Source organism: Flavobacterium sp. KACC 22763, assembly GCF_028736155.1.
Taxonomy (GTDB): domain Bacteria; phylum Bacteroidota; class Bacteroidia; order Flavobacteriales; family Flavobacteriaceae; genus Flavobacterium.
Genome location: NZ_CP117879.1, coordinates 4,671,392 through 4,729,062, shown reverse-complemented (window position 1 = coordinate 4,729,062; position 57,671 = coordinate 4,671,392). Strand labels below are relative to the sequence as shown.

Here is a 57,671-nt window from a genome sequence, read left to right as displayed (position 1 = left end):
AAGAAACAACAATTTTGTTACCATTTTTAACATTTGATAGCTGGTAATTTCCATCAAATCCAGTTGATGCGCCATTTGGAGCACCTTGTACATTTACATTTACCCCTGGTATTGGCTGACCTGTCGTTTTATCAACAACAGTCCCTTTTAAAGTGTTCTGAGCCAACACTGTAAAAGGCAACAATAGGAATAAAAATAACAACTTTTTGTAAATTGTTTTCATACTTTTTGTTTAAATTAGTTTTGAGTTTTTGAATGTTAGTTAAGTTTTTAATTTTACTTCGAATTTCAAAATTATGAATTTATTAACATGCTCGACAGCAGGCACTTTTTATTGCTTTACGAAAACGTGGTAGTGTTGAAAACTTTCTATTTTTTGTAATCTTTCAGTGTTAAAATTGCAAATACCAAAAATATTATACACCTTTATTATTAATTAGATTTTTTTCGATTAACTCCATGAAACGTAAAATAACCCTCAAACAGATTGCAAAGGAACTTGATGTATCCATTTCAACTGTCTCAAAATCACTCAGAAACAGTCTTGAAATTGGAGAAGAAACACGCCTAAAAGTTCAGGCTTTTGCAAAGTTTTATAACTATAAACCAAACAATATTGCCCTTAGTTTAAAAAACCGAAAAACGAAGAGTATCGGCATCATTATTCCCGAAATTGTACACTACTTTTTCTCTACTGTAATCAACGGAATTGAACAGGTTGCGAACGAATATGGCTATAGTGTTGTCATCTGTGTATCTGATGATTCTTTTGATAAAGAAGTGCTAAATATGGAGATGCTGGCCAACGGAAGCATCGACGGCTTTATCATGTCTCTTTCTAAAGAAACACAGTATAAAGGCGACTTCCATCACATTACAGAAGTTATCAATCAAGGAATGCCCGTAGTCATGTTTGACCGCGTTACCAACGACATTTTATGCGATAAAGTAATTATTGATGATAAATCTGCAGCGTATGAAGCGGTTCAGAGTTTAATTGACAGCGGACGTAAAAAAATTGCTTTAGTTACAACTGTAGATTATGTAAGCGTTGGAAAACTGCGAACTGACGGTTACGAAAAAGCGTTACTAGATAATGGACTACCCTTTAATGAAGATCTAATCATAAAGATTGAAGATGTAGATACTTGCGAAATAACTATTTCTGAGCTTCTGCACGCCAGAGCTTTCGATGCTGTTTTTGCTGTAAATGAGCTTTTTGCAGTAACAATTATCAAAACCGCAAATAAAATGGGATTAAAAGTTCCTGAAGATTTAGCAGTAATTGCTTTTACCGATGGAATTATTTCAAAATACTCAACTCCAAGTATTACAACTGTAAGCCAAAGTGGCGAAAAAATGGGAAATAAAGCTGCTAAAATGCTTATAGAAAGGATAGAAGCCGAAGAAGATGACGATGAAGAACACAATGAAAATTACATCACCGAAGTTATAGAAACTCATCTTATAAAAAGAGAATCTACTGACTAAAATACTTAAAATCAATATTTTCTAGAGCCATAAAAAATATTTATGGCTTTTTTATTAGCATATATAAAAAAATAATTTATAATTTTACGCCCGTCAAGGCTTTTAGTTTTACTTCGAAAGGAACAAAGTTTTGATAAGCAAAGCGCTTATCGTATAATTTTCACAAATTACGATAATGGAAAAGCGTAAATTAAGTTTCTGGGAAATCTGGAACATGAGTTTCGGATTCTTAGGAATCCAAATGGGGTTTGCACTTCAGAATGCAAATGCCAGCAGAATTCTTCAAATTTTTGGTGCTGATGTACATGAACTTTCGTGGTTCTGGATTATTGCTCCTCTAATGGGATTAATAGTTCAGCCTATCATTGGTCATTATAGCGACAAAACCTGGGGAAGATTCGGCAGACGAAAACCTTTCTTTTTAGTGGGAGCCGTTTTAGCTTCGGTAGGATTAATTCTAATGCCGCAGGCTAATATTTTCATTTCTGTTTTACCTGCCTTATGGGTTGGAGCTGGAATGTTAATGATTATGGACGCTTCTTTCAACATTGCAATGGAACCTTTCAGAGCACTTGTTGGAGACAATTTAAGAACAGACCAGCGTACTGCAGGATTTAGTATTCAGACTTCATTAATTGGTTTTGGAGCCGTAATTGGTTCTGCATTGCCATACATTCTTACGAAATATTTTGGCGTGCCAAACAGCACAGTTCCTGGAAGCGTTCCGTTAAATCTAACGTTGTCTTTTATTATCGGAGCGGCGGTTTTAATTGGCTCAATCTTAGTTACGTTATTCACAACAAAAGAATATTCGCCAGAAGAATTAGCAAAATTTGAAGATCCACAAAATGATGCAATTTCTGATTCCGAAGAAAAATCAAAAATCACAGACATCTTTACCGATTTTGCAAAAATGCCTGTTACAATGCGTCAGTTAAGCTGGGTGCAGTTTTTCTCTTGGTTCGGATTATTCGGAATGTGGGTTTTTACCACTCCGGCAATCGCACACCACATTTACGGTTTACCATTAGAAGATACGTCAAGCCAACAATATCAAGACGCTGGTGACTGGGTCGGAATACTGTTTGGTGTTTACAACTTAGTTTCGGCTATCGTTGCTTTGTTTTTCTTACCCTATATCGCTAAAAAAATTGGGCGAAAAGCAACACACTCACTTTCATTAGTCATTGGAGGAATTGGATTAATCTCCATTTATTTCATGCCAAATGAAGACTGGGTTGTACTTCCAATGATCTTAATCGGAGTTGCTTGGGCGAGTATCCTAGCAATGCCATACGCTATTCTTGCGGGTTCTATTACACCTAAAAAAATGGGAGTTTACATGGGAATCTTCAACTTTTTTGTTGTTATTCCTCAAATTGTAAATGCTCTAATTGGTGGTCCAATTGTAAAATACATTTACAACGGAGACGCAATTTATGCCTTAGTTACAAGCGGGGTTAGTTTTTTAATTGCTGCTGCTTTAGTTTCTAAAGTAAAAGACGTAGACGACTTTACTCAAAAATCATAACAAAGAATTTTCCATACAATGAGCAAAAAAGCATTCATATTCGATCTTGACGGAGTGATCGTTGATACCGCTAAATACCACTTTTTGGCTTGGCAGAAAATTGCCAAATCGTTAAATATCAATTTTACCCATGAAGATAACGAACTTCTAAAAGGTGTTAGCCGCGTTCGTTCGCTAGACATTATTCTTGGGTTAGGAAATGTTCAGGCTACTCAAGAACAAAAAGATCAATGGTTAATTCAAAAAAATGAAGATTACCTATCTTATTTAGTTGACATGGATGAAAGTGAGGTTCTTCCAGGGGTTTTAAAAATTCTAAAACTATTAAAAGATAAAAATCAAGGAATTGCACTAGGTTCTGCCAGTAAAAATGCAAGACCAATTTTAGAAAAAACAGGCGTTCTGTCTTACTTCGATGTTATTGTTGACGGAAATGATGTCAGCAATGCAAAACCAGACCCTGAAGTATTCTTAAAAGCGGCTCAATTATTAAACATTGATCCAAAAAATTCAATTGTATTTGAAGACTCTGTTGCCGGAATTCAGGCAGCAAACATCGCAGAAATGGTAAGTGTGGGAATTGGTGAGGAAACAATTTTACATGAAGCTGATCACATTTTTAAAGATTTTACCCAAATCGAAACAAGCTTTATTGATGAGTTAATTGGATAATTAGAAAATGTGTCCATGAGATAATGTTGCTCATCGACAAATATTCTAATCAACAATTTCTCAAATGAATGTAAAAAGTTAATAAGAAACCAAGGCAATTATCTAATTACCAAATTGCCGAATTATCTAATTTAAAAGATGAACCAAGATTATATAAAACCAGACAATTGGTCTATTATTGAAGAAGGATTTGATGCAGAGAGAGTAAAATCTTCTGAAAGTCTTTTTAGTATCGGGAACGGCGCTATGGGACAGCGTGCAAATTTTGAAGAATCTTACTCTGCAGAAACTTTCCAGGGAAGTTACATCGCAGGAATTTACTATCCAGACAAAACAAAAGTGGGCTGGTGGAAAAACGGTTATCCAAAATATTTTGCCAAAGTACTTAACGCTCCAAACTGGATAGGAATTGATATCGAAATCAACGAGGAAAATCTTGATTTAAATACTTGCACCGAAGTTAGAAACTTCCGCAGAGAATTGAATATGAAAGAAGGATGGTACAACCGTTCTTTTGAAGCTGTTCTTAAAAACGGAACTGAAATCGCCGTAAATGTTCGTCGTTTTCTTTCTTTAGATTTAGACGAAGCCGGAATCATTAAATACGATATTACGCCTTTAAACAAAGATGCAAAAATCGTTTACAAACCTTATGTTGACGCTGGCGTAACAAATGAAGATGCGAACTGGGAAGAAAAATTCTGGGAACCGCTTGAAGTTAAAAAAGGCACAAATGAAGCTTTTGTAACGGCTCAAACGTTCAAAACACATTTTAAAGTTACCACTTTCATGCACAATACGATTTTGGCAAACGGAGAAAATATCAACGTTTCACCATCAACAATCGATTCAACTGTAGATAAAGTTCAATATACTTATGGAACTATAATTGCAAAAGGACAAACCTCAACAATTCAAAAAATTGGAGGTTACACGGTTTCTTTAAACCACGAAAATACTTTGGCTGGAGCCGAAAAAGTAATCAAATCTGCTGTTGCTTTAGGTTATGATGCTTTGCTTCAAAACCAAATTGATGCTTGGGCAAAAATCTGGGAAATGTCAGATATTACAATTGAAGGTGATGTTAAGGCACAACAAGGAATTCGCTTCAATATCTTCCAATTAAACCAAACCTATTCAGGAAAAGATTCTCGTTTGAATATTGGTCCAAAAGGTTTCACTGGAGAAAAATACGGCGGATCAACTTATTGGGACACTGAAGCTTATTGTATTCCGTTTTATATGGCGACAAAAGATCAGCAAGTGGCAAGAAATTTATTGACGTATCGTTACAACCAATTAGACAAAGCGATTGAAAACGCCAAAGATAATTTAGGTTTCAAAAACGGTGCGGCTTTATACCCGATGGTGACCATGAATGGTGAAGAATGCCACAACGAATGGGAAATCACACACGAAGAAATTCACAGAAATGGAGCAATTGCTTTTGCGATTTACAATTACAACCGTTACACGGGGGATTACTCTTATATTCCTGAAAAAGGTTTAGAAGTTTTAATTGGAATTGCGCGTTTTTGGCACCAGAGAGCTTCTTTCTCAAAAGATAAAAATCAGTATGTAATCCTTGGAGTTACAGGACCAAACGAATACGAAAATAACATCAACAATAATTTCTATACCAATTATATTGCAAAATGGTGTATTGATTTTGCTGCTGAACAAATCGAAAAAGTAGCTTCAGAATATCCTGCAGATCACAAACGCATTTTAGAAAAAGTGAGCCTTTCGGCGAATGAAATTCAGGAATGGAAAAAAGTGGCAGACGACATGTACTTCCCTATTTCTGAAGAACTTGGAATCTATTTACAGCAAGACGGTTTCTTAGACAAAGATTTAGTTCCTGTAAAAGATTTAGATAAATCACAGCGCCCGATTAACCAAAAATGGTCTTGGGATCGCGTTTTACGTTCGCCATACATTAAACAAGCTGACGTTTTACAAGGTTTTTATTTCTTTGAAGATCATTTTTCGAAAGAAGAACTAAAACGAAATTTCGAATTTTATGAATCATTTACGGTTCACGAAAGTTCGCTTTCGCCTTGCGTACACTCGATTCAAGCAGCAGCTTTAGATAAAATGGACATGGCATATACATTTTATTTAAGAACTTCTCGTTTGGATTTGGACGATTATAATAAAGAAGTGGAAGAAGGTTGCCATATCACGTCAATGGCTGGTACATGGATGAGTATCGTAGAAGGCTTTGGAGGAATGCGTGTTAAAAATGACCAGCTTCATTTCTCTCCAAAAATTCCGAAAGAATGGAATGGTTACTCTTTTAAAATTAATTTCAGAAACCAAATTTTAAAAGTAGCTGTAAATCACAACGAAACAACTTTTACTGTAGACGGCGATCAAGATTTAACAATTATCGTAAATGGAAATCCTGTAATTGCAAGTAAATTTGTACAAATAAATTAAATACAATACTCTAAAAATCAAAAAACATGAAAAACTTATTTTTCGCAAGTTTAATTTTGTTTGCGTTTAGCTCCGTTGCAAAAGCGCAACAATTAAAATCACCCGAAGGCAAGTTCGTAATGGAATTTTCTCTTCAAAACGACGGAACTCCAACGTACAATTTAAAATACAAAAACAAAGAAGTTGTAAAAACCAGCAAACTAGGTCTTGAGCTTAAAGATGATAAAAAATCTTTATTGAACGACTTTACAATTATTGATACGAAAACTTCAACTTTTGATGAAACTTGGAAACCAGTTTGGGGAGAAGTTGATCACATCAGAAATCATTATAATGAATTGGCTGTTACTTTAAATCAAAAAGGAACAGACAGACAAATCGTAATCCGTTTCCGTTTATTTGATGACGGTTTAGGATTCAGATATGAGTTTCCAGCACAAAAGAATCTTACTTATTTCGTAATCAAAGAAGAAAGATCTCAATTTGCCATGACTGGAGATCATACTGCTTTCTGGATTCCAGGAGATTATGACACTCAGGAATACGATTATACAAAATCAAAATTATCTGAAATTAGAGGTTTATCTCAAAAAGCATATACGGCAAACGTTTCTCAAAGATCTTTTTCTCCAACAGGAGTTCAAACTTCTTTGATGTTAAAAACGGCTGACGGAATCTACATCAACTTACACGAAGCAGCTTTAATTGACTATTCTTGTATGCACTTGAATTTAGACGATAAAAACTTAGTTTTCGAATCTTGGCTAACTCCAGATGCAAAAGGAGACAAAGGTCACATGCAAGCGCCAAATCACTCTCCTTGGAGAACGATTATCGTGAGCGATGATGCTAGAGAAATCTTAGCTTCAAAAATGACTTACAACTTAAATGATCCATCAAAAATCGAGAATACTTCTTGGATTAAACCAGTAAAATATGTTGGTGTTTGGTGGGAAATGATCACGGGAAAAAGTTCTTGGTCTTACACTAACGATTTCCCTACAGTTCAATTAGGCGTTACTGATTTTGCGAAAGCAAAACCAAACGGAACTCACGGTGCAAACAATGCTAACGTAAAAAAATACATTGACTTTGCTGCAGCAAATGGTTTCGATGCCGTTTTAGTTGAAGGATGGAATGAAGGCTGGGAAGACTGGTTCGGTCACTCAAAAGATTATGTTTTTGACTTCTTGACTCCTTACCCGGATTTTGATGTAAAAGGTTTACACGAATATGCAAAATCTAAAGGTGTAAAAATCATCATGCACCACGAAACTTCTGGATCTGTTCGTAACTACGAGCGTCACATGGATGCTGCTTACAAATTCATGAACGATAACGGATACGATGCTGTAAAAAGCGGTTATGTAGGTGATATTTTGCCAAGAGGCGAAAACCACTACAGCCAATGGATTGTAAACCACTATCAATACGCTATCGAAAAAGCTGCTGATTATAAAATTATGGTAAACGCTCACGAAGCAGTTCGTCCAACAGGAATTGCAAGAACGTATCCTAACTTAATTGGAAACGAAGCAGCAAGAGGAACAGAATACCAAGCTTTTGGAGGTTCTAAACCAAATCACGTAACTGTTTTACCATTTACACGTTTAATTGGAGGCCCAATGGATTATACTCCTGGAATCTTCGAAATGGATATCAGTAAAATGAATCCTGACAACAAATCGCATGTAAACAGTACAATTGCAAACCAATTGGCATTATATGTTACTATGTACAGCCCATTACAAATGGCTGCTGATACTCCAGAAAACTACAACCGTTTCCCAGATGCATTCCAGTTCATCAAAGATGTGGCTGTAGATTGGTCAGAAAGTAAATATATCGAGGCTGAGCCTGGAGATTTTATCACTGTTGCTCGTAAAGCAAAAGGAACAAACAACTGGTTCGTTGGAAACGTAAATGGAGAAACTCCTCGTACATCTAACATCGATTTCAGCTTCCTTGAAAAAGGTAAAAAGTATACAGCAACAATTTATGCTGATGCAAAAGATGCGCATTACAAAACTAATCCGCAAGCTTATACCATCAAGAAAATTGCTGTAACAAACAAATCAAAATTATCTCAGTTTTCTGCTCCAGGAGGAGGATATGCAATAAGCATTATCGAAAACAAATAATTTAAATTAACCATATAAGAAATGTAAGTCCATTTAAATAGAAATCTCCCCAGTTTTTGTTTTAAATGTTCTTACATTTCTTACATAGTTTAAATTCTTTTTTAAGAACTTCGACATGAAAAAACAAGAAAAAACCTACTTATTTATTTTTTAGTTAAATTTGCCAAAATTTCGAAAACCGAAATTCTACTATTAAAAATAAATTAATATAAAAATGAAAAAAATTATAGTTTTCCTTTTAGCATTTTCACTGATTTCATGTCATCAAAAAAATGAAAAAGTTGAGAATAAAAAATTAGATTCTTTAACAAAAATTGATACAAATAAAATTGACGAAGATAGCATTACTATAGACAAAACACTTTATTCTGTTTATGATTTATCAAAAACGACAACGGCAATTGTGGTGAATCTGAATGAGGATGAAACTCGTAACGGAACTGAATTTGATAAAATTTTCAATCAGGTGAATGCAAAAGATTCTTTATATAACGTCTTAGATCAAGACGCTACTAAAGTCCAAAACTTTGAATATTACGATACGTTAGGAAGTTTTAAACTTATCAAAAGTAAAACATTAGAACGTGAGATTAAAAAGATTGTCGATGAGAGTTATTACGTTTATGGTACAAAGGGATTTTCGAAAGTAACGATAAACAACGTAGTTTGCGGACTTGATGAATGCCGAACCAATATTATTGCTTTTCCAATTGAAAATTTTGACACCGCTAAAAACGGTAAACCTCTTTTTTGCTCAAAACAATTATTAAAAATAAACTATCAGAACAACTATTCTGATATTGAGAAAAAAGTAAGGGCATTTGAAGAAAAGAAAAGCATTAATTATGATTATAAAGACGATATCAAGACGAAAATATTTGCCAATGTTGGAGATGCTTATTTTGCGTATAACGATGATTTTATTTGGGGAAAATATCCTGATAAAAGCAAATGTAAATTTCCCGGAAGAACAATCTATATCGTAAAAAAAGATCAACCCTTAAAGAAATTCTGGGTGAATGGTTTAGATCTATTTGGAATTCCCTGTGACTAAAACAGTCTTAACAGTTTTTTCGAGGTTAATCTCAAAAAAATTAAAGAACACTATAAATATTAGCGAAATTAACCTTTCAAATATTTATAATAAACCTTAAAAGCTATTATGAACAACCTAAAAATAAACCACTATATTTATAAATTAATTTTATTGGTTTTGTTGTTTTCCGCTTCCGCGAAAGCGCAAATCCAAAAAGTAGAACCACCATTTTGGTACGCAGGAATGAAAAATTCAAAACTGCAGATTATGTTCTACGGAAAAAATATTGCACAATATGAAACTTCGGTTTCTAATAATGTTGCGATCAAAAATGTAGAAAAAACAGAAAATCCAAACTATCTTTTCGTAACCATCGATACGAAAGACGTAAAAGCTTCTGAATTGGTTTTCTCTTTCAAAAACAAAAATAAAGTCGCTTTTACTCAAAAATATGCTCTTAAAGAAAGAAGATCCAATTCTGCAGAAAGAAAGAGCTACGATGCCTCTGACCTGATTTATCTAATCATGCCGGATCGTTTTGCTAACGGAAATCCGAAAAACGACAGCGACGCTTCTTTAACTGAAAAAGGAAACCGTCAAGATCCAAGCGGACGTCACGGCGGAGATATCGAAGGAATTATCAAAAACCTAGATTATATTTCATCTCTTGGCGCAACTACAATCTGGAGCACTCCTTTGTGCGAAGACAACGACAAACAACACTCATATCATACGTACGGACAATCTGATGTTTACAAAATTGATCCTCGTTACGGAACAAACGACGATTATGCTCGTTTATCGGCAGAAATGCACAAAAAGAACATGAAATTGGTTATGGATTATGTGACCAATCACTGGGGAATTACACACTGGATGGTTAAAGATTTACCAACAAAATCATGGCTTAATCAATTTGAAAACTACACTCAAACACATCACAGACGTGAAGTAATTACAGACATTCACGCTTCAAAAATCGATCAGGAAGTTTGCGTTGACGGTTGGTTTGTACCTTCAATGCCAGATTTAAATTTAAGAAATCCATTAGTTGCAAAATATCTAACTCAAAATGCTATTTGGTGGATTGAATTTGCTAACCTTGACGGATTTAGAGTAGATACTTATAATTACTCTGATAAAACTGCGATGGCAAATTGGGCAAAATCTATTACAGACGAATATCCTAATTTTAATATTGTAGGTGAAATCTGGATGCACAATCAGGCGAATTTAGCTTTTTGGCAAAAAGACAGTAAAATTGGTGCAATTGAAAACTACAATTCAAATCTTCCATCTGTAATGGATTTTACCCTTCAAAGTCAGATTACTTCTGCTTTCAATGAAAATGAACCAAACTGGGATAACGGATTGATTAAATTCTACAACAATTTTGCAATGGATTTTTTATATCCAAATACCAATAATATCTTAGTTTTTGCAGAAAATCACGATACAGATCGTATGAACGAAAAGTTCAAATATGATTTGCCAAAATACAAACTGGCGATGACTTTGTTAGCAACAGTTCGCGGAATTCCGCAAATCTATTACGGTTCAGAAATCGGAATGGGCGGTGATAAAGGCAAAGGCGGAGATGCCGATATTCGTCAGGATTTTCCAGGCGGATGGGCTGGCGACAAAAACAATGCTTTCACCAAAGAAGGAAGAACTCCAGAACAGGCAGCTTATTTTGATTTCTCTTCAAAATTATTCAACTGGAGAAAATCAAACGAAGCAGTTCATTTTGGAAAAATGAAGCATTACATTCCAGAAAATAACACGTATGTATATTTCAGATATACTGATGCTAAAACCGTAATGGTAGTTTTCAATAACAATGCAAAAGAACAGGTTGTTAAAACAGCTCGTTTTAAAGAAAGCATCAAAAACTACAAATCTGGTAAAGATGTTATAACAGGAAAAACATTCGATTTAGCTTCTGAAATTACTTTAGAACCAAAATCGGCTTTGGTTTTAGAATTGGAATAAAGCTTAACCGCGAAGTTCGCAAAGAGAAACGCAAAGTTCACAGTATTTTTTTTGCCACAGATTATAAAGATTAGCACAGATTTGTTTGCCACGAATTTCACTAATTTTCACAAATTTAAATATGATAAATTAATTCGTGAAGATTCGTGTAATTCGTGGCAAAAGAAAAAAATCATTTTAATCTGTGTAATCTGTGGCTATTTTTTTCAACACAATCTATGTCTAAAAAATTCCTAAATAATGAAAAAATACACTTTCCTTTTTTTATCTTTAGTATTCATAATTACGGGTTGTTCTGGCTCAAAATCAGTTACAATGAATAATACTTCGAAAACACCTTTCGTCTGGGAAGGAGCAAATGTTTATTTTTTACTTACAGATCGTTTTTACAACGGAGATACTTCCAACGACATCAATTTTAACCGAACTAAAACTCCCGGAAAACTTCGCGGATTTGAAGGCGGAGACATCATCGGAATTACAAAAAAAATCGAATTAGGTTATTTTGAAAAATTAGGAATAAATGCCATTTGGCTTACGCCGATTGTCGAGCAAATTCATGATGGTGTTGACGAAGGAACTGGGTTGAGTTATGGTTTTCACGGCTACTGGGCAAAAGACTGGACGGCTTTAGATCCAAACTTCGGAACCAAAGAAGATTTAGCCAATTTGGTAAAAAAAGCACATGAAAAAGGCATCAGAATCATTCTTGATGGTGTAATTAATCATACAGGGCCAGTAACTCCAGAAGATCCTGTCTGGCCATCTGATTGGGTTAGAACTGGCGTTGTCTGCGATTACAAATCGTTCGAAAATACAACCATGTGTACTTTGGTTGACAATCTTCCAGATGTTAGAACAGAAAGTACTCAGGAAGTAGCGCTCCCTCCTTTTTTAATTGAAAAATGGAAAAAAGAAGGTCGTTACGAAAAAGAAATCGCTTCATTAGACGAATTCTTCAAAAGAACAAATTATCCAAGAACACCAAAATATTACATTATCAAATGGCTTACAGATTATATTTTAGAATTCGGAATTGATGGTTACAGAGGAGATACTGTAAAACATACTGATGAAAATGTTTGGGCCGATTTTAAAAAGGAATGTGAATACGCTTTTGAGACTTGGAAAAAACATCATCCGATGCAAGTTCTAGATCAGAATCCGTTTTACACCATTGCCGAAGTTTACGGTTACGGAATCAGCGGTGGGCAGGATTATGATTTTGGAGATCGAAAAGTCAATTATTTCCAAAATGGTTTCGACAGCATGATCAATTTTGAATTTAAATGGAATGCTGCCCAAAACGATTACGAAGGTTTATTTTCTAAATATTCGAATGCACTTAACAATGACTTAAAAGGATATTCTGTTCTTAATTATATGTCTTCACACGACGACGGCCAACCTTTCGATGCTAACCGAACAAAAAGCATCGAAACCGCCAATAAATTATTACTTTCTCCAGGAATGTCTCAGGTTTATTACGGCGACGAATCAGCCAGATCTTTGGTTGTTGAAGGCACTCAAGGCGATGCCACTTTACGTTCAAATATGAATTGGGAGGATATCCAGAACAATCCTGAAACACAAAAAACACTTTTGCACTGGCAGAAATTAGGTCAGTTTAGACGAAATCATCCTGCAGTTGGTGCTGGCGTTCACAAACTGATTAATCCATATCCTTATACTTTTTCCAGAACGTTTACTAAAGGTTCCTTTACAGATAAAGTTGTTATGGGAGTAGATTTACCAAAAGGCAGAAAAGAACTTCCAATCGGTGACATCTTTCCAAACGGAACAAAACTAAAAGATGCTTATTCAAATCAAGAAGTTGAAGTTATTGATGGTAAAGTCATTATCGACAATGATTTTGATATTGTTTTACTGGAGATAATTTAACCGCAAAGCACGCTAAGTTTTGTTAGCCACGAATTCACGAATTATTTTTTCACAATCTTTAAGAATAAATAATTCGTGAATTCGTGGCTATTTAATTTTCACAAATCATTGTGTGCTTTGCGTAAAACTTTGCGACCTTTGCGGTTAAGAAAAAAACTGTAGAATGCTAAAAATAGCTCACAGAGGCGCCAAAGCCTACGAACCTGAAAATACTTTACAAGCTTTTCAAAAAGCCCTAGACTTAAATTCAGACGGAATTGAACTTGACGTTCACTTAAGCTCTGACGAACATATTATAGTAATTCATGACGAAACCATCGACAGAACAACAAACGGAAAAGGTCTTGTAAATGATTTTACTTTAGCAGAATTAAAATCATTTTTGATTGATGGGAAATATCAAATTCCAACTTTAAACGAGGTTTTCAATTTGGTTGATAAAAAATGCCTGATCAATATCGAATTAAAAGGTTTAGGAACTCCAAACAAAGTTGTCTCTTTAATTGAACAATATATCTCGGAGAAAAATTGGAATTACAATCATTTCATTGTTTCAAGTTTCGATTGGAATATGTTAGAGGAAACATCAAATCTAAATCCAAATATTCCGATTGGTGTTTTAACAGAAGAAGATATAAATATAGCTTTGGCTTTCGCCGAAAAAATAAAAGCAAAAGCCATAAATCCTGATTTTAATTTATTGAATAAAGAAAATGTGCATAAAATGCAGGAAAAAGGATTTCTAGTTTTGCCTTGGACAGTAAACACAGAAGAAGACATTCAAAAAGTAAAAAGTTATCAAGTAAACGGAATTATCTCTGATAATCCAGACAAAATATAAATAGCCACAGATTACACAGATTAACACAGATTTGTTTGCCACGAATTTCACGAATTGACACAAATTTATCATCCAAAAATAATTCGTGGAAATTAGTGAAATTCGTGGCGAAAGAAAAAATCCTTTTAATCTTTATAATCTGTGACAGAAAAAAATTAGTGCCAATTCGTGTAATTAGTGGCAACCAAAAAAAAATGATCAAAAATTTCGACATAATCATCGTTGGGGGGGGCGCAGCTGGTTTTTTTACCGCAATTAATATTGCAGAGAAAAATCCGAAACTTAAAATCGCCATTTTAGAAAGAGGCAAAGAAGTTCTTTCTAAAGTTCGCGTTTCTGGAGGCGGACGATGCAACGTTACACATGCTTGTTTTGAACCCAACGAATTAGTAAAGTTTTATCCTCGTGGCGAAAAAGAACTTCGCGGGCCATTTCACCAATTTTGTTCGGGCGATACAATTGAATGGTTCGAGAAACATGGCGTAGAACTAAAAATTGAAGAGGACGGAAGAATGTTTCCAGTTTCAAACTCTTCACAAACTATTATCGATTGCTTCTTAAAAGCAACTGAGAAACTAGGCATAAAAGTATTGACAGGTCAAAGTGTACAATCGATTTTCAAAAAAGAAAATCACTGGAAAATTGATACACAAAGTGACAATTATGCTGCCGAAAAATTAGTTATGGCAACAGGAAGCAATCCCAAAATCTGGGAAATGCTTCAGGAATACGGTCACGCTGTTGTAAGCCCCGTTCCTTCCCTATTTACTTTTAATATTAAAGATTCTCGAATTAAGGAGTTGCCAGGCGTTGCAGCTCAAGTAACCGTAAATGTAAAAGACACAAAACTTGAATCAACAGGACCTTTGTTAATTACGCATTGGGGAATGAGCGGACCAGCAATTCTAAAACTTTCGGCTTGGGGCGCAAGAATTCTGCACGATAAAAATTATCAGTTTACCATTTTTGTGAATTGGTTAAATGATGTTGATTTTGAAGATGCCGAAAAAATCCTAAAAGATTTAAAACAAGAACACGCTAAAAAAGCCGTTTCTAAAAAATCTCCTTTCGACTTCCCAAACCGTTTATGGGAAAGCTTGGTTTTAGCTTCGGGAATTGATACAGAAACCAAGTGGGCAGATTTATCTAAAATTCAATTGCAGAATCTAACTTCACAATTAACAAAAGCCGAATTTAAAGTCAACGGAAAAAGTACTTTCAAGGAAGAATTTGTAACGGCTGGTGGAATCGATTTAAAAGAGATCAACTTTAAAACCATGGAAAGTAAAATTCACGAAAACCTTTATTTTGCTGGTGAAATTGTAAACATCGACGCTATTACCGGCGGATTTAATTTTCAGAATGCCTGGACGAGCGGGTTTATTCTGGCTCAAAATATTTAACACAAAATGAAATTTAAAGGAATTATTTTTGATTTAGACGGAACGCTAGTAGATTCATTACATGACATTTCAGATGCGATGAACAAAGTACTTACCGCTCTAAGTTACCCAACACATGATTACGATACTTACCAATATTTTATCGGAAGTGGTTTACGAAATTTGGTAAGCAAAGCATTGCCAGCCACAAACAATTCTGATGATGAAATCGAAAGTTGTTTTGAATGTATGGTCGATGAATATACTAAAATCTGTACGCTGAAAACAAAACCTTATGATGGAATTGTTGAACTATTAGAAAACCTTACTTCACAAAACATCAAAATGGCGGTTTTCTCTAACAAAGCCGACGAATTAACGAAGAAAATAGCATCAGAAATATTTCCAAATCACTTTGACACAGCTATTGGTTTAAGCACAGAAGAACTTAAAAAACCAAATCCGTTTGAAGCGATTGAAATCAGTAAAAAATGGAATTTAAAACCAGAAGAAATCCTTTTCGTAGGCGATTCTGATATTGATATGAAAACGGCAGTAAACGCTAATATGTTTCCTGTTGGCGTTACTTGGGGCTACAGAACCGAAGATGAATTGAAAAACAGTGGCGCAAAAGCGGTTATTAATAATGCCTCTGAATTAATTGCAATTCTATAGTTATTTACAAAAGACTTGTATATATTTGCCTCCAAAAACAGGGCAAAACTTACAAAAAAAATGCAAAAAATATTATTAGCAGCTATACTTTTGTTTACAATTTATAGTTGTGAAAACGACAACGATTCTCCAAAAAATAAAGAAGAAAAAATAATATTAAAAACGAATGTTATAGATGCTGAATATTCCAAAAAGACAGATCAATTAGTCTTTATCTCATCAAATCCTTCTCAAGTAAACATTTTTAACTCCAACACCGAAACATTTCAAAAAATTTCATTGGCTTATGCCCCAACATGTATTTCTATTTCGCAAGATGGCAATACAGCTGTTGTAGGTCATGATGGCCACATCACACATGTTAATTTAAAAAATCCATCCATAATCCAAACCTACAACATTTCTTGCTCTGCACTTGATATTGTTCTTGGAAAAAATAGATGGGCGTATGTTTTTCCAGAAAAAGATCAATGGACATACATAAAAAGTGTTAACATGAATTTGGAATATAATTATGAAATGCCCATAAGTATATACAATCAATTACACGCTGGAGCTAAAGGAAGGTTACATCCTTCAGGTAATTATATTTACATGCAAAGTCCACTATCAAGAGGGCAAGTTCAACGTCTAACAATTAAAAATGGAGATATCGATGATAGATACGAATCTAACTTTGAAGAAGAAAACTACACTATTCCAAGCATATGGTTTTCAGAAAACGGCGATAGACTTTTTACTAGAGAAAGAAGTGTTTTAAAAACCTCTGAACTTAATAGTTTAGATGGGGTATATAATGGCAGAATTCCTTCAGAAAATAATTATAAGATTGATTGGCTTGATCATTCTTCTTTAAAAGGAAAATTATATGTAATCTTTTCAAGTGGCGATCAATGGAATTTAATTAAATCGAATAGCATTTATGTTTTTAACGATGCAGATCTTAGTTATGTAAATAAACTTGAATTGGAAAAATATTTCAATCAAACGGGAAGAAACAATGTAGAAACTTTTGATGCTATGCCTTATTTTGCTTTTAGCAACTCAACTGGAAAAAATCTATTTGTAATAACAAAGGCACTTGATTCTGATTTGGTTAATGAATGGGCAATTCAAAAAATCAATATTAACTAATCACTATTTCTTTTAATTAAAACCTCTTAATTATTTCCATTATACTATAGTTCTAAAACACTATTAAAAATTATGAAAAAAATTATTTTATCATTAATAATATTGTCAACCATTGTTGGATGTTCTAATAATGATTCAAACGAAAAAAACAAAGAAGCAAATTATTCAGTACCAGACACATTAAATTTTACTATTTTCAATAACAAACTTGTCCTTAATATTGAAAATCAAGGAGAAACAGCTTTAAATTATACCATAACAAGTTCAAAAAACTATGTTGCGCTTTCTAAAAAAGAAGGAGCTGTAACTTCACTAAATCATGATGAAATTACGGTTACTGTTGATAAACAAAACTTACCAAATGGCAAATCATATTCAAAATTATATCTAAATATCAATAATAAAAAAGATTCTATAGTTGTAAGTGTAACCAATTTTGTAGAGCAGAAAGTAACTTTAAATTCTGATGTTGTTGATGCAGAATTTTCTAAAGTTACCAATCAGCTTGTATATGTCTCCGCAAGTCCTTCTGCTGTAAATATTTTATCAGCAAATACAGGTTCAATTGAAAGTATAACTTTACCATATGCCCCAACATGTGTCTCAATATCTCCTGATGGAAAAACCGCAGTAACCGGACATGATCGATATATTTCTTATATCAATCTAATCAACAAAACTATTATAAAAACATCTCCAGTATCTTGTTACGCAAATGATATTGTACTTGGAAACAATAAATGGGCATATGTTTTCCCTGCCAAAGGTCAATCGACCTTTATAAGATCCATAAATTTAAGTTTGACAAACGATAATGAATACGAACACATTGGTGAAAGAATTTACGAAGGAAATAAAGCGCGATTACACCCTTCAGGTAAATATATTTATGGAGCAGAAAATAACTTATCACCAATGGATATAGAGAAATATGACATTCAAAATGGAAATGCAGAATACAGCTACGATTCTCCCTATCATGGAGATTATATTATGAACGGAAACCTATGGTTTTCTGAAGATGGAAATAGAATATTTACGAGAGGAAAAACCGTTTTTAAAACTTCTGAACTTAGAAGTCAGGATATGTTATACAACGGCACAATCACTACTGAAACGAACCCATACACACCTATTCAATGGTTAGATCATTCATCAGTAAAAAACAATCTCTATCTATTACTTGTAGCTGATGATAATTGGAATCAAAAGAAACTTCCTAATATTTATGTTTATAATGACTCCAATCTTAGCTTTAAAAGCAAGATTCCGCTAGAGCAGTTTCTTGTATCAAAAAGTGAATCGAATAAAGTATTTTACGATGCAGAACCCTATTTTGTATTTAGTAATTCTGCTGGAAATAATTTATTTGTAATTGTAAAAGCAACCGGGGCAGGTTTAGCCAAAGAATGGGCAATTGAAAAAATAAATATAGAATAATAATCAATTACGTTTAAGCGTAAATGAAATCAACATATTCTTTATTACAAAAACAAATCTTAGCAATTGCCTCTTTTTCTGAAAATGAAATAGAGGCAATTACTTCTTGTTTTAAATATGAAAAGTTCAATGCCAAAGAATCCCTTTCGTCAATGGGAAAAATCAGCAATAAGATTTTCTTTATTGTTGAAGGTTTAGCAAGAGTTTATTATCTCAAAGACGGAAAAGAAATTACCACTTATTTAAGCTGTGATGAAGGTTTTATTGCTTCGTATTCCAGTTTTATAAATCAATCTGTTTCTTTTGAAAATATTCAATGCATTGAAGATTGCGAAGTCCTTTCGATTACTTTCGAAAAAATGCAGTTTTTGTATAACGAAATCCCAAATTGGGAACGTGTCGGAAGAATTTTAGCAGAACAGAATTACCTCTGCATGGCAGACAGAGTTTTAAAATTACAAATGATTCCAGCCAAAGAAAAATATCAAACTTTTTTAGCATCGGCTCCAGCCAAAATAATTCAGCGAACACCTTTAATTTATATCGCTTCTTTTCTCGGCATTACGCCCGAATCATTGAGCAGAATCCGTCAAGATATTTCTTAACATTTATCAAGTGAGTTGAAAAACGGAATTCGAATCTTTGTCAAAATAAAATTTGAAAAGATGAAGAATATTGCCAAAGACGTTTACCAGATTCCTTTGTTTCCAAGAAATGCCATTAATTGTTATGTAATTGAAAATGTTTTGGTTGATGCTGGAATTCGTAGTTCTGCAAATACAATTTTAAAAGCCTTAAAAGACAAATCAATAATAAAACATGCGCTAACTCACGCACATGCCGATCATCAAGGAAGCAGCAAAACAATCTGCGAAACTTTGAACATTCCACTTTTATGCAGTGAACCTGAAAAAGAATTTGCTGAAAACGGAAATGTAATCACAGAATACCCAAACCCAAATCATATAATTTCGAAATTTCAGAAAAATTTTTGGGCAGGAAAAGGACATCCCGTCTCTCAAACCTTAAAAGAAGGAGATCAAATTGGCGGATTTACGGTTATTGAAACCTCAGGGCATTCACGAGGTCATATCTCATTTTTTAGAGAAAAAGATGGCGTTTTAATTGTGGGGGATGTTCTGACCAATATGAATTTATTAACAACAAAAGTTGGGTTGCATGAACCTCCACATTTATTTACCACTGATAAAGAAACCAATAGAAAATCCATTCTAAAATTAGCTTCTTTAAAACCAAAGATTTTGTGTTTTGGTCATGGACCTATTTTGTACAATAATGATGAATTAGAAAAATTTGTTCAAAAAATTGATTTGTTTTATTAACAAGAATTTACATATTCCGTAAGTTTTCGTTAAGACTATTCTAATAATTTTACTCTCAACTAATTAATCCAATATGAGAGTAAAATTACTTACCACAATTTCTATTTTCACTTATCAGATCAGCGTTTCTCAAACGGAAAAAGTATTGAACGGAAAAGTGCTTTCGCAAAACATTCCGCTTAATAAGGTTGAAGTAATTAATAAAACTGCCAAGACCAGCACGAGAACAAACGAACTTGGCGAATTTTCGATTCTGGTGCGACCGCAAGATAGTGTGTTGTTTTTCTCTAAAGATTACTTTTTTAAAAGACTAAAAATTTCTCAGGAAAATATAGATCAGAACAATATTATTGTAAATATGATTCTAAAACCTGAAGAATTGGATGAAGTTCTAATTACAACTATAAAGTTTCCCCATGTAGGGCCTACTGCAGAAGTTTCAGATTCGATTGCACTACAGAGAGCTTCCCGCGATTTACGGAAATACACTGGAGTTTATGACGGCACCATTTCAAATGGAATGAATTTTGGCGCTATGGGAGCAGGTCTTTTAGGTTTGTTTAAAAAGGAAGAAAACAGCAATAAAAAGCCTAAAAAGAAAACTCCTGAATTGGATTTCAAAACATTTGCGGAAGCAACCTGCCCTCTGGATTTCTTTACAAAAGACTTAAAATTAAATCCTGATGAAAAAACCCTTTTTCTAGAATTCTGTACAGCCGATCCGCAATCGGAAATTATTCTAAAAAAGAAAAATTTACTGTATACAATGGATTTTTTGTTTGCCAAAAATGAAGAATTTAAGAAACTGAAAACGGAGATTAAAAATTAAAAAACTATTTATTCAACCACCAAATACTAGCATTCAAAACAGTCGCAAATCCAACCCAAGCTAAATATGGAATCAGTAAGTAACCTGCAGTTTTATTGATTTTGATGAATTTTAAATACGTTTCATAAATCATCAGCCATAAAAGCACAATTTCGATTAAAGCTAACATCGGATTTTTTAATCCGAAGAATAAATACGACCAAATTGAATTTAAAATCAATTGAATAATGAAGAACAGCAATGCTTTTTTAACTTCTTCTGTATTTTCTTTTATTCTGTCCCAAACTAATGCAGCCGCAATTGCCATTAGAATATAAATTACAGTCCAAACTGGCATAAAAACCCAATTTGGCGGATTAAAAGCTGGCTTTTCTAGCATTACATACCAAGTTTCAATACTTGGTTTTGTTACTACTCCGGCAGAATATCCTACTGTTAAACAAATTACTAAAGCTATAGCGATTTTTACGAACTTATTCATGTCATCAAATTTTGGATTCAAAAATAATCAAAAGAAAAGTTTAAACCATATAAGTTATATAAGTTCATTTTAGCAAATACTCTTATAATTTCTTATATAACTTACATGGTGAAAAAATGAAAAAGTTATCTTTGCCAAAATTTTATAATTCATGTTAACAGCAGCCGATTTTATACCAAATCCATATACTTCAACAATCGAAAACGGAAACTTTGAATGGAGCGCTCCAAGCAACATTGCGTTAGTGAAATACTGGGGAAAAAAAGACAACCAGATTCCAGCAAATCCTTCTGTAAGTTTTACTTTGAATAATTGCAAAACGTTTACGAAATTGGCTTTTGAAAGAAGAGCAAACCAAAATGCTTTTTCTTTTGATTTACTTTTTGAAGGAAAGCCAAAAGAAGATTTCAAACCAAAAATCCAGAAATTTTTAGAAAGAGTTGAGGTTTATTTGCCGTTTTTGAAAGACTATCATTTTACAATTGATACTCAGAATACATTTCCGCACAGTTCGGGAATTGCTTCTTCGGCTTCTGGAATGGCTGCTTTGGCAATGAATTTTATGAGTTTGGAAAAACAGCTGAATCCTGAAATGACGGACGAATATTTTTATCAAAAAGCTTCATTTTTGGCTCGTTTAGGTTCAGGAAGTGCTTGCCGAAGCGTAAAAGGAAATGTTGTCGTTTGGGGAAATCAGGAAAATATTGAGGGAAGCACCGACTTATTTGGGGTAGAATTTCCATACAGTATTCATGAAAATTTCAAGAATTACCAAGATACTATTTTATTGGTTGACAAAGGCGAAAAGCAAGTTTCGAGCACTGTTGGTCACGATTTAATGCACAATCATCCATATGCGGAAAGACGTTTTGCACAAGCACACGAAAATCTAGATAAATTAATTGCCATTTTTGAAAGTGGAAACTTAGACGAATTCATCAAAGTTGTAGAAAGTGAAGCATTAACGCTACACGCCATGATGATGACATCGATGCCATATTTCATTTTAATGAAACCAAATACGCTACAAATCATAAATGCAATCTGGAAATTTAGAAATGAAACTCAGATTCCGGTGTGTTTTACGCTTGATGCTGGAGCAAATGTGCATGTACTTTATCCCGAAAACGTTACAGAAAAAGTACTTCAATTTATTCAAGACGAATTAGTTGTATTTTGTCAGAATAGTCAATACATTTGCGACAAAATTGGACACGGTGCGATTGCATTGTAATTTTGCGTATCTTTAGTTAAATTTTTGGTTATGGACATTCAATTAGAAAAATTAGAACTGATAAAGCTTTTAGCTGAAACAGAAAATCCTAACATCATAAAATCTATTCGAAAAATTTTCAAAAAAGAACAGAAAGATTGGTGGGATGATTTGACCGACGAGCAAAAGGCGGAAATTGAAGAAGGAGAAAGACAAATTGAACGTGGTGAATTTGTTGAGTATGAAGAAATGATGAAAAAATTTCGTTAATGAAAAGAACAATAGTTTTTTCACAAAATGCCGAAAAAAAATTATCTGAATTATTTGAATATTTAGAAAACCGATGGTCTGAAAGAATAAAAAATAAATTTATATCAAATCTCGACAAAGTAATTTATCTAATACAAATTGATCCTGAAATTTTCCCTAAATCGGAATTAAATAAAAATTATAGAAAATGTGTCTTGTCAAAACAAACAACAATTTATTATAAATTCAACACAAAAAGAATTGAAATAATTGCATTTTTCGACACCCGACAAAACCCAAATAAAATAAAGAAAGACATAAAATAAATCATGAAAGGACCACTATTTTACTCAAAAATATTACTCTTTGGAGAATACGGAATTATCCGTGACTCTAAAGGACTTTCTATCCCTTATAACTTTTACAATGGCGCTTTAAAAAAATCTGAAGAGCCTACAGAAGAAGCGATTTCATCAAACAGAAGTTTAAGAAGTTTTGCTTCTTACCTTGAAGTATTGCATACACAGCAGCCAGAATTGGTTACTTTCGATTTAGAAACACTTCAAAATGATGTTGAAACTGGAATGTATTTCGACTCAAGTATTCCGCAAGGGTATGGTGTTGGAAGTAGTGGTGCACTTGTTGCTGCTATTTATGATAAATATGCGACAAACAAAATCACTGTTCTAGAAAATCTGACTCGCGAAAAATTATTACACTTAAAAAATATATTTTCTCAAATGGAAAGCTTTTTCCACGGAAAAAGTTCTGGTTTAGACCCTTTAAACAGCTATTTGAGCATTCCAATCCTGATTAATTCTAAAGACAATATCGAGGCAACTGGAATTCCGACTCAAAGTTTTGACGGAAAAGGTGCTGTATTTTTGTTAGACTCAGGAATTGTTGGAGAAACAGCTCCAATGGTTAGCATTTTTATGGAAAATTTAAAAGATAAAGGTTTCCGTGCGATGCTTAAAAATCAGTTTGTAAAATATACAGATGCTTGCGTAGAAAACTTCCTGCACGGCGATATGAAGTCTTTGTTTACCAATACCAAAAAGCTTTCTAAAGTTGTTTTAAACCATTTTAAGCCAATGATTCCAGAACAGTTTCACGGAATTTGGCAACACGGAATTGACACAAACGATTATTACTTAAAACTTTGTGGTTCTGGCGGTGGCGGTTACATCCTAGGTTTTACCGAAGATTTAGAAAGAGCCAAAGCATCTTTAAAAGACTATAAATTAGAAGTAGTTTACCAGTTCTAAAGTTAAACCTCTTAAAATAGTGTTGTGATTTACTGAATACCGTTTCCTAAACATTTAATCTTAAAAAATTATTGCCTATGAAAAGTATTTTAAAGATTCTCAAAGCAACTTTTTTAGGAGGAATTCTGTTTCTAGTACCGTTGGTTGTACTATTAATTGTTTTGGAAAAAGGATATGGACTTGTACAAAAAACTACACTCCCACTTGTAAGCACTTTACCAAAAGTAAGCGTTTTAGGACTTGCAATTCAGGAGCTTGTTGGAATATTTATTATAATCCTAATCTGTTTTATTGCTGGATTACTGGCAAAAACTACGGCAGCTGAAAAATTAGTCCAGAAATTAGAAGATGGTATTTTAAGTTTTGTTCCTGGTTATTCATTTATGAAAAGCATGAATGAAAATATACTGGGTTTAGAATCTAAAGACGATTTAAAAGTAATTTTAGTTCCTACAGATGCTGGTTTGCAATTTGCTTTTTTAATAGAGCAAGTCAGCGATGAGAAATTTACAGTTTTTATACCCGATGCTCCAAATCCTTGGAGTGGGTCGGTGGTTTTTGTAGATAAAAAAGATATTACAGAAATCGATATTACGCAAAAACAAGCTTTAGCCTGTATTCGAAAATTAGGTTATGGATCTGAAGAATTGTTAAAAAACAAGCTCTAGTTTTCAGAATCAAAAAATATACTTTAACTTCCCTAAATCAAATCAATCCCACTATATCATCTATGTTAAGCAGACAACACAAACTTTTAGTAATGAAAATTGTTAGTCTGTTCTCTGTAGTTCGAGGTTACAATATTCCTATTATTATTTTAGCACAATATTTATCGGCAATTTTTATACTAGCTCCAGAAATTAGAGCACTGGATATCTTACTTGATTTTCATTTGTTTTTAATTGTCTTTGCTTCCGCTATTACAATTGCTTCGGGATATATCATCAATAATTTTTACGACAGTCAAAAGGATTTAATTAATCGTCCGAATAAATCAATGTTGGATCGTTTGGTCAGTCAGAAAACTAAATTGAATGTTTATTTCAGTTTGAATTTTCTTGCTGTTCTAATGGCTTTCATAGTTTCCTTGAGGGCTTTTTTATTCTTTTCTGGTTATGTTTTTATGATTTGGTTTTATTCGCATAAAATTAAAAAGTATCCAATTATTGGGAATTTAATGTCGGCATTGCTTGCTGTAACTCCATTTTTTGCCATTTTACTATACTTCTACAATAAAATTTCGTTTGAAGAACTTGAGAATCACATGAGTCATTTTGTGGTGATTTCTGCACATGCAGTTTTCTTATTTCTGCTTTTACTGATTCGCGAAATGATAAAAGATCTCGAAAACCTAAAAGGTGATTTAGTAACCGATTATAGAACAATTCCTGTTTTATATGGCGAAAAAATTTCTAAACAAATCATTACAGCTTTAACTTTTTTAACCATTGTGCCGGTTTATGTTTTGGTCAACATACACGATGTAGGCTATATGGATATCTATTTTTATGTATGTTTTGGTGTACTGCTTTTTTTCTTGATTTATTTATGGAAATCTGACTCTAAAGAGCAATACTTAAGACTTCATAATGTTCTTAAATTCTTGATTGTATCAGGCGTTTGCTGTATTGTTTTGATTAATCCGAGCGTCTTATGGCATGGTCGCGAATTGATTTCTAATTATTAAGTTTTTTTCTTCCACAGAGATCTACAAAGAATTTCACAAAGATTCGCAAAATCTTTTGTAAACAATCTATTTTAAAAAACCAATTGTATTGCTTCTGAACATCTTAAAATAAAGCGCTATTAATCTAAGAACATTGAACTTAAGATTTATTAGCAGGAAAAAACTATCTTTGCACAAATTAATGATTCTATGAACAACAAGGAAGGCAACAATAAAAGAGGCGGATCGAGACCAAACAGCTCACGATCAAACTCTAACAAGCCAAAACCTCCTATGGCTAAGCGCGCGCAAGGGCCTAAAAAAGTAAAACCTGAAGTTAAAGCTGCTCAGGAAGCTGCTGCTGAAAAATTTAGAAAACAAAATCAGCCGGCAAAGAGACAAAAAGCTTCAGATGAGATTCGTCTGAACAAATACATCTCTAATTCTGGTGTTTGTTCTCGTCGTGATGCCGACATTTATATTCAGTCTGGAAACGTAAAAGTGAACGGTACTGTAGTTACAGAAATGGGTTATTTGGTAAAACTGAATGATGTTGTAAACTTTGACGGCGTTACACTAACTCCCGAAAAGAAAGAATACATTTTATTAAACAAACCTAAAAACTTCACGACTGCCCTAGATGAAGGTCAAGAATATCGTAACGTTCTAGAACTTGTTCGTGGTGCTACAAATGCAAAAATTGCTGCTGTCGGAAGAATGGACAAGAATACAACCGGTTTGCTATTGTTTACAAACGACACTGATATGATTCGTAAATTTACATTGCCGAATCAGAAATCGTCTAAGATTTATCAGGTTTCTTTAGACAAAAACTTAAAATTTGAAGATTTAGAAAAAATCAGCAAAGGTCTTGTTCTTGACGGACACCGCGTTTTTGTTGAAGAAGTAAGCTATATTGATAACGAACCAAAAAGCGAAGTTGGTCTTAAGTTGCGTACTGCTAACGTAAAAGTGGTGCGTTCTATTTTTGAATCCTTCGAATATAATGTTTTAAGAATTGACCGTGTTTCATTTGCTGGATTGACCAAAAAGAATCTTCCTCGCGGAAACTGGCGCTTTTTGACCGACCAAGAAATTATCAATTTGAAAAACGTTTAAGCGTTTTTCAAATTTAAGCCATAATAAATCCTGTTTTCTTCTTGAAAATGGGATTTTTTATTTTTAAAAACTAAAGAAATTATGTCCGAAAAGGGTAAAAATAGATCTTCCGATAGATTGGTTTTTATCTTCTACTGTTTCGTAATTTGAAAAACCTAGGATGATTTTGATTCCGGGAGGAATGCTGTTTAAAATATCTCTTTTTTGATCTTCTAAAAGGAGTTTTAAACTTTCTATTAATTGAAGATTGTATCTTAAATAAGACATTACAAGTAATGCTGAAAAGTTAAGTATTTCTCTGGCTGTTTCGCTTTTAATGCCAACTTCATTAGAAACCATTTCTGAAATTCTGCCTTTTTTGTTAGAAAACAATTCTTTCAGTAAAACATTTCCTTCTAAACGGTAACAGTCATCGACTGATAAAATTCTGCCTGCATTAAAATCTACTTCTTGGTAAAAAGTGGAATCTTCTTGGATTAGTGAAACAATTTCAGAGTAAAAATCAGATTCTTCGGCTTTGTTGTAGAGTCCCATCAAAATTGTGCCGATCGAGACGTCTATTCCCTTGATTAAAAGTGCATCATTTTCAAAATAAAACTTGTTTAACTTGGAGACAACATTAGAAGAAATAAAGCGTCTAAGTTCAATTTGTAGGTTTGGGGTCATACTCATAACTTAAAAAATGATTATTTATACTTATTTAAAATAACCGATAAAGTGAGGCTTTTCATCGATTATCGTGATAAAAATATAAAATATTTTAACATTTCCAAAAATTAAGTTAAAAATTTAGGTAGTCGATTTTCAAGCATTTAGCCTTAAAAAATAGGAAAATGAGGAAATATAAAGCTTGGCGTAACTTATAAGATACAAAACTTATTTTTAAAATTTTAAGAGTTTTTTTCAAAAAATCAAAAATATAAGAAAAAGCTTAAGGTCAAAATTACCATTTAGAAAATAAGCTGTCTATTTTGCCATAGGATAGTCAAAAAAATACCGAGATAAATTACTGAAAAAAAGAAATTCACAAAACTCGAAGCTAAGAATCCAAGAACAGAACCCGTAGCTGCTTTTAGTGCACGTTTATGATTTTGAGAATCGTATAATAACTCGCCTACGAGCGCTCCGACAAACGGTCCAATGATAATTCCAAACGGAATAGGCGCTACAATCCCAACAATCAAACCAATGTTAGTTCCCCAGACTCCATAAGAGCTTCCTCCAAACTTCTTGGTTCCCTTAGATGGAATCACATAATCCAAAATTGTAATCAATACCATCAAAACAAAAGTGATTCCCAAAATCCAATAGTTGTTTTCTACTGCCTTGGTAAGATACAGCAATAAAATCCCTACCCAGCAGCTTGATAATCCTGGCAAAACAGGAAGAAAACTCCCAAAAACACCTACGATTACACATATAAAACCAACTAATGTTAAAAATAAATCCATAATGTTTTGTAAATTTGCACTTACAATTTAAGCAATTTTAATAATATGCGAACTCTTGTAAAAATAATTATCCTGTCTTTTTTTGTGTCTTTTATTAGCGAAAACACATTAGCTCAATCTAAGAAACTTTCTTTAGATGACCAAATATTAAGAGATAGTCTATATAGCGTTAATAAGAAAAAAATCTTAAATTTCTCAATGAAGGACTTTGATAAGCTGTTTTTTGAGTTTTTCAACAAAAAGACTAATCCTGATATACTTTTAACCAAAACTGAATTCTATAATTACACCGTTCAAATAGCCGCTTTTTCAGATAGACTTGTCAAATTATATCCTGATCAGAAGGAAGTTGCAGAAAAAAACAAAGAAACTTGGCTGTCTGAAAACTATGAAGATTATTTAGAATACAAAGCATCCCAAAAAAAATAATCCGTATTTTTGTTCATTCATTCAATTTTAAAACTTTGAGGCAGTTTTTCCCTTTTTTTATATGTATTCTTTTTAATTCTTGTCAATATTTTGAGAAGCAGGTTCCGTCTGAAAAAGAGTTACTTCAAAAAGAGCTAAAATCAATTAATTGGAAAGAAGTTGACGAATATCCTTCTGTTCCTAATTGCGATAAAATTGCCGATAAAAAACTGCGTCAGCAATGTTTTTTTGAGGTCATGTCAAGTCTTATACAAGAAAAACTAAACGTTGATACTCTTTCTATATTATATCCAGAATTGGATACTATTGAGGTGAAAGTAACTGTTTTTCCAAATTCAACCATGAAATTTGAACCTCAGTTTCCAAAAGACTCTGTGGCTTATGACACTATAAAAATTGACAGTATTCTGCATGCCCGTCTAGTCGATTTCCCGAAAGTAAATCCTGCCATAAAGCGTGGAATTCCAGTAAAAACACAATTTATTCTGCCTGTTATTATAAAAACAAAAGACGAGAAATAATTTTTACACCATATAAGTGATATAAGTTCATTTAAAATTGGGATACGCAGCATGTGTCTCAACACTAGAAATTTATTTAACTTAAATCTCTTATATAGATTAATTTATTTTGCAAAGCGTCGATCTTTCCATTCATAGGAACCAAACAAACTATAAAGGGCAATTGTCGAACTAAAAAACGGATACAGCAAACTACTCAACAAAAGGCTTTTTATTCTGGTTTTAGTCAAAAACTGATTTGTTATTGAGAGCAAAACATAATCAATTACAAACTTAGAAAAAGCAAAAAGCACAAAAATGGGATAAGACCAAATTCCAAAAATCATAAAGAAAAAACCAATTACAAAACTCAAATTCCCAGAGAAAACAATCAGTCCTAAAAACTTGCCAAAAGTACTTTTATACGAACTCGTTTTGGCTGCCCAACGCACTCTTTGATAAAAAAGAGCTTTCCAATTTTCAGTTGGTTTTGTAACTACAATTGCTTCTTGAGCTTTTAAATAACAAACTTCATCAGGAAATTTCTCAATTGCTTTCTGCAGTAAAAAAACATCATCTCCGCTGGCAATTTTATCGTTTCCATCAAAGCCCTTTAAGCTTTCAAACAATGATTTCGTGTATGCAAAATTGGCTCCGTTGCACATAAATCCTTTATTCAAACCAAAACTTCCAATGGTTGCACCTTGCAAACTCGTTAAATCCAATTGCTGAAAATGATCTAAAAATGAGTTTTCACATTGATACGTTACAGCACCCGCTAGCATTGAAACTTTATTCTGCTGAATATAATTGTCAAAAGTCAGAAGCCAGTTTTCAGAAACAATACAATCAGCATCGGTTGTAATAACCCAATTGGTTTTTACATGCTGCATTGCCGTTGTAATCGCGTCTTTTTTGGGAGAACTGGAAATTCTAATGTTGTCAATTATTGAAACTCGAAACCTGAAACTTGAAACCTGAAACTTTTCAATTGAAGCATCATCAACCAAAATCACTTCAAATAAATCTGTTGGATAATTTAATTTTGAAAAACTCTCTAAAAGCTTTGGCAGGTTTTCTTCTTCATTCCGAAACGGAACAACAATTGTAAAACTTGTTTGTGGTTTTAAATCTGTTTTCTGATATTGTTGAACTTTGAAAAAACCATAAATCAGCAAAGAAATGCTCACCATATAAATTGCCAATATGCTGAATAATAAAAAAATCATTCTACTCTCTTCGTTTTAAAATTGAGCACAAAATAACTTCCTAAAACAACTGGCAAAACGACATTTAAAAACCACATTAAAGTGCTGATGAAGATTACAATCCATTCGTTCACGCCAAGAATTCCGAAGAAATATATTGCTACACTTCCTTTTACAGCAAAGTCTAAAAACTGAAAAGTTGGCAAAGACGAAGCCAAAAAGTAAACCGACGTTATCGCAGCCATTAAGGTTAAGTAAGGCAAATCGACATCAAAACCTAAAAACAAAAAGTAATATTGATGCGAGAAAACCAGATAACGGCAAATTCCTAAAAAGATATTTTTCTGATGAACAGATTTCGGAATTTCATTGATTTTATGAATCAATTTTTCTATCGAATATCCTTTTACTTTTATCTTTTTAATGGAGAATAATAGAATTAAAATTAGTGCAAATCCGCCAAAAAGAATCAGAACCGTTTTGGTTGTAATTACATTGAATTCAGCATTAAAATATAATAATCCGAAAATTCCAAAAATGATAGTCAAAATCATTTGGATTCCGTTGCAGATTAAGTTTAAGAAAACAACTCTTTTAGCTTCTGATTTAGGGTAATACAACGCTTTTCCAGCGTACTCTCCTACCCCGTTTGGTGTAAAAATTCCAGCGGTTAAAGCTGCTAAAACTTGTTTTGTAGATTCGTAAACCGAGATTTTATGAATAACCTGCGCAAGATTCTGCCATTTTAGAATCTCAAAATAACGATTCAAAACACTCAAAAGCAAGATAAACGAAATCCCTAAAACTGATTGGTTTTTCTTGAACAAAACAATAAACTTCTGCCAGTCCAATTTATCATTGTTAGCCAACTGATTATAAATAAAATAAAATGCACCGCCAACAATTAAAAGTTTGGCCAGAAGAACTAGGAATTGCTTAGCTTTGTGTGGAATTGAAATCATGCCGCAAAAGTAAAGCTATTTCACAAAGATTCACGAAGAAATCACAAAGATACACGGAGAAAATAAAAACTTTGTGAATCTCTGTGCCAACTTAGCGAAACTTTGTGTAACCAACTAAGAATGACACAAGAACGCATCATATTAGGTATTGACCCCGGAACCACAATTATGGGTTTCGGATTGATTAAAGTAATCAATAAAAAAATGGAATTTCTGCAATTGAACGAATTGCAGCTTTCCAAATACGACAATCATTACCAAAAACTAAGAATCATTTTCGAGCGAACGATCGAATTAATCGAAACGCATTGTCCAGACGAAATCGCTATTGAAGCTCCTTTCTTTGGCAAAAACGTGCAATCTATGCTGAAGTTAGGTCGTGCGCAAGGCGTTGCAATGGCGGCAGGACTTTCAAGAGGGATTCCGATTACGGAATACGAGCCTAAAAAGATAAAAATGGCGATTACCGGAAACGGCAATGCCAGCAAAGAACAAGTTGCCAAAATGCTTCAACAGCTTTTAGGTTTAAAAGAATTACCAAAAAATCTCGATTCAACAGATGGTTTGGCAGCTGCAGTTTGTCATCATTTTAATTCCGGAAAAGTCATTGCTGGAAAGAGTTATTCGGGCTGGGACGCTTTTGTGAAACAAAACGAGGATCGAGTTAAGAAGTAGTGTTCAGTGTTCAGTTTTTAGTGATCAGTTAATTCAGATTTTGCCAAAAACAATCTTGTTTTAAGATAATTTTCTTACAAATATTTCGTTGTGATTAAAAAAATATAATGAGATTTCAAGATTTATTAGCTTACAAAAAATCTTTTTCTTTAGCAATGAAGATATTTAATATTACAAAACAGTTTCCTAAAGAAGAAACTTATTCATTAACCGATCAAATTAGACGCTCATCCAGAAGTGTTACTGTAACTATTGCAGAAGCTTATAGAAAACGTATCTATCCAAAACATTTTTACAGCAAATTAACCGATTCTGATGGTGAAAATTCTGAAACACAAACTTGGCTGGAATTTGCTTTTGCTTGTAAATATATTTCAAATGAAACTTATGGTGAACTTTTATCCGAAAGTATTGAAATAGGTAAATTATTAAACTATATGCTTTTAAACCCAGAGAAGTTTGGAGTCAGAAAAGAGTGATCAGTGTTCAGTTTTTTAGTGATCAGTTTGTAATTGGTAAAAAACTGATCACTAAAAAACTGAACACTGACTGATCACTAAAATCTGAACACTAATATTCTGAACACTGAACACTAAAAAAATGAGCGGTATCTACATCCATATTCCTTTTTGCAAACAGGCTTGCCACTATTGCGATTTTCATTTTTCGACTTCGATGAAAAAGAAAGATGAAATGGTTTTGGCATTAGCTAAAGAGATTGGCATGCGTAAACCCTTCGACTCCGCTCAGGGTGACAATATCATAGAAACCATATATTTTGGCGGCGGAACTCCTTCGGTTTTATCAAATGACGAAATCAATTTTTTAATTTCTGAAGTTTATAAAAACTATAAAGTTGTCGAAAATCCTGAAATTACGCTTGAAGCCAATCCTGATGATTTGTCTGCCGAAAGAATTTTAGAATTATCCAAAAGTCCAATAAACCGTTTAAGCATCGGAATTCAGTCTTTTTATGAAGACGATTTGAAAATGATGAATCGTGCTCATAATTCGGCTGAAGCAAAAAAATGTTTGGAAGAAGCAACCAAATATTTTGATAATATTTCGCTTGATTTAATTTACGGAATTCCAGGAATGAGTGACGAAATGTGGAAACAGAATATTCAGACTGCTTTAGATTTCGGCATTCCGCATATTTCAAGTTATGCTTTGACGGTTGAACCGAAAACAGCTTTGAGCAAATTAATTCAAACCGGAAAAATCGCTGAACCTCAGGATGAAGTAGCATCCAATCATTTTATGATTTTGGTTGAAATGCTTCAGAAAAATGGTTTTATTCATTACGAATTATCCAATTTTGGAAAAGAGAATTATTTTTCTAAAAACAACTCGGCATATTGGCTAGGCAAAAAATATATCGGAATTGGTCCTTCCGCACATAGTTACGACGGCGAAAAGAGAGGTTGGAATATTGCCAATAATTCTTTGTATTTAAAAGCAATTCAAAACGATGAGCTTCCTATTGAAACCGAAATCTTAACTATTTCAGATCGTTATAATGAATATATTATGACGGGTTTACGAACCATTTGGGGAGTTTCTTTAGACAGAATTGAAAAGGAATTCGGATCAGAATATTTGAATTATTTACTGGAACAATCTCAAAAATTCTTAAACGATGATTTGCTTTCAATTAAAAACAATATTCTTAAACCAACTCCAAAAGGAAAATTTTTAACCGATGGAATTGCTTCAGATTTATTTTATTTAAATTTGGAAGACTAAAAATTGGACGCTGATAAAACGGATGCAGCAACGCTGATTAATCCGTTTAAATCCGCGTTAGTATATCCGTAAAATCCGTGTTCCAAATGATTGCAATTCTCGACAATAAATATCAAATCGACTTGTCTAAACCTATCGACATCTCTATTCCTTTAACCAATACAGATCAAAACCCAATTGCTTGGTATATTGAAAAACCAGTTATTGAACCAGTAGTTTTTGGCGACTGGATTGGAAAAGTTTCAGAAGGAAAATCATCTACGAATTTCAATAATATCTTCTTCAATCCGCATGGGCATGGAACGCACACAGAATGTTTGGGACATATCACAAATGATTTTTATAGCATTAATCAGTCGCTGAAACAGTTTTTCTTTACAGCTAAATTGATCACGGTTGAACCTGAAAAAATTGATGACGATTATGTGATTACGCAAGAATTAATTGAAAAAGCGTTGGGCGCTTCGACTCCGCTCAGCGTGACAAAATTGGAAGCGATAATAATTCGAACGCTTCCAAATCAGAAGGAAAAGAAATCAAGAAAATACTCTAATACAAATCCGCCGTATTTGTCTGAAGAGGCTGCGATTTTCATCCGCGAAAGCGAAATTCAACATTTACTAATTGATCTTCCAAGTGTTGATAAAGAACATGATGAAGGAAAATTATTGGCTCATAAAGCTTTTTGGAATGTAAAAGACACTGTAAATCTAAATTCTGACGCAAGATTAAATGCGACAATTACAGAAATGATTTATGTTTCAGACGAAATTGAAGACGGGGATTATATACTAAATCTTCAAATCGCTTCGTTTGAAAATGATGCAAGTCCATCAAAACCAATTTTATATAAAATTTAAAAGTTTGCCACTAATTACACGAATTTTCACGAATTAATTTTTTGCCACAGATTAAAGGATTAAAATGATTAAATCTGTGAAAATCAATTAATCTGTAGTAAAATCTTAAAAAGAAATTTGTGAGAATTTGTGTAATTTGTGGCTAAAAAAAACAAAAAATAATGGTAGCCATCTCTACAGATAAAACTAAACTCGATGTTCCGTTTATACAGAACTTTTTAAAAGACATATATTGGGCGGCGGGACGAACTATTGAAGAAGTACAACGCACGATTGATGCTTCTGTTTGTTTCGGAATTTATCTAGATGATAAACAAATTGGTTTTGCCAGAGTAATAACTGATTACGTCGTTTTTGCCTATTTAATGGATGTTTTTATTGATGAAAAACATCGCGGAAAAGGCTATTCATCGATTTTAATTGATGCCATGATGAATGAGCCTCAATTACAAGAAGTAAAAATCTGGCGATTGGCAACCACTGACGCACACTTTTTATATGAGAAATTCGGATTTACAAAACTGAATCATCCCGAAAAGATGATGGAAAAAATAGTAAAATGAAAACAGTCTTAAAACTAGAAGAAGCGGCATTATTTATTCTCGGAATTTTTCTTTTTAACCGTTTAAGTTATGAATGGTGGTGGTTTTTGGTTTTAATTCTGACTCCAGATTTATCGATGATTGGATATGTTTTTGGAAACAAAATTGGAGCATTCTTTTATAATGTCTTTCATCACAAAGGGATTGCACTTTTAATTTATGCGGTCGGATTTTATTTAAGTATTGAAATTGTGCAATTAGCGGGAATTATTTTATTTTCACATTCGGCAATGGATCGCATTTTTGGTTACGGTCTTAAATATGAAAAAGGTTTTAAATACACACATTTAGGTGAAATTGGTAAATAAACAATTATGAATTTAGAAACGTTTTACGAATATTGTCTGTCGAAAAAAGGAGTAAGTGAACATTTTCCTTTTGATGAAAACACTTTGGTTTTTAAAGTAGGCGGAAAAATGTTTGCTCTGTCTTCGCTTTCTCAATGGGAAAAAAACGAACAGTCTGTCAATTTAAAATGTGATCCAGACCGCGCACAGGAGCTTAGAGCCGAATATGACGAAATTCAACCCGGTTATCATATGAGCAAAGTACACTGGAATACGATCGCTTTAAACGGAAATCTTCCAGACAAATTCGTCAAAGAATTGATAGACCATTCGTATGAATTGGTTTTCAAAAGTTTGACAAAGAAAATTCAGAATGAAATTATCGAATTAAAAAATTAGGCATTACATTTGCAGGGTAAGATCAAAACTTAAAAACCCGAATCAGTTTGCAAATTAGCATTTTATAGCATCATGAAAGAACAATTTAAAAAATTTCTAAACGAAGAACAAGATCCAAAAGCGATCGAAAAAATCACTTCGAAACTCTCAGATTTATTGATGAAAGGCGAAGAAGTTGGATACATCGCAGTGCAAAAAAAACCTGCAATAACTGTTTTTCCTGATAGTATCGTATTAACAAATAAACGTATCATTATCTGCAAGCCTAAAAATCTAGGTCTTTCTATGGATTTTACAGATTATACTTGGGATGATATTGCAAGTACTTTTGTAAAAGAAAACATTTTGGGTTCTGAATTTTCATTTGGAACAAAAACAGATTTAGCTGTTTCTATTGATTATATTCCAAAAATTCAGGCTAGAAAAATTTATACTTACACTAAAGAACAATTGGATTTATTGAAAAATCCTGTTCAGACTGCAACACCAGTTCAAGAAACTGCTGAACCAATTTTTGAAGAAGAAGCAGAGGAAGAAATTGAGGAAGTAGAAACAGAAGAAGTAACGAGCTTTGCAGAGATTTTACCTGCAGCGCCAGCCGTTACAGAAACTTATGAACCGCTTCCGACTCAACCAGCTCAACCAACAGGAGAACGCAAATTAAGCGATTTATCTAAAGAAGAACTGTTCGATAAATTACAGAACTACAAAAAACTTCTTGACAATGGTTTAATCATGCAAGGAGAATATGACGCTTATAAAAAAGAGATTTTAAGTTACATGTAATTTTTAAAGTACAAAGTTCTGAGTACAAAGTACAAAGATTTTTGACGTTGTCTAAAATAAAAAAGCCCGAAATAGAATCTCTATTTCGGGCTTTGCATTTAAACTTTGTACTTAGAAACTTTGCACTTTGTACTTATTTACAAAGTCGCCTTCTGTTTTTCTACAAATTTATGTGATTGCAGCTCCAGCAACTCTTTAGCATTTTTTCGCTGTAAATCGAATAAACCTTTATCTTCTGCAATGTCAGCGTAAACTTTATCGTGCATTTCGGCACTTGTTTTCACCAATAGATCGCGTTGGTATTTATTTTGAGCCAAAGTCGCTTTCATTGCCGTTTCGGCTTCTTCTTGTTTGAAATCGAATTCTCCTTTTGGCGCTAATAATTTGGCAATAATAGGTGAAGTTTCAATAGCTAAAAACAACAGCATAATAAAAAATGACGGTAGCCAAGGCAGTTTGTTCAATGCATTAATACGCGCCATTAGTCCGTCGAAACCTTCAATGATTGGCTGGGTTTGCGAAACTTTTTTATCTAAATCAGCTTGAAGTTGTACGCCTGCTTTTTCTTTTTCGGCAATTTTAGCTTCGTTTGTTTTTTTCAGCGTTTCGAATTCTTTTAAAGCTGCATCGTGCTTTTCTCGTTTTTCTTTATAAACTGGACCTTTTCCTAGTTTTTTAGTTCCTGCAGTTCCTTCTGCTTCGGTAATATAAACCGAATACAAATCGTTTACTTCTTTTTCTTTCTTTACAATATCAGCTTTTAAAGCGGCAATCTCAGCTTTATTTTTATCTAAGTCTGTTTTGAAATACGTTCCAATTTGCTTTTTATTAGCCAATTCCATTTCGTTTTTCTCTTTCAGCAAAACGGTATTGATTTCTTTTTCGAAGATTTTAATTTCCAAAGGTTTCGAAATTACAATAGCAATAATAATGGCCAATGCAATACGCGGAGTTGCTTGCAGAAATTCGTCTAAGAAACGATCTCTTTTTTTAATCGTAGAAACAATAAATCGGTCAAGATTAAAAATCAATAAACTCCAGACAAAACCAAAAATTAAAGCCGGATAAATAGAATCGAAAACGGTAAAAAGTGCATAAGCACTGGCCAAGAAAGCCATAACTGCTGTAAAGAATACCGTAGCACCAATACCAACATATTTGGTCTGTTCGCCTTCTGAGCAGTCTTTCAAGAGGTCTCTATCGACTCCTGAACATAGGATAAAAAATTGTTTTAACATGATTGATGATTTTTGATTAAGATGATATGGCAAATTTAAAGCCAAATTTTCAAATACAGTCAAAATATCAATTTCTTTTTAGTTGTGAATCAAACGTTTGAATTTTAAATGTTAGTTAAACATTAATAATTATAAGCAATAACTGACGAATCATAACACTATGTTAATTTTTTTTCAAGGCTTTAGTAATACTTGGGTCTTAGTTTCGCAACCGAAAATCAAACTAAACACACACAATGAAAAAATTTTATCTATTAACCGCATTCTTTTTATTCGCCTTTACAGGTTTTGCACAGAAGGCCATTATCTCTGGAAAGATATTGGATGCTGATGACAAACTGCCTCTTCCTGGAGCTATGGTTCAAATTGTAGGCGAGAAAAAATACACCGTTTCTGACTATAACGGTCGTTTCGAATTATTAAATATTAATGAAGGAGCTTATAAAGTTGAAGTAAAATATATTGGATATACTACTTTAACACAAGAAATAAAAGTAGAACAAGGAAAAAACAACGTAATTGATTTTTCTCTTAAAGCTTCTGAAAATGAGCTGAAAGAAGTTGTCGTTGGAGATATCTTAAAAGGTCAAGCCAAAGCACTGAATCAGCAGAAAAACAATAAAAATATCGGAAACGTAATTTCTTCTGATCAAATGGGACGTTTTCCAGATGCTAACGTGGGAGATGCTTTAAAACGTGTTCCTGGTATCACCATGCAAAATGATCAAGGTGAAGCGCGTAACATTATCATTAGAGGTTTGGCGCCATCTTTAAACTCTGTTACTTTAAATGGTGATAGAATTCCATCTGCAGAAGGAGACAACAGAAACGTACAAATGGACTTGATTCCGTCTGATATGATTTCTACAATCGAAGTAAACAAAACGCTTACTTCTGACATGGATGCTGATGCAATTGGTGGTTCTGTAAACTTAATTACAAGAGCAACGCCAAACGGAGAGAGAATCTCTGCAACTCTTGCTGGAGGATATCTGCCAATTCGTGACCATGCTTCTTATACGGCTGGTTTCGTTTATGGTAATCGTTTTATTGACAACAAATTAGGAGTAGTTTTTAGCGGATCTTACAACAATGTAGATTACGGTTCTGACAACATCGAAAATGAATGGGTAAAAGATGATTTTGGAAATGAATATTTACAAGCATCTGAAATTAGAAAATACGATGTACAGCGTATTCGCCGAAGCGCATCTGTTGCTTTAGATTACAAATTCAATGACAACAATACCATTTTTGCAAATGCAATCTACAATTGGAGAGATGACAGAGAAAACCGTTTTAGAACTACTTACGATGATATTGAGCCACTTTATAATGGGGAAGAAATTGTAGGTTTTGAAGGTCGCGTAAAACGTCAGACAAAAGGTGGTTTAGACAACAACCGAAATAAAAACAGAAGATTAGAAGATCAAAGAGTTCAAAACTACTCTATTCGTGGAGAACACTTAATCAACTCTACATTAGATTTAGACTGGTCTGCGAACTATGCAAAAGCAAGAGAATACCGTCCGGGTGAGCGTTATATCGAATACCGTCAGAAAGGTTTAGAAATGTTCGAAGATTTATCAGACATTAGATTTCCTTTAATTACAACAGTTGGTGAGTCAGTTGACAAATTTAAATTTGACTCTGTTACTGAAAACACAGACGAAACAAGCGAAAGCGAATTTGGAGCCAAAGTAAACATCCGTTTTCCATTTTCTGTTATTGCTGGAGAAAAAGGTAGATTGAGAACAGGTCTTAGACTTCGTTTGAAAGAAAAAGAAAGAAACAATATGTTCTATTCTTATGAGCCAATTAATGATGATATGGAATTATTATCGCAAGTTCCAACAAGCTATTTTGACGGAAAAGATTTTAATCCAGGAAGCAAATATGTGCCAGGAACCTTTGCTTCTGCAGCTTTCTTAGGAAGTTTAGACTTAAACAATCCTGCTTTATTTGATAAAGAAGCAGATCCAGCAGAATATTTAGCTGTAAACTATAATGCCAAAGAAAGAATTACTGCTGCTTATGTAAGATGGGATCAGGATTTTAATGATAAACTTTCTATGGTTTTAGGTTTCCGTTTAGAGAATACTCATATTGACTATACAGGAAACCGTGTATTAGACGAGGAAGAATTAGAAAGCAAAATCAACAACACCAACTCTTACACTAATTTATTGCCAAGTATTTCGCTACAATACAATGCAACAAAAGATCTAGTTTTAAGAGCTGCCGTTACAACAGCTTTGGCAAGGCCAAACTATTATGCTTTGGCTCCTTATGTAAATAACATTGCTGCAGACAAAGAAATTACGGCTGGAAATCCAGATCTTAAAGCTACTTATTCATACAACTATGACTTCATGGCTGAGAACTATTTCAAATCTGTTGGTTTAATTTCTGGAGGTGTTTTCTACAAAAGATTAAACGATTTCATTTACAACTACAGTGACAACCAATATACTGATACGAAATTTGCTGCAGATTTCCCTAATCAGGCAAACCCAATTCCAGCGGGAGAAAACTGGTCATTTTTACAATCAAGAAACGGAGAAAATGTTGATGTTTATGGATTTGAGGTTGCTTTTCAGCGTCAGTTAGATTTCTTGCCTGGTAAGTTCTTAAAAGGTTTTGGTATCTATTTAAACTATACTTACACAAAATCTAAAGCCAGCGGAATTGCTGATGAAGATGGAAACGAAAGAAATGACATCAGCCTTCCAGGAACAACGCCTCACATGTTTAACGGGTCTTTATCTTGGGAAAACAAACGTTTTTCTGCTAGAATCTCAACCAACTTTACTTCTGATTATTTAGATGAATTAGGTTCTGAATCTTACAAAGACAGTTACTATGACAAGCAATTTTTCTTAGATGCCAATGCTTCTTATAAAATCACAAAACAATTGCGTGTTTTTGCCGAAGCTAATAACTTAACAAATCAGCCGTTACGCTATTACCAAGGAGTTGCTGCACATACAAAACAAGCTGAATATTACCAGCCACGTTACAATCTCGGATTGAAACTAGACTTGTAATCTGCACTTTTTTAAAATTCTTAAATTAGACAGAGTTTAGCGCTCTGTCTAATTGCATTAAAATATATAATACAAATGAAAAATAGATCTTTAGTTGCTTTTTTACTTTTAAGCTTAGCCTTTACAGCTTGTAAAGATGATAAACTAGCGCCAATTCAGCCAAATGCCGTAAAACCAACAGCAGTTACAGAAGCTTTGCCTCACGATACTGACGATCCTTCAATCTGGATTAATCCAACTGATGCTTCAAAAAGCATTATTATCGGGACAGATAAAGATACAGATGGAGGTTTATATGCTTTTGATTTGAATGGAAAAATCCTTAAAAAATCAATTCCGTTAAAACGCCCAAACAATGTTGATATCGCTTACGGATTGATTATTGACGGAAAAAAAGTAGATGTTGCCGTAACAACTGAACGTGAAGAAAACAAAATCAGGATTTTCAGTTTACCTGATTTAGAACCAATTGATAACGGCGGAATTCCAGTTTTTGATGGAGAAGCACAACGCGATCCAATGGGAGTTTCATTATACACTCGTCCTAGCGACGGAAAGATTTTTGCTATTGTGGGAAGAAAAACTGGCTCTTCTGGAAGTTATTTATGGCAATATGAACTTTCTGGAAACGGAAAATTTGCTGCAGCAAAAGTCATTCGCAAATTCGGAACGTACAGCGGTAAAAAAGAAATTGAAGCGATTGCAGTGGATAACGAATTAGGCTTTGTTTACTATTGCGATGAACAGGCTGGAATAAGAAAATACAAAGCTGATCCAGCTTTAAATGATAATAAAGAATTGGCTTTCTTTGGTCAGAAAGATTTCAAAGCAGACCACGAAGGAATCGCGATTTACAAAAAAACAGACTCGACAGGGTATATTTTAGTATCCAACCAACAAGCAAATTCTTTTATGGTTTATCCTAGAGAAGGTGCAAACGGAAATCCGAACAATCATCCTTTATTGGCAGAAGTTCCAACTTCGACAATTGAATGTGACGGTGCAGATGTTACAAGTGTAAACTTAGGTCCAAAATATAAAAACGGACTTTTTGTAGCGATGAGCAACGGAATGACTTTCCATTATTACGCTTGGGATTTAATCCAGAAACGTATAGACGAAGCTAAAAAATAAAATTTCAAGGTTTTCAGTCGCAGTCCCGTGTTCAGTGTCTATTTTTTTTACTGCGATTGGAAACCAACTAAAAAAAGCTGTTCATTTCTGAACAGCTTTTTTATTTTGAATTAAATAATTCCTTTTATTCTGTAATTGGTGCACCTGCTAAGATTTCAGCATTTGCAAACTCTTCAAATTTGGCGAAATTAGCTTTGAATTTATGTGCTAATTCCAACGCTTTTTTATCGTATAAATCTTTGTCTTCCCAAGTATTTCTAGGATTTAAAATTTCCACTGGAACGTTTGGACAATCTTGAGGAATTTCAATTCCAAATACTTCATGATTTTTGAACTCTACATCATTCAATTCTCCTTTTAACGCAGCAGTAATCATAGCACGAGTATATTTAAGCTTCATACGGCTTCCTGTACCGTAAGCACCGCCAGTCCATCCTGTATTGATTAACCAAACTTTTACTCCTGCATCTTTCATTTTTTTGCTCAACATTTCAGCGTAACGCGTTGGGTGCAAAGGCATAAATGGAGCTCCAAAACAAGCAGAGAAATTAGGCTGTGGCTCTGTTACACCAGCTTCTGTTCCAGCAACTTTTGCTGTATATCCAGAGATAAAGTGGTAAGCCGCCTGACCTGGAGTCAATCTTGAGATTGGAGGCAAGATTCCGAAAGAATCAGCCGTTAAGAAAAATATATTTTTAGGATTGTGTCCAATCAAACCTGGCTGAACATTATCAATATGAGTAATTGGGTAACTTACACGAGTGTTTTGAGTAATAGAAACATCGTCAAAATCAACTACGTTTGTTCCTGCTTTGAAAACCACATTTTCTAAAAGCGCTCCTTTTTTGATCGCTCTAAAAATGTCTGGTTCATTTTCTTCTGTTAAATTAATAACTTTTGCGTAGCATCCGCCTTCAAAATTGAAAACAGTGTTTTCGTTTGTCCAGCCGTGCTCATCGTCTCCAATTAATTTACGCTCTGGATCTGCAGATAAAGTTGTTTTTCCTGTACCAGACAATCCAAAGAAGATTGCTGTATCTCCTGCTTCACCAACATTAGCGCTGCAGTGCATTGGAAGTGTATTTTTGAAAACTGGAAGAATAAAGTTTAATGCAGAGAAAATTCCTTTTTTCATTTCTCCTGTATAACCTGTTCCTCCGATTAATGCAATTTTTTTAGTAAAATCTAAAATAGCAAAATTAGACTGGCGTGTTCCATCTACAGCAGGATCTGCCATAAAACTTGGAGCGCAAACTACGGTCCATTCTGGAGTAAAATTAGCCAATTCTGAATCTTCTGGACGTAAGAACATATTGTAGCAAAACAAGTTTGACCAAGCTGTTTCTGTTACAACACGAACATTCAATCTATAATTTGGATCAGAGCACACATAAGAATCACGAACAAAAACTTCTTTGTTTGATAAAAATGCTGTTACCTTATTATAAAGCTTTTCAAAAGCTTGAGGCTCAAATGGGATATTTACATTTCCCCACCAAACTTGATCCTTAGTGATATCATCTTTTACGATAAAACGGTCTTGTGGAGAACGACCTGTAAATTCACCTGTATTAATTGCTAATGCTCCAGTCGAATTCTCAACACCTTGACCAGACTGCAAAGTAATCGCATGTAATTCATCTGCAGATAGTTGATAACGAACTTTTGCATTTTCAATTCCTAACTCTTTTAACGAAATCGATTGCGCGAAAACTGTATTACTGTCCATAAATTTTTAAGTTGTGTGTGATTTTTTGTTTAATGCAAAATTACAGATTAATTTTTATTTCTTTTAAAATAATTAAATTTCACTTCGATTTATATCAAAAAAGAAAAATTTCACTTTTAAAATTACAAAAAGAAAAAAATAATCGCTCTTAATTTGTTTATTTACAACCCTATATGCGAATTTGTTATATTATTTTTGTTTGATAACAGAAAATACAAAAAAGTCACACAAATAAAGTTATATGTTATTTATGTGACAAAATTAAAGATTAATTCTTAGACAGAATTTTTTTTTCGGGATTTTATGATTTTCTCTTCAAAATCGTAAAGAATAATAGCGTCCAGGCGATAATTAATAAGAAACCACCCAAAGGTGTTGCGAATACTATAATTTTAGATTCGAACAAAGTGTAGTCTTTTGTTGCCAATAAATAGATTGAACCGCTGAAAAGCAAAACGCCTGCAACTACTAAATTATAGATGGCTTTCAAGGTTTTTTCTGCAATGTCTTTTTGGGTAGATAGAAAAAGAAGAAAAAGAGCATGATACATTTGGTAACGAACACCAACTTCAAAAGTATTTAATTGATCAACCGAAAGATATTTTTTCAATAAATGAGCGCCAAAAGCACCCAAAATAATAGCTAGCATACCAATAAAAGCTCCAGTTAGAATGATTCTTCTTTTCATAATATATCTCTTTTGAAATTTCACACAAAAATACTTCAAACGAACTGAAAAACCGCCTTTGTTTCTGGATTATTTAGAACAAAATCAAATTATTTTTCGGGTTTTGCGAAAAAAATAATTTAATTTTCTTTAATTTGAATTGTTATATTTATAACATTTAAATATATTTGTGTTAAATATTTAAGACATGAGAAACATTTTAATATTTGGAGCAGGAAGATCTGCATCTTCTTTGATTCGATATTTACTATCAAAATCTAATGAAGAAAAGCTACATTTAACAGTAGCCGATCTTTCATTGAATCTTGCGAAAGCAAAAACACAAGATCATCCTAATGCCACTCCGATTGCCTTAGATATTTTTAATTCTGATGAAAGAAAAAAAGCTATTGCAAATGCGTCAATAGTAATTTCTATGCTTCCTGCACATCTTCACATTGAGATTGCAAAAGATTGTCTTGAATTCAAAAAACATCTTGTTACTGCATCCTATATTAGTGATGCCATGCAAGCTTTAAACGAAGAAGCCATTCAAAACAATCTGATTTTTATGAACGAAATTGGTCTTGATCCAGGAATTGATCATATGAGTGCCATGAAAGTCATTGACGAAATCAGATCGAAAGGTGGCAAAATGCTTTTGTTTGAATCTTTCTGTGGTGGACTTGTAGCTCCTGAATCTGATAATAATTTATGGAACTACAAATTTACTTGGGCGCCAAGAAATGTAGTTTTGGCGGGGCAAGGCGGTGCCGCCAAATTTATTCAAGAAGGAACTTATAAATACATTCCGTACAGCGCTTTGTTTAGAAGAACGGAATTTCTAGAAGTAGAAGGCTACGGAAAATTTGAAGCTTATTCTAACCGTGACTCTCTTAAATACAGATCTGTTTACGGTTTAGATGATGTTCTTACTTTATATAGAGGTACAATTAGAAGAGTGGGTTATTCTCGCGCTTGGAATATGTTTGTACAGCTCGGGATGACTGATGATAGCTATGTTTTAGAGGGGTCAGAAAATATGAGTTATCGTCAGTTCATCAATTCTTTCCTTCCGTATCATCCAACAGATTCTGTTGAAATCAAAACCCGATTGATCTTAAAAATCGATCAGGACGATATTATGTGGGATAAACTTTTGGAACTGGATTTATTTAACCCAAACAAAAAAGTAAATCTGCCAAATGCTACTCCAGCGCAAATTTTAGAGAAGATATTATCTGAAAGCTGGGCTCTTGAGCCAGATGACAAAGATATGATCGTGATGTATCATAAATTTGGTTACGAACTAAATGGCAAAAAAAAACAAATCGATTCGAAAATGGTTTGTATTGGCGAAGACCAGACTTATACTGCAATGGCAAAAACAGTCGGACTTCCGGTTGCGATTGCGACTTTATTAATCTTAAACGGAAAAATCACAACTCCAGGTGTTCAGCTTCCTATTAAAAAGGAAGTTTACGAACCAATTTTGAAGGAGTTAGAAGAATATGGGGTCATTTTTAACGAACAAAATGTACCTTATTTTGGATACAACCCAGACTTGTTCTAGTCTTGGTCTGCATGTTTATTTTAGAATTTTTTTTTAATTAGTTTTTAATTTTATCCGCTTCTCCCATCAAGAAGCGGATTTTTTTTCTTTTAAGGGACAAAGGTTCAGAGGAACAAAGCAACAAAGATTTTATACTTTGCGCAAAAAAACCTTTGTCACTTTGCTCCTTTGTTACTCCCAGCCTCTATTTCTCACTCTGAAGCGTAATCGGTAAACTGTACATCACTCGAACAGCTTGACCATTTTCGGTTGCAGGAATCCATTTTGGCGAAAGTTTCAAAACGCGAATTGCTTCTTCAGCAGTGCCATATCCTAAATCTTTTACGACTTTAAAATCCGACAGGCTCCCATCTTTTTCGACCATAAATTCAATAAGAAATTTGCCTTGTATTTTTTGTTTCGAAAATTCTTCTGACATTCTAAAATTTTGCCCAACAAACATATAAAACTTTTCTATCCCACCGGGAAATTGTGGTTTTCCCACATTAGCACCAACATAATTAATACCTTTATTATTCTGATTTCTCAAATTAGCACCGGTTTGTGCAACTGCTTCAGAATTAAAAGCAATTAACAATAAAAAACAAACAGCAGCCACAGAACTTATCTTCAAAATCATCGCAATTGGTGATATTTCTTTAGTCATCATTAGCAAACGTTTCTTAGTTATTAAATAATTAATATTGCTCGCCAAATCGACAGTCTTTTTGTTTGATGCAAATTGCAACAATAAGTTCTGATAGCTTTTTACTTCTCCAAATTGCTTATTTACAGCCTCATCGGCCAAAAACTCGTGATTAAGTTTAATCGCTTTTCTAAAAAGAGAAATAAAAGGATTAAACCAAAACACAGTCTGTACCGTAGCAACAAAAAGAATATCCAACGTATGTCTTTGTTCTAAATGCGCTTTTTCGTGCACAATTAATTCTGATGGAACTCTCCCCGTTTCAAACTCTGTTTTATTTACAAAAATGGCATTCCAAAAAGAATGTGGCAAAACAGCATCATCGGTTAAAATTACTTTTACTCCGTTTACAGAAAGAGCTTCTTTACTTCTTAATTTTTGAAAAAATGAAAGCACATTTAAAATCAATCGAAATCCCAACACTATGGCAACAATTACATAAACTCGCTTCAAAATGGCAAAAACGTATTCTAAAATGTAGTTTTCATTTATAGGCGCACGGCTTGTTCTAATCTCTATTCCTTCCAATTGAATTGCGTTTAATCCGCTCTCAAATAAAGGCTTGAATGTAAAAAGCTGCAACGGAATTATAAAACTAAAAATCAAACTTCCGAGAAGATACGCACGATTAAAACGAAACATTCTTTCGTTTTCTAACAATAATTTATACACCGCATAAAAAACAGCAAGTAGCAAACCCGATTTTAAAAGATACGTTATCATTTTTTCTTTTTTTGAATTTCTGAATCGATTATTTTTTTAAGATCTTCTAGTTCTGAAGCCGACAAATTGGTCTCGGTCGTAAAAAACGAAGCAAACTGTGAAGCCGAATTATTAAAGAAATTACTAATTAGCCCTTTTACATGTTTTGCAAAATAGTCTGTTTTCTTTACCAGCGGATAATATTCTCGAGAATTTCCAAATTCGTTATACGCCACAAACTTCTTATCGATCATCCTTTTCAGTAAAGTTGCAACCGTTGTTGTTGCCGGTTTTGGTTCCGGATACGCTTCGAGCAAATCTTTCATAAAAGCCTTTTCAAGCTTCCATAAATGCTCCATTAACTGTTCTTCTGCATTTGATAATGGTATCATGGTTTTGTGTTTTCAAGTTTTTCTGTTTCAGCCAATTCCTTTTTATATTCCTCCAAATTCCAGTCAATGTTTAGTTTTACTGCATAGTCCGCCATTGTGCCAAGTCCGACTTCCGCACGCCTTTTATCAACATTATCTGGATCTATCATTGGTGCAATACAAATTTTACCAGTCTTTTTATTCTTTGAACTCTGACTGCCATAAATTTGTTTTTTTCCTTCTCTCAAAGCCACTCTATCTTCTAAATACGCTAGATTTCCTGGATTGGCATTTCCATTTTTAACCGCTTCTCTCATCATAGGCAGATATTTTTGCTGATATTCTAAATCGGCATGTTGAATTACTAGAAACAAAGTCTGATTTCCCTGAGAGCCTACAACATTTTTTCCTAACCAACCTCTTTCGTCCAGAATTTTCATAACCTTAATGAGGTTAATGCTGTCCTTCTCCCCCATTATTTTACCAATGCTGTCAATTTTCTTTTTATCAGGCTTAGCAGCTCTATAAACGTTCATAAACTCTCCACGAATTTCCTGATCTTCGGTATAAATCTCTGCAAGTTGCTTTTCCAGCACCTTATCATAATTTGCTCCAATAACATCTAATTTCTTTTGCAGCTTATCAATTGTTTTATTCCATTCTTTTTCTGAATGTAAAGGCTTTAAATCGTTATCAATTTTAATATGCGCCATATTTTCGTATCCGTTATCTATAGAAAGATTCAGCCATTTAAATGCTTTTTTATGCTGCCTTGCCATAGAAGCAGAACAGCCTGCATTATATAAATCTCGATTGTCTTTTTTTTCTATTTTAAAAGCTTTTTCATAATATGAAACAGACAATTTGTAGTTTTTTGCCGTGTAACAAGAATCTGCTTTATGAATCCATTCTTTATAAGTTTGAGCTTGCAAGAAAAGGCAGTTCAATACAATAAAAGAAAGCGTGATTATTCTTTTCATGGTTTAAAGATTAGCTTGTTTATTTAATATTTTGTTCCGAAATCAATTCTCCTTTATCGTAATTCTTGATTCCTTTTAATTTTCCTTTGTCCGAATAAAACTTCCATTCTCCAAAATAAAACCAATGCGACTGAACCGAATCAGTCTCAAATTTAGTTTTTCCTTTCGATTCCAGTTTTCCGTTTTCGTAATAACTTTTCACGACACAGATTCCGTTTTTGTATTTTTCTGTTTTGTAGATTTTTCCGTTAATATATGATTTCCACTTTTTAACCGGAAGATCATTTTTATAATATTCATACGATTTATAATTTGTACCATCTTGCGAATAACTATCAATCCAAACACCTTCTTTTTTCTTGTCAATTTTCTGATTGATCGGTTTGCTTTTACAGCTCAAAAGCATTGAACCTAAAAGAAATAATAAAAAGATGTTTTTCAAATTCATATTGCTCTACAATTATAGATTCGTTTCTACAAATGTAGAGTTAAATTTCAAACGAACAAGTTTTTTCTTATTTTTTCTCACACTCTTTGCGTTTATTTTTTTCAACCGCAAAGTGCGCAAGGATTTTTTAAACTTAGACCTATAAACGCAAAGTTCGCAAAGCTTTATGATGAAGCTTTGCGAACTTTTATAAATCTTACTTAAAAAATCTTAGTGAACTTTGCGTAAACCTTTGCGTTCTTTGCGGTTAAAAAAAACTTAACCGCAAAGAGCGCAAGGATTTTATTTAAGGCTACGCTTATAAACGCAAAGTTCGCAAAGCTTTATCTATATAGCTTTTGCGAACTTTTATAAAATCTTACTTAAAAAATCTTAGTGAACTTTGCGTAAACCTTTGCGTTCTTTGCGTTAAAAAACTACTTAGAAAGCTCCACAAAATACTTGTAAAACAACGGAATAGTCTCAATACCTTTCAAGTAATTAAAGATTCCGAAATGTTCATTTGGCGAGTGAATAGCATCACTATCCAAACCAAATCCCATTAAAATAGTTTTACTTTTTAATTCTTTTTCAAACAAAGCCACAATCGGAATACTTCCTCCAGAACGAACCGGAATTGCAGGAACTCCAAACGTTTCTGTATACGCTTTGTTTGCTGCCTGATAGCCAATACTATCAATTGGCGTTACATAACCTTGACCACCGTGGTGAGGCGTTACTTTTACCGTAACTCCAGCTGGAGCAAGACTTGTAAAATGTTTTGTAAAAAGTTCTGTAATCTCTTCCCATTCCTGATTTGGGACCAAACGCATCGAGATTTTAGCGAAAGCTTTACTCGCAATAACCGTTTTAGCACCTTCGCCAGTATAACCGCCCCAGATTCCGTTTACGTCTAAAGTCGGACGGATTGAGTTGCGCTCGTTGGTTACATAACCTTTTTCACCATAAACATCAGCAATGTTTAAAGCATTTTTATATTTTTCTAAGCTGAAAGGCGCTTTTGCCATTTCTGCTCTTTCTTCTGCAGATAATTCTTCTACTTTATCGTAGAAACCTGGAATTGTAATATGATTGTTTTCGTCGTGAAGCGAAGCAATCATTTTTGCCAAAATATTAATTGGATTCGCCACAGCTCCACCGTATAAACCTGAATGCAAATCGCGGTTTGGACCTGTAACTTCTACCTCAACATAACTTAAACCTCTTAAACCTGTCGTGATAGATGGCTGTTGATTAGAAATCATTCCTGTATCTGAAATCAAGATTACGTCGTTTTTCAGTTTTTCCTGATTGCGTTCTACGAACCAAGCCAAACTTGCCGAACCAACTTCTTCTTCACCTTCGATCATGAATTTTACGTTACAAGGCAACGTATTGCTTTGTACCATTAATTCAAGCGCTTTTACGTGCATGTACATCTGACCTTTGTCGTCACAAGCTCCACGTGCGAAGATTGCTCCTTCTGGGTGAATATCTGTAGTTTTAATAACCGGTTCAAAAGGTGGTGAAGTCCATAATTCTAATGGATCTGGCGGTTGTACGTCGTAGTGGCCGTAAACTAAAACCGTTGGAAGATTTGGATCTATAATTTTCTCTCCGTAGATAATTGGGTAACCTGGAGTGTCGCAAGTTTCGACATAATCGCATCCTGCTTTTGATAAACTTTCTTTTACAGCCTCTGCTGTGTCAATAACATCTTGAGAATATGCAGTGTCGGCAGAAACCGACGGAATCTTTAATAATTCGATCAATTCGTTGATAAACCGATCTTTATGTTGTTGAACGTAGGACTTAATATTTTCCATTTAAATTATTTTTATAGAAACCCAAAAGTACAAAAAAGAGAATTAAAAAAAATTTTCAAAAAATGCTTTGATAATTCAAAAGTATGCCTATCTTTGCACCCACAATTACCGCGGATATGGCGAAATTGGTAGACGTGCCAGACTTAGGATCTGGTGCCGCAAGGCGTGTAGGTTCGAGTCCTATTATCCGCACTTTTAAAAAGCTTCTGAAGATTTTTCAGAAGCTTTTTTGTTTTTATAATATATCTATTTACCACGTAATCAACATATTATTCTTCGCCCTGGAAATTACTCAATGAATAAGAAATCTTGTTCAATAAAATTTTATATGCCTCCACATCCATTTTTGGAGTTTTTTTGCTATTAATGACACCTTCGATTTTAATCTGCAATTGCATTAAAAAATCTTTTTCCGGGTTTAAATTTGTACTGAAATGTCTTGAAAATCTTCTAGAAAATAAGTGAGCCAAATGTATTAAATCAGTATTTTTCATCTTTTTTAAACATTTAATAAATTTGCTAAAACTAATATTGTCAAAAAACGGACTATACTTAAATTCATTTTCATTATCTTCAAACTTAATAGAAAAATTTCGGTAATCGCTTTCAAATAAATTAAAGAGCTCCTCAGCACTGGTCTTTTTATCGATATTTCTTAAATTCTCATTTTTCGTAATGCAATAATTCATCACATCTACAACATCCTGATAACAATACACTTCTGGTGAGACAGATATATAAAATTCTAAATCTGCAACAAACCTTACTGAATTTTTATTTATTCCTTTTTGAAAACGTTTTTTTAGCTTAAAAAGATCAAAACTTAATTTATTTTCAAATCTAATACAAAAGCTAAATATGGTCGTATACTGTTCTATATCATATTCTCCTTTATCCACATATTTCAACATTTCAAAAGTTAAATTTTTATATTCTTTAAAACTTAAATCTATAAAGTTCCAATATTTTAATTCCTCAAAGATTTGTTGATGCCTTGGAATCTCATTGTTTGAAAATTTATATATCTCTTTAATATCTGATAATAGATTATCAGAAACTAAATACTCTAAGCCGACGATATGATTAAATATAGATTTAAAATAAAGATTTTGGTATTTACCAAGATCTAAATACTTTTCTCTAAATTCATCTTTAAATATCTTAGGTTTAGATTCAGAAGTATTGGCTTTTAATGCAAATCCTTTAGGTTCATCAAATATTATTATCCTTCTATAAAAATCAGGGATTTCTGAAGCATTTTGAGCATTAATTCGTCCTTGTTTATATTCAATCGTTATTGGTAATGAAAAATTTAAAACTGATTCAAACAAATCGTCTTTAATACCTTTTAATTCTTCATTTTTCAAAATTAAATCTCCCAGCTTAAAAAAAATCGTTTTAAAATGCTCAAAGAAAAACACAAGATTTCTCAAATTATGTTTATTCAATCCAATCACCTTAGTAATGTTTTCTTTTTTATTTTTCAAAAAATTATAGTAATCGACATAAGCAGAATTATTATATTTTGTCTCAATAACATCATCATAAATCAACGATACATTAGTCTTAAAATTAAAAGTAATACCGATAACTTTCTCTCTTAATATTGAGTAATTATCGCTATTCTCAATATTGGCTTCTTTTCTTAACTCATCCTCATTCGCTATAAGCATAACTTTTGCATTTGAGTTCTCAACTAAATTATTTATGAATCCAAAAATTTCTTTTAATTGAAGAGTTTCGCTTTTCCTATCAATATCATCAATACAAATAAAAATCTTGTTAAAACTTAAAATATTTTTACTTATAACATCAGAATCTGATAACATATTTGTAAAATCAGTTCCTGCCCAAGCTTTTAATGCAGAAGTTAAAAACCCGGAAGCCATTTTCATTCCCTTGCTTTTCAAAAAAGGATATAACTCTGCTAATATTTGACTTTGCAATTCTTCTATAGTCTTAATCCCAAATAATGAAATCAAAACAGGCTTATAAAACTCTATATCCTCATTATTAGGAATTTCAATTTCACTTACAATTGGAAACAATTCGTTTTTAACATAAAACGTTTTACCAATTCCGTAATCTCCATTTATAATAATTGCATAATTTGTATCTGATTTTAAATATTGCTCAATGTTTTTGGTAATATCTTTATTCATTTGCAAGAGAGTTTAAATTACCCAAATATAAATAATAATTTTAAAGCTCATTTACCTTCTTCTCGAATGAAATCATGACTTTAACAGGAATAAACACTTTCTCTGACAATACATCCTCCTATCATCCACCTTGACGAAAGGAGTTCTTCAGCATCACCAACAGGTTGTCAAACTATAAAAAAAATTGCGGAAATCACTCTGGAATTTTTTGTCGGTTTTGCTTTTGGTTTCTCCTTTCGTCGAAATGAAGATATTTTAAAACGTTATTTTCTCTTATTCAACTTCCAGATACGGATGTAAAATTTCGGCTAATTCATTCAGCCAATAAAAACCTTTTTCTAAGTTTTCTCTTTGAGCATAGACATATCCTCTTTCTTCATCTTTCATTACAACTAATGCAATTGCATAATTTAATTGCCGAATTGCTTTTGCCAAATCTTTAGCATCAATAACATTATTAAAAAAATCTAAGAGTCTTTTTTCTGTTTCTTTCGAAAGATCATTTGTAGCCATTGTCTTATTTTTTATTTAAAGCAAATATAATAATTTGTAGGCATGTATGCTATCGAAAGCGAAATAAATCTTTCCACTTTTGAAATATGAACATTTCAGAAGAAAATTATATTGTTAATCTAGGCATTCACATTAGACAATTACGTGAAAAGAAAGACTTATCGCAGCAAGATTTAGCTGATGATTCTGGCATGACTAAATCTCAAATAGCAAGAATAGAAACTGCTAAAATTAATACTTCAATAAAAACTCTCGTAAAAATTGCAAAAGGTTTAGATATTGAACCTAAAGAGTTGCTTGATTTTCCTTTGAAATAATAATTCGGCTAAAGCCTTTTTCTTTTAAAACATAAAAAAAACCTCCAGCTAAAGCAGGAGGCAATTCATTTAACTTTCTTATTCCATAAAGCATATCCGTCTAGTTTGTCATTTCGAGGAACGAGACTCGAGCGATAGCGAATAGGCGAAGCAAATCTTCGCAAGAAACTCGACAAAGATTAGCTTTTCGTTACGGAGCTACTTGTGGAGATTTCTCCTTTCGTCGAAATGACAATACTTTGTGGTTGTTTTGAAGAAAATCCTTAAAATCTTAATAATCTGTGGCTAAAAAAAACTTTGCGCCTCTGCGACTTTGCGAGAGATTCATAAGTATAAAAATTAATCTCGCAAAGACGCTAAGTCGCAAAGTTTGAAATTTATTTTTTGGGATTTAATATCTCTATTATCTTATCGACATTAATCTCGCTATAATCATAAATATAAAAATCACATGGCGGAAGCTGTTCTTTTGTATGTGTACTCAAAACTCCAACGACTTTCATTCCGGCATTTAATCCCGCTGTAATTCCCGAAAAAGAATCTTCAAAAACCACACAATCCGACGGAGAAACTCCAACGCGTTCTGCCGATTTTAAATATACTTCTGGATTTGGTTTATGAAACGTAACATCTTCTGATGACATCATCGAATCCATTTTTTCTCCTAGTTTCAAAGCGTTTGCAATCAAATCCAAGTTCGCACGCGGCGCCGATGTGGCAACAGCAGTTTTGAAACCGCGAGATTTTAATTCGTTTAAAAAATCCATATAATGCGGAATCGTTTCGACTTTGTCTTTGTAGATCTCACGAAACATTCCTTCTTTTTCATCTTCAAGTCTGATCAATTCTTCTCCCGCAATCGGACGTTTGAAGAAATGCGTCATGATATAACTATTGTGTTTTCCGTACATATGTTCTTCAAATTCTTCTCGCGTGTACGGAATATTATATTTATCGAAAAACTTTTCAAAAGCGATCACATGATGCGGATTGGTGTGCGAAATCACGCCGTCCATATCAAAAATTACACATTGCTGGCTCATAATTTTGTTTTGTTGTTTTTAACCGTTGCAAGATAAGTTATTCCGCAGAGTTGCACGGAGATTTTTCGCAGAGATTCGCTAAGAGTTTTTTTTAATCTCGCAAAGTCGCGAAGTCGCAAAGTTTTTTTGTTTCACGCAGATTTTAAAAAGATTTAAGCAGAAAAGCGCAGATTATTTATTTTTAAAAATCTCAAAAATTAAATCTGCCAAAATCTGCTGAATCTGCGTGAAACAAAAATCCTTTTAATCTTTATAATCTATGGCTTTAAAATAAACCTTTGCACCTTTTGGAATTTGGAATTTAAAAAATTGGAATTTGCTTTCTAGCCGATCCAAATCTTACTTTTAACCAAAGTCATCGTCTGTCTCAAATGCTGATTACACGCAATAAGAATAATCAAAACCAACAAACCATAACCCACAATGGTATAAATCTCCATATCGGCCAATAAAGTCGATTGTTTTGTAATGCTTCCAAAAATCTTTTTCATAGCTAAAACATTCGCATTATCTGCCGAATATCCTTTGGCAATAAAACTCTGCGTTGCGTTTGCAATGTTTTGCTGTGCTTCGGGATTTTCGTCCGTTACAAACTGACTAAGTTTCAAAAAGTGCTTTTTGTTTAAAAATACTGTTGCATTCTGCATGACGCAAAAACCAATCGTACTTCCCCAGAAACGCCCAGAAACGCCGACAATTCCTGAAGAAACCGCCATATTTGCAGGAACCGAAGAAGTGGTAAATAAAATCAACGGAACAAATAACAATCCAACTCCGATGCCCTGCAAAAAGTACGGAACAATAATATCTGATAAAGCCACATCGGGCACAAAAAGAAACGTAAACCAAAAGTGATACAAGGCAATTAGCGAAAAGCCAATCAGGAAAATGATTTTCGTTGAAAGCGATTTCATCAAGAAAAAAGCCGCCAAAACCAATCCGATAATATTTCCGAGTCCGTTAATGTATTGCACGCCCGCAACTCGAGACGGATCCCAATTCCAAATCGAATACATCGCCGAATGGCAAAGACTCAACGTTGCCCTGCTGATGTAAAACAGGAAGAACAATAAAAACCCAATTCGAAGATTGGCGTATTTAAAAACTTCAAAATCAAAAGTTGGCCTTTTGACCAAAAGCTCTTTAAAGATGAACAAACCTCCTGTAACAAGTGCCATAATAAGCATTAAAACCATTTGAGAAGATTCGAACCAATATTTTTTCTCGGCATACACAAAAAAGTAGGCACCGCAAAGAATAGCTGTTAAAACCAAAAAATAGCTCATCCAGTCGATTTGATACAACGGGATTTTCTTTGTTGTTCGGTGCCCACGAAAAGTAACCAAGATTAAAAAGACATTTAAAACCTGCAGTCCGCCCGAAACATACAGCATGTATTTCCAGTCGTAATGATCCAGAAACCAAACCGCAATATTCATAATAAAAGGCGTTGACAGCAGTAGAGAACCATAATAAAAGGAAAAACCAATTATAATGGCATTTTTAGAATCAAACTGCTCAATAAGCAATTGTCTGATGGTAATGGCAGGAAGCGCCATTAAGATTCCTTCGGCAACTCTCAGCAATAGAAAAACCGCAAAATTATCGACATAACCCGACGTCACAATCGTAACTCCAATTAAGGAATAAACGCCCATGAGGTAATTTTTGGCGGGGAAAAAACTCGAAAATCGGCTTTCTATAAGAATTGTAGCCAGCAGAGTTCCGTACGTTACGCACATCGCGTACTGCAAATCTTCGGGCTCGATGTCCAGAAAACTTGCCGCATACGTTACGTTTGACGTATAAACTCCCAATAAAATCATGGAATGCAAGAGACAAACAAACAAAATCGTAATGATTGCCCATTTTGGAACCCATGATTTAAAAATACTTTTATCTTCCATTTTAGTGTGCTGCGATCACAGTAATATTCATTCCCGCTCTTAAAAAGTCGGCTTGTTTGTCGCTGTCCTTCAACTGAATTCTAACCGGAATTCTTTGTTCGATTTTTACGAAGTTACCCGTTGCATTATCTGGAGGAAGCAATGAAAATCTTGCCCCGCTCGCTGGCGATAAAGAGGCAATTGTACCAACAAAAGTTTTATCGCTCAAAGCATCGGCTTTTATTTCAACATCTTGCCCAACGGTTAAATATTGCAATTGCGTTTCTTTAAAATTGGCCGTAATCCATTTTTCTTTACTTACAATTGACAATAGAGACTGGCCTTCTTTTACCAATTGTCCTGGCTGTAAAGTTCGTTTTCCAACCCAACCATCATAAGGCGCTGTAATTATGGTGTACGAAAGAAATAATGCAGCATTATCTGCAACAGCTTGTTTGGAAGCAATATTGGTTTGCGTTGTCGGAACATTTGCTTCGGCAACAGAAGTACTCAAAGCAGACGAATGGATTCTATTTTTCATTTCCTGAAAATGTGCCTGAGCCGACTCGTAATCCGCCTTTACTTTCTCTAATTGCTGAGAAGTAGCCGCTTCCTCGCT

The 57,671-nt window shown here is 33.5% G+C and carries 56 protein-coding genes and 1 tRNA gene (2 of these 57 running past the window's edge); 38 read left to right on the top strand and 19 right to left on the bottom strand.

From position 1 onward, the window contains the following. A protein-coding gene (locus PQ463_RS19935; RefSeq protein WP_274255179.1) for a SusC/RagA family TonB-linked outer membrane protein crosses the window boundary here: on the bottom strand, nucleotides 1–223 show its 5' portion. Its footprint begins 2,759 nt before the window's first position; 223 of the gene's 2,982 nt are visible here — the first part of the coding sequence; its start codon is at nucleotides 221–223; the stop codon falls past the left edge of the window. 236 nt (nucleotides 224–459) lie between these two features. Here PQ463_RS19935 and PQ463_RS19930 point away from each other — a divergent pair, with 236 nt between their 5' ends. The 16 genes from PQ463_RS19930 (at nucleotide 460) to PQ463_RS19855 (ending at nucleotide 20,851) form a co-directional block, all read left to right on the top strand. Continuing rightward, nucleotides 460–1,491, top strand: a complete 1,032-nt coding sequence (locus PQ463_RS19930; protein WP_274255178.1) for a LacI family DNA-binding transcriptional regulator — start codon at nucleotides 460–462, stop codon at nucleotides 1,489–1,491. Nucleotides 1,492–1,666: 175 nt separating this feature from the next. Beyond that, nucleotides 1,667–3,022, top strand: coding sequence for an MFS transporter (locus tag PQ463_RS19925; RefSeq protein WP_274255177.1), 1,356 nt, complete (start codon nucleotides 1,667–1,669; stop codon nucleotides 3,020–3,022). Nucleotides 3,023–3,040: 18 nt separating this feature from the next. Further along, nucleotides 3,041–3,694: a beta-phosphoglucomutase gene (pgmB, locus tag PQ463_RS19920; RefSeq protein WP_274255176.1), complete on the top strand. Its 654-nt coding sequence runs from the start codon at nucleotides 3,041–3,043 to the stop codon at nucleotides 3,692–3,694. Between the two features lie 138 nt (nucleotides 3,695–3,832). After that, nucleotides 3,833–6,136, top strand: a complete 2,304-nt coding sequence (gene mdxK, locus PQ463_RS19915) for a maltose phosphorylase MdxK (protein WP_274255175.1) — start codon at nucleotides 3,833–3,835, stop codon at nucleotides 6,134–6,136. Between the two features lie 26 nt (nucleotides 6,137–6,162). Beyond that, nucleotides 6,163–8,277, top strand: coding sequence for a glycoside hydrolase family 97 protein (locus tag PQ463_RS19910; protein ID WP_274255174.1), 2,115 nt, complete (start codon nucleotides 6,163–6,165; stop codon nucleotides 8,275–8,277). 214 nt (nucleotides 8,278–8,491) lie between these two features. Next, on the top strand, nucleotides 8,492–9,331 hold the full coding sequence (locus PQ463_RS19905; protein ID WP_274255173.1) for a hypothetical protein: 840 nt from the start codon (nucleotides 8,492–8,494) through the stop codon (nucleotides 9,329–9,331). A gap of 108 nt (nucleotides 9,332–9,439) precedes the next feature. Further along, the gene (locus PQ463_RS19900; RefSeq protein ID WP_274255172.1) at nucleotides 9,440–11,305 is read left to right on the top strand and encodes a glycoside hydrolase family 13 protein; all 1,866 of its coding nucleotides are present in this window, start codon (nucleotides 9,440–9,442) and stop codon (nucleotides 11,303–11,305) included. 240 nt (nucleotides 11,306–11,545) lie between these two features. Beyond that, entirely contained in the window at nucleotides 11,546–13,207 is a 1,662-nt protein-coding gene (locus PQ463_RS19895) for an alpha-amylase family glycosyl hydrolase (RefSeq protein ID WP_274255171.1), read from the top strand. A gap of 163 nt (nucleotides 13,208–13,370) precedes the next feature. Beyond that, nucleotides 13,371–14,048: a glycerophosphodiester phosphodiesterase gene (locus PQ463_RS19890; protein ID WP_274255170.1), complete on the top strand. Its 678-nt coding sequence runs from the start codon at nucleotides 13,371–13,373 to the stop codon at nucleotides 14,046–14,048. Nucleotides 14,049–14,242: 194 nt separating this feature from the next. Continuing rightward, complete coding sequence (locus PQ463_RS19885; RefSeq protein ID WP_274255168.1) at nucleotides 14,243–15,451, top strand: BaiN/RdsA family NAD(P)/FAD-dependent oxidoreductase; 1,209 nt, start codon at nucleotides 14,243–14,245, stop codon at nucleotides 15,449–15,451. A 6-nt stretch (nucleotides 15,452–15,457) separates the two neighbouring features. Then, entirely contained in the window at nucleotides 15,458–16,105 is a 648-nt protein-coding gene (locus tag PQ463_RS19880) for an HAD family hydrolase (protein WP_274255166.1), read from the top strand. A gap of 60 nt (nucleotides 16,106–16,165) precedes the next feature. Next, entirely contained in the window at nucleotides 16,166–17,239 is a 1,074-nt protein-coding gene (locus PQ463_RS19875; RefSeq protein WP_274255165.1) for a hypothetical protein, read from the top strand. 72 nt (nucleotides 17,240–17,311) lie between these two features. Beyond that, nucleotides 17,312–18,679 (top strand): YncE family protein, encoded by a 1,368-nt coding sequence (locus PQ463_RS19870; RefSeq protein ID WP_274255164.1) that lies wholly within the window; start codon nucleotides 17,312–17,314, stop codon nucleotides 18,677–18,679. Nucleotides 18,680–18,702: 23 nt separating this feature from the next. Next, entirely contained in the window at nucleotides 18,703–19,284 is a 582-nt protein-coding gene (locus PQ463_RS19865; RefSeq protein ID WP_274255163.1) for a Crp/Fnr family transcriptional regulator, read from the top strand. A 60-nt stretch (nucleotides 19,285–19,344) separates the two neighbouring features. Further along, nucleotides 19,345–20,022, top strand: coding sequence for an MBL fold metallo-hydrolase (locus tag PQ463_RS19860; RefSeq protein ID WP_274255162.1), 678 nt, complete (start codon nucleotides 19,345–19,347; stop codon nucleotides 20,020–20,022). A 73-nt stretch (nucleotides 20,023–20,095) separates the two neighbouring features. After that, a complete protein-coding gene (locus PQ463_RS19855) occupies nucleotides 20,096–20,851 on the top strand; it encodes a BamP family beta-assembly machinery protein (protein WP_274255160.1) in 756 nt (251 codons plus the stop codon). Nucleotides 20,852–20,855: 4 nt separating this feature from the next. On the opposite strand, the gene PQ463_RS19850 is transcribed toward PQ463_RS19855, so the two are convergent. Continuing rightward, nucleotides 20,856–21,332, bottom strand: coding sequence for a TspO/MBR family protein (locus PQ463_RS19850; RefSeq protein ID WP_274255158.1), 477 nt, complete (start codon nucleotides 21,330–21,332; stop codon nucleotides 20,856–20,858). 151 nt (nucleotides 21,333–21,483) lie between these two features. On the opposite strand from PQ463_RS19850, the gene PQ463_RS19845 reads away from it, so the two are divergent. From PQ463_RS19845 to PQ463_RS19815, 7 genes are all read left to right on the top strand, one after another. Next, on the top strand, nucleotides 21,484–22,566 hold the full coding sequence (locus PQ463_RS19845; RefSeq protein WP_274255157.1) for a diphosphomevalonate decarboxylase: 1,083 nt from the start codon (nucleotides 21,484–21,486) through the stop codon (nucleotides 22,564–22,566). Between the two features lie 30 nt (nucleotides 22,567–22,596). Further along, the gene (locus PQ463_RS19840) at nucleotides 22,597–22,815 is read left to right on the top strand and encodes a hypothetical protein (protein WP_274255156.1); all 219 of its coding nucleotides are present in this window, start codon (nucleotides 22,597–22,599) and stop codon (nucleotides 22,813–22,815) included. Then, nucleotides 22,815–23,120 carry a type II toxin-antitoxin system RelE/ParE family toxin gene (locus PQ463_RS19835; protein ID WP_111379583.1) on the top strand — a complete coding sequence of 102 codons (306 nt, stop codon included), beginning with the start codon at nucleotides 22,815–22,817 and terminating at the stop codon, nucleotides 23,118–23,120. The genes PQ463_RS19840 and PQ463_RS19835 overlap by 1 nt, the downstream gene beginning before the upstream one ends. Before the next feature lie 3 nt (nucleotides 23,121–23,123). Further along, nucleotides 23,124–24,062: a mevalonate kinase family protein gene (locus PQ463_RS19830; RefSeq protein ID WP_111379584.1), complete on the top strand. Its 939-nt coding sequence runs from the start codon at nucleotides 23,124–23,126 to the stop codon at nucleotides 24,060–24,062. Between the two features lie 77 nt (nucleotides 24,063–24,139). Beyond that, nucleotides 24,140–24,730 (top strand): DUF502 domain-containing protein, encoded by a 591-nt coding sequence (locus PQ463_RS19825; protein ID WP_274255155.1) that lies wholly within the window; start codon nucleotides 24,140–24,142, stop codon nucleotides 24,728–24,730. Nucleotides 24,731–24,792: 62 nt separating this feature from the next. Next, nucleotides 24,793–25,749, top strand: coding sequence for a geranylgeranylglycerol-phosphate geranylgeranyltransferase (locus PQ463_RS19820; RefSeq protein ID WP_274255153.1), 957 nt, complete (start codon nucleotides 24,793–24,795; stop codon nucleotides 25,747–25,749). A gap of 189 nt (nucleotides 25,750–25,938) precedes the next feature. After that, the gene (locus tag PQ463_RS19815; RefSeq protein WP_111426008.1) at nucleotides 25,939–26,847 is read left to right on the top strand and encodes a pseudouridine synthase; all 909 of its coding nucleotides are present in this window, start codon (nucleotides 25,939–25,941) and stop codon (nucleotides 26,845–26,847) included. A gap of 63 nt (nucleotides 26,848–26,910) precedes the next feature. On the opposite strand, the gene PQ463_RS19810 is transcribed toward PQ463_RS19815, so the two are convergent. Together PQ463_RS19810 and PQ463_RS19805 are read right to left on the bottom strand one after the other, a co-directional pair. Beyond that, the gene (locus PQ463_RS19810) at nucleotides 26,911–27,513 is read right to left on the bottom strand and encodes a DUF937 domain-containing protein (RefSeq protein WP_008466405.1); all 603 of its coding nucleotides are present in this window, start codon (nucleotides 27,511–27,513) and stop codon (nucleotides 26,911–26,913) included. A 284-nt stretch (nucleotides 27,514–27,797) separates the two neighbouring features. Beyond that, the gene (locus PQ463_RS19805) at nucleotides 27,798–28,298 is read right to left on the bottom strand and encodes a DUF456 domain-containing protein (RefSeq protein WP_274255152.1); all 501 of its coding nucleotides are present in this window, start codon (nucleotides 28,296–28,298) and stop codon (nucleotides 27,798–27,800) included. Between the two features lie 198 nt (nucleotides 28,299–28,496). Between PQ463_RS19805 and PQ463_RS19800 the strand changes: the two genes are divergently transcribed. Both PQ463_RS19800 and PQ463_RS19795 read left to right on the top strand, forming a co-directional pair. After that, nucleotides 28,497–28,727 carry a hypothetical protein gene (locus tag PQ463_RS19800; RefSeq protein WP_274255151.1) on the top strand — a complete coding sequence of 77 codons (231 nt, stop codon included), beginning with the start codon at nucleotides 28,497–28,499 and terminating at the stop codon, nucleotides 28,725–28,727. Between the two features lie 35 nt (nucleotides 28,728–28,762). Continuing rightward, nucleotides 28,763–29,248: a hypothetical protein gene (locus tag PQ463_RS19795; protein WP_274255150.1), complete on the top strand. Its 486-nt coding sequence runs from the start codon at nucleotides 28,763–28,765 to the stop codon at nucleotides 29,246–29,248. 104 nt (nucleotides 29,249–29,352) lie between these two features. On the opposite strand, the gene PQ463_RS19790 is transcribed toward PQ463_RS19795, so the two are convergent. Together PQ463_RS19790 and PQ463_RS19785 are read right to left on the bottom strand one after the other, a co-directional pair. Continuing rightward, nucleotides 29,353–30,456 (bottom strand): glycosyltransferase family 2 protein, encoded by a 1,104-nt coding sequence (locus PQ463_RS19790; RefSeq protein ID WP_274255149.1) that lies wholly within the window; start codon nucleotides 30,454–30,456, stop codon nucleotides 29,353–29,355. Beyond that, on the bottom strand, nucleotides 30,453–31,397 hold the full coding sequence (locus PQ463_RS19785) for a lysylphosphatidylglycerol synthase transmembrane domain-containing protein (protein ID WP_274255148.1): 945 nt from the start codon (nucleotides 31,395–31,397) through the stop codon (nucleotides 30,453–30,455). Before PQ463_RS19785 ends, PQ463_RS19790 begins: the two co-directional genes overlap by 4 nt. 120 nt (nucleotides 31,398–31,517) lie before the next feature. Here PQ463_RS19785 and ruvC point away from each other — a divergent pair, with 120 nt between their 5' ends. The 8 genes from ruvC to PQ463_RS19745 all read left to right on the top strand — a co-directional run bounded on the left by ruvC (nucleotide 31,518) and on the right by PQ463_RS19745 (nucleotide 36,752). After that, nucleotides 31,518–32,072 (top strand): crossover junction endodeoxyribonuclease RuvC, encoded by a 555-nt coding sequence (ruvC, locus tag PQ463_RS19780; protein ID WP_201998946.1) that lies wholly within the window; start codon nucleotides 31,518–31,520, stop codon nucleotides 32,070–32,072. A gap of 107 nt (nucleotides 32,073–32,179) precedes the next feature. Then, entirely contained in the window at nucleotides 32,180–32,551 is a 372-nt protein-coding gene (locus tag PQ463_RS19775) for a four helix bundle protein (RefSeq protein WP_274255146.1), read from the top strand. Between the two features lie 121 nt (nucleotides 32,552–32,672). Continuing rightward, nucleotides 32,673–33,818, top strand: coding sequence for a radical SAM family heme chaperone HemW (gene hemW / locus PQ463_RS19770; protein ID WP_274255145.1), 1,146 nt, complete (start codon nucleotides 32,673–32,675; stop codon nucleotides 33,816–33,818). Nucleotides 33,819–33,904: 86 nt separating this feature from the next. Continuing rightward, nucleotides 33,905–34,678: a cyclase family protein gene (locus PQ463_RS19765; RefSeq protein WP_274255144.1), complete on the top strand. Its 774-nt coding sequence runs from the start codon at nucleotides 33,905–33,907 to the stop codon at nucleotides 34,676–34,678. A 161-nt stretch (nucleotides 34,679–34,839) separates the two neighbouring features. Continuing rightward, the gene (locus PQ463_RS19760; RefSeq protein WP_274255143.1) at nucleotides 34,840–35,241 is read left to right on the top strand and encodes a GNAT family N-acetyltransferase; all 402 of its coding nucleotides are present in this window, start codon (nucleotides 34,840–34,842) and stop codon (nucleotides 35,239–35,241) included. Then, complete coding sequence (locus PQ463_RS19755) at nucleotides 35,238–35,588, top strand: DUF4260 domain-containing protein (protein ID WP_274255142.1); 351 nt, start codon at nucleotides 35,238–35,240, stop codon at nucleotides 35,586–35,588. The genes PQ463_RS19760 and PQ463_RS19755 overlap by 4 nt, the downstream gene beginning before the upstream one ends. A gap of 6 nt (nucleotides 35,589–35,594) precedes the next feature. Beyond that, nucleotides 35,595–35,966, top strand: a complete 372-nt coding sequence (locus PQ463_RS19750) for an MmcQ/YjbR family DNA-binding protein (RefSeq protein ID WP_274255141.1) — start codon at nucleotides 35,595–35,597, stop codon at nucleotides 35,964–35,966. A 72-nt stretch (nucleotides 35,967–36,038) separates the two neighbouring features. Then, nucleotides 36,039–36,752: a PH domain-containing protein gene (locus tag PQ463_RS19745; RefSeq protein ID WP_274255140.1), complete on the top strand. Its 714-nt coding sequence runs from the start codon at nucleotides 36,039–36,041 to the stop codon at nucleotides 36,750–36,752. Nucleotides 36,753–36,889: 137 nt separating this feature from the next. On the opposite strand, the gene PQ463_RS19740 is transcribed toward PQ463_RS19745, so the two are convergent. Further along, entirely contained in the window at nucleotides 36,890–37,990 is a 1,101-nt protein-coding gene (locus tag PQ463_RS19740) for a DUF4407 domain-containing protein (protein WP_274255139.1), read from the bottom strand. 236 nt (nucleotides 37,991–38,226) lie between these two features. Here PQ463_RS19740 and PQ463_RS19735 point away from each other — a divergent pair, with 236 nt between their 5' ends. Together PQ463_RS19735 and PQ463_RS19730 are read left to right on the top strand one after the other, a co-directional pair. Then, nucleotides 38,227–41,037, top strand: a complete 2,811-nt coding sequence (locus PQ463_RS19735) for a TonB-dependent receptor (protein WP_274255138.1) — start codon at nucleotides 38,227–38,229, stop codon at nucleotides 41,035–41,037. A 75-nt stretch (nucleotides 41,038–41,112) separates the two neighbouring features. Further along, entirely contained in the window at nucleotides 41,113–42,171 is a 1,059-nt protein-coding gene (locus tag PQ463_RS19730) for a phytase (protein ID WP_274255137.1), read from the top strand. Nucleotides 42,172–42,295: 124 nt separating this feature from the next. Here the strand turns inward: PQ463_RS19730 and pckA are convergent, their stop codons facing one another. Together pckA and PQ463_RS19720 are read right to left on the bottom strand one after the other, a co-directional pair. Further along, nucleotides 42,296–43,900, bottom strand: coding sequence for a phosphoenolpyruvate carboxykinase (ATP) (gene pckA, locus PQ463_RS19725; protein WP_274255136.1), 1,605 nt, complete (start codon nucleotides 43,898–43,900; stop codon nucleotides 42,296–42,298). A 301-nt stretch (nucleotides 43,901–44,201) separates the two neighbouring features. After that, nucleotides 44,202–44,588 (bottom strand): DUF423 domain-containing protein, encoded by a 387-nt coding sequence (locus PQ463_RS19720; RefSeq protein ID WP_274255135.1) that lies wholly within the window; start codon nucleotides 44,586–44,588, stop codon nucleotides 44,202–44,204. 187 nt (nucleotides 44,589–44,775) lie between these two features. Between PQ463_RS19720 and PQ463_RS19715 the strand changes: the two genes are divergently transcribed. After that, the gene (locus PQ463_RS19715) at nucleotides 44,776–46,140 is read left to right on the top strand and encodes a saccharopine dehydrogenase family protein (RefSeq protein WP_274255134.1); all 1,365 of its coding nucleotides are present in this window, start codon (nucleotides 44,776–44,778) and stop codon (nucleotides 46,138–46,140) included. A 184-nt stretch (nucleotides 46,141–46,324) separates the two neighbouring features. On the opposite strand, the gene PQ463_RS19710 is transcribed toward PQ463_RS19715, so the two are convergent. From PQ463_RS19710 to PQ463_RS19690, 5 genes are all read right to left on the bottom strand, one after another. After that, nucleotides 46,325–47,548, bottom strand: coding sequence for a M56 family metallopeptidase (locus PQ463_RS19710; RefSeq protein ID WP_274255133.1), 1,224 nt, complete (start codon nucleotides 47,546–47,548; stop codon nucleotides 46,325–46,327). Further along, nucleotides 47,545–47,919, bottom strand: coding sequence for a BlaI/MecI/CopY family transcriptional regulator (locus tag PQ463_RS19705; RefSeq protein WP_274255132.1), 375 nt, complete (start codon nucleotides 47,917–47,919; stop codon nucleotides 47,545–47,547). Before PQ463_RS19705 ends, PQ463_RS19710 begins: the two co-directional genes overlap by 4 nt. Next, nucleotides 47,916–48,878, bottom strand: a complete 963-nt coding sequence (locus PQ463_RS19700) for a DUF6624 domain-containing protein (RefSeq protein ID WP_274255131.1) — start codon at nucleotides 48,876–48,878, stop codon at nucleotides 47,916–47,918. The genes PQ463_RS19705 and PQ463_RS19700 overlap by 4 nt, the downstream gene beginning before the upstream one ends. 19 nt (nucleotides 48,879–48,897) lie before the next feature. Further along, on the bottom strand, nucleotides 48,898–49,326 hold the full coding sequence (locus PQ463_RS19695) for a hypothetical protein (RefSeq protein WP_274255130.1): 429 nt from the start codon (nucleotides 49,324–49,326) through the stop codon (nucleotides 48,898–48,900). Between the two features lie 416 nt (nucleotides 49,327–49,742). Continuing rightward, nucleotides 49,743–51,131: a dipeptidase gene (locus PQ463_RS19690; RefSeq protein WP_177211219.1), complete on the bottom strand. Its 1,389-nt coding sequence runs from the start codon at nucleotides 51,129–51,131 to the stop codon at nucleotides 49,743–49,745. A gap of 110 nt (nucleotides 51,132–51,241) precedes the next feature. On the opposite strand from PQ463_RS19690, the gene PQ463_RS19685 reads away from it, so the two are divergent. Further along, nucleotides 51,242–51,323: transfer RNA gene (locus PQ463_RS19685), tRNA-Leu, on the top strand. Nucleotides 51,324–51,400: 77 nt separating this feature from the next. On the opposite strand, the gene PQ463_RS19680 is transcribed toward PQ463_RS19685, so the two are convergent. Beyond that, the gene (locus PQ463_RS19680; protein ID WP_274255129.1) at nucleotides 51,401–53,293 is read right to left on the bottom strand and encodes a P-loop NTPase fold protein; all 1,893 of its coding nucleotides are present in this window, start codon (nucleotides 53,291–53,293) and stop codon (nucleotides 51,401–51,403) included. A gap of 273 nt (nucleotides 53,294–53,566) precedes the next feature. Next, on the bottom strand, nucleotides 53,567–53,806 hold the full coding sequence (locus PQ463_RS19675; protein ID WP_274255128.1) for a hypothetical protein: 240 nt from the start codon (nucleotides 53,804–53,806) through the stop codon (nucleotides 53,567–53,569). A gap of 86 nt (nucleotides 53,807–53,892) precedes the next feature. Between PQ463_RS19675 and PQ463_RS19670 the strand changes: the two genes are divergently transcribed. Next, nucleotides 53,893–54,123, top strand: coding sequence for a helix-turn-helix domain-containing protein (locus tag PQ463_RS19670; protein WP_274255127.1), 231 nt, complete (start codon nucleotides 53,893–53,895; stop codon nucleotides 54,121–54,123). 377 nt (nucleotides 54,124–54,500) lie between these two features. Here the strand turns inward: PQ463_RS19670 and PQ463_RS19665 are convergent, their stop codons facing one another. The 3 genes from PQ463_RS19665 to PQ463_RS19655 all read right to left on the bottom strand — a co-directional run. Further along, the gene (locus PQ463_RS19665) at nucleotides 54,501–55,166 is read right to left on the bottom strand and encodes an HAD family hydrolase (RefSeq protein ID WP_274255126.1); all 666 of its coding nucleotides are present in this window, start codon (nucleotides 55,164–55,166) and stop codon (nucleotides 54,501–54,503) included. Between the two features lie 323 nt (nucleotides 55,167–55,489). Beyond that, nucleotides 55,490–57,073, bottom strand: coding sequence for an MFS transporter (locus PQ463_RS19660; protein ID WP_274255125.1), 1,584 nt, complete (start codon nucleotides 57,071–57,073; stop codon nucleotides 55,490–55,492). A 1-nt stretch (nucleotide 57,074) separates the two neighbouring features. Further along, nucleotides 57,075–57,671 carry the 3' portion of an HlyD family secretion protein gene (locus PQ463_RS19655; protein ID WP_274255124.1) on the bottom strand. 453 nt of this gene lie beyond the right edge of the window, so only the last 597 of its 1,050 coding nucleotides appear in the window; its start codon lies beyond the right edge, outside the window; it ends in the stop codon at nucleotides 57,075–57,077.

Excerpts from the sequence above, each read along its gene's own strand:
- PQ463_RS19930 (WP_274255178.1), top strand. The coding sequence starts at position 460 with ATGAAACGTAAAATAACCCTCAAACAGATTGCAAAGGAACTTGATGTA.
- PQ463_RS19925 (WP_274255177.1), top strand. The coding sequence starts at position 1,667 with ATGGAAAAGCGTAAATTAAGTTTCTGGGAAATCTGGAACATGAGTTTC.
- pgmB (WP_274255176.1), top strand. The coding sequence starts at position 3,041 with ATGAGCAAAAAAGCATTCATATTCGATCTTGACGGAGTGATCGTTGAT.
- mdxK (WP_274255175.1), top strand. The coding sequence starts at position 3,833 with ATGAACCAAGATTATATAAAACCAGACAATTGGTCTATTATTGAAGAA.
- PQ463_RS19910 (WP_274255174.1), top strand. The coding sequence starts at position 6,163 with ATGAAAAACTTATTTTTCGCAAGTTTAATTTTGTTTGCGTTTAGCTCC.
- PQ463_RS19905 (WP_274255173.1), top strand. The coding sequence starts at position 8,492 with ATGAAAAAAATTATAGTTTTCCTTTTAGCATTTTCACTGATTTCATGT.
- PQ463_RS19900 (WP_274255172.1), top strand. The coding sequence starts at position 9,440 with ATGAACAACCTAAAAATAAACCACTATATTTATAAATTAATTTTATTG.
- PQ463_RS19895 (WP_274255171.1), top strand. The coding sequence starts at position 11,546 with ATGAAAAAATACACTTTCCTTTTTTTATCTTTAGTATTCATAATTACG.
- PQ463_RS19890 (WP_274255170.1), top strand. The coding sequence starts at position 13,371 with ATGCTAAAAATAGCTCACAGAGGCGCCAAAGCCTACGAACCTGAAAAT.
- PQ463_RS19885 (WP_274255168.1), top strand. The coding sequence starts at position 14,243 with ATGATCAAAAATTTCGACATAATCATCGTTGGGGGGGGCGCAGCTGGT.
- PQ463_RS19880 (WP_274255166.1), top strand. The coding sequence starts at position 15,458 with ATGAAATTTAAAGGAATTATTTTTGATTTAGACGGAACGCTAGTAGAT.
- PQ463_RS19875 (WP_274255165.1), top strand. The coding sequence starts at position 16,166 with ATGCAAAAAATATTATTAGCAGCTATACTTTTGTTTACAATTTATAGT.
- PQ463_RS19870 (WP_274255164.1), top strand. The coding sequence starts at position 17,312 with ATGAAAAAAATTATTTTATCATTAATAATATTGTCAACCATTGTTGGA.
- PQ463_RS19865 (WP_274255163.1), top strand. The coding sequence starts at position 18,703 with ATGAAATCAACATATTCTTTATTACAAAAACAAATCTTAGCAATTGCC.
- PQ463_RS19860 (WP_274255162.1), top strand. The coding sequence starts at position 19,345 with ATGAAGAATATTGCCAAAGACGTTTACCAGATTCCTTTGTTTCCAAGA.
- PQ463_RS19855 (WP_274255160.1), top strand. The coding sequence starts at position 20,096 with ATGAGAGTAAAATTACTTACCACAATTTCTATTTTCACTTATCAGATC.
- PQ463_RS19850 (WP_274255158.1), bottom strand. The coding sequence starts at position 21,332 with ATGAATAAGTTCGTAAAAATCGCTATAGCTTTAGTAATTTGTTTAACA.
- PQ463_RS19845 (WP_274255157.1), top strand. The coding sequence starts at position 21,484 with ATGTTAACAGCAGCCGATTTTATACCAAATCCATATACTTCAACAATC.
- PQ463_RS19840 (WP_274255156.1), top strand. The coding sequence starts at position 22,597 with ATGGACATTCAATTAGAAAAATTAGAACTGATAAAGCTTTTAGCTGAA.
- PQ463_RS19835 (WP_111379583.1), top strand. The coding sequence starts at position 22,815 with ATGAAAAGAACAATAGTTTTTTCACAAAATGCCGAAAAAAAATTATCT.
- PQ463_RS19830 (WP_111379584.1), top strand. The coding sequence starts at position 23,124 with ATGAAAGGACCACTATTTTACTCAAAAATATTACTCTTTGGAGAATAC.
- PQ463_RS19825 (WP_274255155.1), top strand. The coding sequence starts at position 24,140 with ATGAAAAGTATTTTAAAGATTCTCAAAGCAACTTTTTTAGGAGGAATT.
- PQ463_RS19820 (WP_274255153.1), top strand. The coding sequence starts at position 24,793 with ATGTTAAGCAGACAACACAAACTTTTAGTAATGAAAATTGTTAGTCTG.
- PQ463_RS19815 (WP_111426008.1), top strand. The coding sequence starts at position 25,939 with ATGAACAACAAGGAAGGCAACAATAAAAGAGGCGGATCGAGACCAAAC.
- PQ463_RS19810 (WP_008466405.1), bottom strand. The coding sequence starts at position 27,513 with ATGACCCCAAACCTACAAATTGAACTTAGACGCTTTATTTCTTCTAAT.
- PQ463_RS19805 (WP_274255152.1), bottom strand. The coding sequence starts at position 28,298 with ATGGATTTATTTTTAACATTAGTTGGTTTTATATGTGTAATCGTAGGT.
- PQ463_RS19800 (WP_274255151.1), top strand. The coding sequence starts at position 28,497 with ATGAAGGACTTTGATAAGCTGTTTTTTGAGTTTTTCAACAAAAAGACT.
- PQ463_RS19790 (WP_274255149.1), bottom strand. The coding sequence starts at position 30,456 with ATGATTTTTTTATTATTCAGCATATTGGCAATTTATATGGTGAGCATT.
- PQ463_RS19785 (WP_274255148.1), bottom strand. The coding sequence starts at position 31,397 with ATGATTTCAATTCCACACAAAGCTAAGCAATTCCTAGTTCTTCTGGCC.
- ruvC (WP_201998946.1), top strand. The coding sequence starts at position 31,518 with ATGACACAAGAACGCATCATATTAGGTATTGACCCCGGAACCACAATT.
- PQ463_RS19775 (WP_274255146.1), top strand. The coding sequence starts at position 32,180 with ATGAGATTTCAAGATTTATTAGCTTACAAAAAATCTTTTTCTTTAGCA.
- hemW (WP_274255145.1), top strand. The coding sequence starts at position 32,673 with ATGAGCGGTATCTACATCCATATTCCTTTTTGCAAACAGGCTTGCCAC.
- PQ463_RS19765 (WP_274255144.1), top strand. The coding sequence starts at position 33,905 with ATGATTGCAATTCTCGACAATAAATATCAAATCGACTTGTCTAAACCT.
- PQ463_RS19760 (WP_274255143.1), top strand. The coding sequence starts at position 34,840 with ATGGTAGCCATCTCTACAGATAAAACTAAACTCGATGTTCCGTTTATA.
- PQ463_RS19755 (WP_274255142.1), top strand. The coding sequence starts at position 35,238 with ATGAAAACAGTCTTAAAACTAGAAGAAGCGGCATTATTTATTCTCGGA.
- PQ463_RS19750 (WP_274255141.1), top strand. The coding sequence starts at position 35,595 with ATGAATTTAGAAACGTTTTACGAATATTGTCTGTCGAAAAAAGGAGTA.
- PQ463_RS19745 (WP_274255140.1), top strand. The coding sequence starts at position 36,039 with ATGAAAGAACAATTTAAAAAATTTCTAAACGAAGAACAAGATCCAAAA.
- PQ463_RS19740 (WP_274255139.1), bottom strand. The coding sequence starts at position 37,990 with ATGTTAAAACAATTTTTTATCCTATGTTCAGGAGTCGATAGAGACCTC.
- PQ463_RS19735 (WP_274255138.1), top strand. The coding sequence starts at position 38,227 with ATGAAAAAATTTTATCTATTAACCGCATTCTTTTTATTCGCCTTTACA.
- PQ463_RS19730 (WP_274255137.1), top strand. The coding sequence starts at position 41,113 with ATGAAAAATAGATCTTTAGTTGCTTTTTTACTTTTAAGCTTAGCCTTT.
- pckA (WP_274255136.1), bottom strand. The coding sequence starts at position 43,900 with ATGGACAGTAATACAGTTTTCGCGCAATCGATTTCGTTAAAAGAGTTA.
- PQ463_RS19720 (WP_274255135.1), bottom strand. The coding sequence starts at position 44,588 with ATGAAAAGAAGAATCATTCTAACTGGAGCTTTTATTGGTATGCTAGCT.
- PQ463_RS19715 (WP_274255134.1), top strand. The coding sequence starts at position 44,776 with ATGAGAAACATTTTAATATTTGGAGCAGGAAGATCTGCATCTTCTTTG.
- PQ463_RS19710 (WP_274255133.1), bottom strand. The coding sequence starts at position 47,548 with ATGATAACGTATCTTTTAAAATCGGGTTTGCTACTTGCTGTTTTTTAT.
- PQ463_RS19705 (WP_274255132.1), bottom strand. The coding sequence starts at position 47,919 with ATGATACCATTATCAAATGCAGAAGAACAGTTAATGGAGCATTTATGG.
- PQ463_RS19700 (WP_274255131.1), bottom strand. The coding sequence starts at position 48,878 with ATGAAAAGAATAATCACGCTTTCTTTTATTGTATTGAACTGCCTTTTC.
- PQ463_RS19695 (WP_274255130.1), bottom strand. The coding sequence starts at position 49,326 with ATGAATTTGAAAAACATCTTTTTATTATTTCTTTTAGGTTCAATGCTT.
- PQ463_RS19690 (WP_177211219.1), bottom strand. The coding sequence starts at position 51,131 with ATGGAAAATATTAAGTCCTACGTTCAACAACATAAAGATCGGTTTATC.
- PQ463_RS19680 (WP_274255129.1), bottom strand. The coding sequence starts at position 53,293 with ATGAATAAAGATATTACCAAAAACATTGAGCAATATTTAAAATCAGAT.
- PQ463_RS19675 (WP_274255128.1), bottom strand. The coding sequence starts at position 53,806 with ATGGCTACAAATGATCTTTCGAAAGAAACAGAAAAAAGACTCTTAGAT.
- PQ463_RS19670 (WP_274255127.1), top strand. The coding sequence starts at position 53,893 with ATGAACATTTCAGAAGAAAATTATATTGTTAATCTAGGCATTCACATT.
- PQ463_RS19665 (WP_274255126.1), bottom strand. The coding sequence starts at position 55,166 with ATGAGCCAGCAATGTGTAATTTTTGATATGGACGGCGTGATTTCGCAC.
- PQ463_RS19660 (WP_274255125.1), bottom strand. The coding sequence starts at position 57,073 with ATGGAAGATAAAAGTATTTTTAAATCATGGGTTCCAAAATGGGCAATC.